Raw genomic sequence first — 57,542 nt, 5'->3', positions numbered from 1 at the left:
CGCCTGGTGTACCGCCGTCCTGGCTACTACCGGCAGCGAAGGTGACGCGCAAGTCGAACATGGGCAGTTCGCGTGCTTCGACGAACAGCACCCGGGCACCTTCGGCGGTGTTCCAGTGCTGGATGTTCAGTTGGCGTCGGCTGGGCGCCTTGCCATCCAGTTCGGCCAGCGATTGCAAGGTATTGGCCGGGCGGGCTGCACTGTTGTCGGCCTTGGCCACGTTATCGGCCATTGCCGGGGCGACCAGCACTGCCGCCAGCGCCAGGGCGCGAATGCCCGTGGCCAACAGGGTTGGGCGTGGTGCGCGGCGATTACTCATGAGCGGACTCCTCAGGCAGTACATGGGCAACGCTCAGGCGTTCGCGGGTGAAGTAGGTGCGCGCGGCGTTCTGGATGTCCTGCGGGGTGACGCGCTTGAGCTCGTCAAGCTCGCTGTCGATCAGTTTCCAGGACAAACCGACGGTTTCCAGCTGGCCAATGGTGGTGGCCTGGCTGCTGATGGAGTCGCGGTCGTAGACCAGGCCGGCGATGACCTGGGCGCGTACGCGCTCCAGTTCTTCGGCGCTGGGTGGTGTGGTCTTGAGTTCATCAAGCAACTGCCAGACGCCCTTTTCCACGTCTGCGAGGGTTTTCTGCTTCTGCACGTTCGGCGTGGCCGAGATCAGGAACAGGCTGTCGCCGCGCGTGAAGGCGTTGTAGCTGGACGACGCACCGGCCACCAGCTCCTGGCCACGCTCCAGGCGGGCCGGCAGGCGGGCGCTGTAGCCGCCGTCGAGCAGTGCCGAGATCAGGCGCAGGGCATGTACGGTGCGTGGGTCCTTGGCGGTGGGCAAACCAGGCACGTTGAAGCCGTAGATCAGGCTCGGCAACTGGGTACGTACGTGCAGGGTGAGCTGACGCTGGCCAGGCTCGGCAAGTTCCAGGGGCAGCTTGGCGGGGGCACGGCGCGCTTGGGAATGCTGCCGAAGTACTTCTGCGCCAGGCCCTTGACCTCGTCGGCGGTGACATCGCCGACCACCACCAGGGTGGCGTTGTTGGGCGCATACCAGGACTCGTACCAGTGGCGCAGTTCTTCGACCTTCATGCGCTCCAGGTCGGCCATCCAGCCGATGGTCGGGGTGTGGTAGCCGCTGGCCGGGAAGGCCATGGCGCGGAACAGCTCGAACGCCTTGGAATTGGGCTGGTCGTCGGTGCGCAGGCGGCGTTCTTCCTTGATGACTTCGATTTCGCGGCTGAACTCGTCGGCTGGCAGGCGCAGGCTGGCCAGGCGATCGGCCTCCAGCTCCAGGGCTACGGGCAGGCGGTCGCGGGCCAGTACCTGGTAATAGGCGGTGTAGTCGTCGCTGGTGAAGGCGTTTTCATCGGCGCCGAGGTCACGCAGAATGCGCGAAGCTTCGCCGGGGCCGACCTTGGCGCTGCCCTTGAACATCATGTGTTCAAGCGCGTGGGACAAGCCGGTCTGGCCCGGGGTTTTCGTAGCTGGAGCCGACCTTGTACCAGATCTGCGAGACCACCACCGGGGCGCGATGGTCTTCACGCACCACGACCTTCAGGCCATTGTCGAGGATGAATTCGTGGGTGGGTTGCACATCGGCGGCGAAGGCCGCGAGCGGCAGGCAGAGCGTGCCGAGCAACAGGCCAGCGGCGCGGCGGGCTAGAGCATTCATAAGGTGTTCAACCTGTTCGGCGGCCCGCAGGGTTTAGCGTCGACGGGCCAGGAGGTGCTAGGATACTGATCCGGTTGCCTGGCGACCATGCCTGTCGCCGTTCTGGCCCACAGGACACTAAGACAAAACGTTGCGCATGAACCAGCCGGCTTCAAGATAGTCTGTTCTGCGTAGAGAGAATTCCCGATGCGCCGTAGCTGGCCCATCGCTACCCTGAGATAGCCGTCCTCCATGTTTGGTTCCAACGACGACAAAAAAGCGCCGGCCGAAGCTGGCGAAAAGAAAGGCCTGTTCAGCTGGTTTCGCAAGAAGCCGCAGCAACCTGTCGCCGAACAGCCACAAGCCCCCGAGCCGCAGGCTGCAGAGCCGGTAGCGCCGCAGCCCGCCGTCGAGCGCCCTGAAGCTGCTCCAATGGAGCCGGTGGCTGCACAGGCCCCAGCGCCTGCAACTGAAGCCCCTCGAGCTGCCGAGCCAGCATTGGCCCCTGAGCCTGCAAATGCCCCAGTGGTAGCCCCGGTCCTTGAGTCTGCACCCGCCCCGGTGGTTGCCTCGGCCCCTGAGCCTGCCCTGTCCCCTGTGGACGCGGGGTTGCCTGCGAGTGCGCAGTCTGCCGCCCCGCAGGTCGAAACCCCTGCGCCCGTAGCTGTTCCTGCCACTCAAATCATCGAACCCCCTGTCAGCAACCTGGTCCTGCCCGTTGCCGAAGAGCCCGTCGCGCTCGTCCCTGACCTGGAGCCAAAGGCCCCGCCTGCGATCCCCGAGCGCCCGGTGGCAGAGCCCGTGCAGCCTGAGCCCGAGCCAGCCCCTGTCGCCGCCGCAACCGTTACCGAGCAAGCCAAGCCCGGCTTCTTCGCCCGGCTCAAACAGGGACTGTCCAAGACCAGCGCCAGTATCGGCGAGGGCATGGCCAGCCTGTTTCTTGGCAAGAAGGTCATCGACGACGACCTGCTCGACGAAATCGAAACGCGCCTGCTGACCGCCGACGTCGGCGTGGAAGCCACCTCGGCCATCGTCCAGAACCTGACCCAGAAGGTCGCGCGCAAGCAGCTGGCCGACGCCGATGCCCTGTACAAATCGTTGCAGGAAGAACTGGCCGCGCTGCTGCGCCCAGTCGAACAGCCGCTGAAAGTGCAGGCACAGAACAAACCCTATGTGATCCTCGTGGTTGGCGTGAACGGTGCCGGCAAGACCACCACCATCGGCAAACTGGCGAAGAAGCTGCAGCTGGAAGGCAAGAAGGTGATGCTGGCTGCCGGTGATACCTTCCGTGCGGCGGCGGTCGAGCAGTTGCAGGTATGGGGCGAGCGTAACCAGATTCCGGTGATCGCTCAGCATACCGGTGCCGACTCCGCTTCGGTGATCTTCGACGCCGTGCAGGCTGCCAAGGCCCGTGGCGTCGACGTACTGATCGCTGATACCGCCGGGCGCCTGCACACAAAGACAACCTGATGGAAGAGCTGAAGAAGGTCCGCCGGGTCATCGGCAAGCTTGATGCCGAGGCGCCGCACGAGGTGTTGCTGGTGCTCGATGCCGGCACCGGCCAGAACGCCATCAGCCAAGCCAAGTACTTCAATCAGAGCGTCGAGCTGACCGGCCTGGCCCTGACCAAGCTGGACGGCACTGCCAAAGGCGGGGTGATCTTCGCCCTGGCCAAGCAGTTCAATATCCCAATCCGCTTCATCGGTGTCGGTGAAGGTATCGACGACCTGCGCACCTTTGAAGCCGAGCCGTTCGTCAAGGCTCTGTTCGCCGAGCGAGACTGACCATGATCCGATTCGAACAGGTTGCCAAGCGCTATCCCAACGGTCATGTGGGTTTGCATGAGCTGAGCTTCCGGGCGCGTCGGGGCGAGTTCCTGTTCGTGACCGGGCACTCGGGTGCTGGCAAGAGCACCTTGCTGCGCCTGTTGCTGGCCATGGAGCGCCCGACCAGCGGCAAGCTGATGCTGGCCGGCCAGGACCTGGGCCAGATCAGCAACGCGCAAATCCCGTTCCTGCGCCGGCAGATCGGCGTGGTGTTCCAGAACCACCAGTTGTTGTTCGACCGCACGGTGTTCAACAACATTGCCCTGCCACTGCAGATTCTTGGCCTGTCCAAGGCCGAGATCGCCAAGCGTGTGGACTCGGCGCTGGAGCGTGTGTCGCTGTCCGACAAGGGCGAGCTGTTCCCGGCCGACCTGTCCACCGGGCAGCAGCAGCGGGTGGGCATCGCCCGTGCCATTGTCCACCAGCCCGCGCTGCTGCTGGCCGACGAACCCACCGGTAACCTCGACCCGCGCCTGGCTGCAGAGATCATGGGTGTATTCGAGGACATCAACCGCCTGGGCACCACGGTATTGATCGCCAGCCACGACCTGGCACTGATTGCGCGCATGCGCCACCGCATGCTCACCTTGCAGCGCGGCCGCTTGATCGGCGATGGGGAGGCCGGGCAATGAGCACTACACGAACGCCGAAAGTTTCCGAGCGGGTTGCGCCAAAGCCGGCCGACCCGCAACCGGCGAAGAAAAAGCGCGGCGAAGACGATGACGGACCGGATTTCCGCACGCTGCTGCATGCCTGGCTGGAAAGCCACCGCGCCAGCATGGCGGACAGCCTGCGTCGCCTGGGCAAGCAGCCGATCGGCAGCTTTTTCACCTGCCTGGTGATGGCTGTGGCGCTGAGCATGCCCATGGGCCTGTCGTTGCTGCTGAAGAACGTCGAGCAGCTTGGCGGCTCGTGGCAACGCGCTGCGCAGATTTCGCTGTACCTCAAGCTTGATGCCGGTAGCCGCGATGGCGAGGCCCTGCGCGACGAAATCAAGGGCATGCCCGGGGTCGCGGACGCGCAGTTTGTCAGCCGCGAGCAGGCGCTGGAGGAGTTCCAGCAGCAGTCTGGCTTGGGTGAAGCCTTGCGCGAGCTGCCCGACAACCCACTGCCTGGCGTGGTTGTGGTGACCCCGACCGAGGTCGACAAGCCGGCCCTGGATGCCTTGCGTCAGCGTTTGTCGGAACTGCCGCGGGTGGAAGTGGCACAACTGGACCTGGTGTGGGTCGAGCGCCTGGCAGCCATCCTCAAATTGGGTGACCGCTTTGTCTTCGGCCTGGCCGTGATGCTGATTTCTGCCCTGCTTTTAGTAATCGGTAACACAATTCGTCTACATATTGAAAACCGCCGTGTCGAGATCGAAGTGATCAAGCTGGTAGGCGGCACTGACGCCTACGTGCGCCGGCCTTTCCTGTACATGGGCGCCTTGTATGGCCTGGGTGCGGGGGTGCTGGCGTGGGGTATCCTGGCGTTCGGCCTGAACTGGCTGAATGACGCGGTTGTGGGGCTTTCCGGGCTGTACGGCAGTGACTTCGCCCTTGGCGGGGTGCCAGCGTCCGATGGTCTGTCGCTCTTGATCGGAGCGGTGCTGTTGGGGTATATCGGTGCATGGATTGCCGTCGCTCGTCACCTGAACGAGCTGGCGCCGCGATAGTTTTTACGTGCCAGCATTGACATTTTCTTCACTACGGAACTTGTACCGTCGTTCCAGGTCAATGTTGGCAGCGCCCACAAGGTGCGAGTTTAGTAAGTCGGAGGTTCTTGAATGACCACATCGTTGCAACCTGCCTATGCCCTGGTGCCCGGTGCAAACCTGGAAGCCTATGTGCACACGGTCAACAGCATCCCGCTGCTGACGGTCGAGCAGGAGCGTGATCTGGGCGAGCGTCTCTATTATGAGCAGGATGTCGAGGCCGCTCGTCAAATGGTGATGGCCCACCTGCGTTTCGTCGTACATATCGCCCGTAGCTATGCCGGCTACGGGTTGGCCCAGGCCGACCTGATCCAGGAAGGCAATGTCGGCCTGATGAAAGCCGTCAAGCGCTTCAACCCGGAAATGGGCGTGCGCCTGGTGTCGTTCGCCGTACACTGGATCAAGGCAGAGATTCACGAGTTCATCCTGCGCAACTGGCGCATCGTCAAGGTGGCGACCACCAAGGCCCAACGCAAGTTGTTCTTCAACCTGCGCAGCCAGAAGAAGCGCCTGGCTTGGCTGAACAACGACGAAGTGCATCGCGTGGCGGAAAGCCTTGGTGTCGAGCCGCGCGAAGTGCGTGAGATGGAAAGCCGCCTCAGCGGCCAGGACATGGCCTTCGACCCAGCAGCGGAAGCTGACGACGACAGCGCCTTCCAGTCGCCAGCGCATTACCTGGAAGACCATCGTTACGATCCTGCGGTGCAGTTGGAGGATGCCGATTGGAGTGATAACTCCACCAGCAACCTGCACGAAGCGCTGCAAGGTTTGGATGAACGTAGCCGCGATATTCTCTACCAGCGCTGGTTGGCGGAAGAGAAAGCCACGTTGCATGAGCTGGCTGACAAGTACAGCGTTTCGGCTGAGCGGATTCGCCAGCTGGAGAAGAATGCGATGAACAAGGTCAAGGCACTGATCGCGGTCTGATCGAGCCTGGCCGTAAACAGAGCCGCTTGCCTGGATAGGGTGAGCGGCTTTTTTTTGCCTGTGAGATTTTGGGGCCGCCTTGCGGCCCATCGCGACGCAAGGCCGCTCCTACAAGGGATCGCGGTCGCCTGTAGGAGCGGCCTTGTGTCGCGATGGGCTGCGCAGCAGCCCCCAAAAGCTCAAAGTTTGCGCGAAGTATCGAGCTGCATCAGGTAGCTGGGCCCGCCCAACTGGCTCATCTGCCGGCGAATCCAACCGGCCCGGCTCGCCACATAGGCACTCGGCCGGCTGGCACTCCACTTGATCGGGCTAGGCAGCACTGCGGCCAACTGCGCCGCCTGCTGGCGGCTGAGCCGGCTGGCATCAACGCCAAAGTGATAACGCGCTGCCGCCTGGGCACCAAACACGCCTTTGCCCCACTCGGCGCTGTTCAGGTAAACCTCGAGAATTCGCTCTTTCGACCAGAACAACTCGATCAGCGCCGTGAACCAGGCTTCCAGCCCTTTGCGGAACCAGCTGCGCCCGGACCATAGGAACAGGTTCTTGGCTACTTGCTGGGTCAGGGTGCTTGCACCGCGGACATTACCGCCGCGCTCGTTGTAGGCCAGCGCTGCCTGAATGGCTGGGATGTCGAAGCCCCAGTGGCTGGCGAACTTCTGGTCCTCGCCCGCGATGACGGCAACCTTCAGTTCATCGGAGATATTCTCCCACGGCTCCCAATCGCGCTGCAGGTCGATCGGCTCGCCATTCACCCATGACTGTACCTTGCGCTCGACCATCAGCGCCGTGCCGGGCGGTGGCACCCAGCGGAACACCAGCACCAGCACGATGCTGCCGGCAGCGAACCAGAGCAGGGCGCGGGAGAGGCGACGGATAAGGGTTGGCAGCATGGCGATGGCTTGGCCGTACGGGTGGAAGGGGCCATTATACAGACCCGATACAAGGAGTCGTCCCATGCTTCGCAGCTTCCTGATGCTTGCCGCCTTTTTCGGCTTTACCGGGGTCGCCCTGGGTGCCTTCGCCGCCCACGGCCTGAAAAACCGCCTGACGGCGGACTACCTGGCCATTTTCCATACCGGCGTGACTTACCAACTGGTGCATGCCTTGGCGATCTTCGGCGTTGCCGTGCTCTCGGTGCACTTGCCCGGGCGCCTGGTGGGCTGGGCTGGCGGCCTGTTTGCGCTGGGGATCGTGCTGTTCTCCGGCAGCCTGTACCTGCTAACCCTCAGCGGTCTGGGCAAGCTGGGCATCATCACCCCGATTGGCGGCCTGTGCTTCTTGGCCGGCTGGCTGTGCCTGGGCCTGGCGGCCTGGCGGCTGGGCTGACCCAGTGGTCCACAATCGCGACTAATGGCGCGCACCGCCCTTGGGTTGCAGGACGGTTCGGCGCTAGAATGCGGGCCCCAAAGAACAATGGTGGCCGTGCGCATGCGCATTCAATTGAACGGTGAGCCTTACGAACTGCCTGCTGGCGAAAGCGTTGCAGCCCTGCTGACCCGCCTTGAGCTGGCCGGGCGCCGTGTCGCAGTGGAACTGAACCTGGATATCGTGCCGCGTAGCCAGCACGACAGCACGCTGCTGAACGACGGCGACCAGGTCGAAGTGGTCCACGCCATCGGTGGCGGCTGACAGCAGCCCGGCGGTTCACAAGCAAGCCCAGCAACCTTTTCCCGAGGAACAACGATGAGCAACGTTCGTAGCGACAAGCCCTTCACCCTGGCCGGGCGTACTTTCCAGTCGCGCCTGCTGGTCGGTACCGGCAAGTACCGTGACATGGAAGAAACCCGCCTGGCCACCGAGGCCTCGGGTGCCGAAATCGTCACCGTCGCCGTGCGCCGTACCAACTTGGGCCAGAATGCGGGCGAGCCGAACCTGCTCGATGTACTGTCGCCTGACAAGTACACCATCCTGCCGAATACTGCAGGCTGCTTTGACGCGGTGGAAGCGGTGCGTACTTGTCGCCTGGCCCGCGAACTGCTGGATGGGCGCAAATCGCATGAATCCCGGACGCTGGTAAAGCTGGAAGTGCTGGCCGACCAGAAAACCCTGTTCCCCAACGTGATCGAAACCCTCAAGGCCGCCGAAGTGTTGGTCAAGGAAGGTTTCGACGTGATGGTGTACACCAGCGACGACCCGATCATCGCCCGTCAATTGGCCGAGGTGGGCTGCATCGCGGTCATGCCGTTGGCTGGCCTGATTGGTACCGGCCTGGGCATCTGCAACCCCTACAACCTGCAGATCATCCTGGAAGAGTCCAAGGTGCCGGTGCTGGTCGACGCCGGTGTGGGTACAGCTTCCGACGCTACCATCGCCATGGAAATGGGCTGCGAGGCGGTGCTGATGAATTCGGCCATTGCCCACGCCCAGCAACCGGTGCTGATGGCCGAAGCCATGAAGCACGCCATCGTCGCCGGTCGCATGGCCTACCTGGCCGGCCGTATGCCGAAGAAACTCTATGCCAGCGCCTCTTCGCCGCTGGATGGTCTGATCAAGTAAGAGCAACTGATGACTGAATCGCACGATACGCCGATCACCCCCGACGGCGAAGCTCGCCCGCACCGCCGCATCAAGAGCTTCGTGATGCGCGCCGGGCGCATGACCGAAGGCCAGCAGCGCGGCCTGGACCAGGGCGGCCCGCTGTACATCCTGCCGCTGGCCGACAGCCCGGTGGACTATGACCAGGTGTTCGGCCGTTCGGCGCCGCGCACCCTGGAGATTGGCTTCGGCATGGGCCATTCCCTGTTGGAAATGGCCGCTGCCGCGCCTGAACAGGACTTCATCGGTGTGGAAGTGCACCGCCCGGGTGTGGGCGCGCTGCTCAACGGCGTGCTGACCCAGGGGCTGAAGAACCTGCGGGTGTATGACTGCGATGCAATCGAAGTGCTGAACCGCTGCGTGGCCGACAACAGCCTCGACCGCTTGATGCTGTTCTTCCCCGACCCATGGCACAAGGCGCGTCACCACAAGCGTCGTATCGTGCAGCTGGAGTTTGCCGAGCTGGTACGTCGCAAGCTCAAGCCCGGTGGCGTGTTCCACATGGCCACGGACTGGGAACCGTATGCCGAGTACATGCTGGAAGTGATGAGTGCCGCCCCCGGCTACCGCAACCGTGCGGCCGACGGTACTTACGTGCCACGCCCGGAAGAGCGCCCGATCACCAAGTTCGAACGCCGCGGCGAGCGGCTGGGGCATGGGGTGTGGGACTTGAAGTTCGAGAAGGTGGATTGAACGGCTGAGTCAGCCTATTGATGTGCTAGTGCTTGCAGAAATGCAGGCGAAAAAAACCGCCTTGAGAAAGGCGTTTTTTTGTGAGCAACAGGACTGAGTATCCTGCGCTCTGGGGTTTCACTGAAAACTTCACACAGTCAGCTGATCATAGGGACCTTCGAAAACTGGGTCAATGTGCGGAAGTATCCGGCATCACGTGTGTCGGCGCGGTTAACAGCCTTGATTGGATGATCCAGGTATTATCGCGTCGCTCCTGTGTGTAGATTCAGTGATGGGCCGGGTAGGAGAAGAATTCTGCTTTCCGGCCCCTTCGACATGGCTTGAGAACCATGCCGGTGACACTCTTCGAAGGGCCATCAACCTGGCCACTTCACTGAAGACTTCACACAGTTTTCGAAGGCATCGAAGCGCCAGTTAGATGCTGGAAGACTGGCCCGCCAACACGGAGGCCAAGGCATATGAAGCGTTTGCTTGATGCGCTGAGCCGCGCCTGGAAGCTTGTCCGGATCTTGATAGTGCTCAAGACCGTTCGGGATTTCTGTGGGAGCGGGTTTACCCGCGAAGAAGGCGACGCGGTGCCTGGCACGGGCTTTGCCCGTGTTCGCGGGTAAACCCGCTCCTACAGGGTAAGGCGTTAGTCCGACGGCGGTTCAACCCCTGCGATCAGCCACCACGCCAATCAACACCAGCACCACCAGCAACACCGGTGCCAGCGCGTAGTTGTTGAACTGGCTCAGCCCCTTCACCACCCACGGTGTGGCATAGATCAGCGCCGCACCGCTGCCGATCATCACCATCAATGCCATGAACGGCACGCGCAGGGCACCCGCCAGGCCACCCAGGCGTTGCTCGGCCCAGGCTTTGACATCGGTGCCGAACAGCACCAGCAGGCAGCCTACCAAGGCCAGTGAAATCTCCGACAGGTTGCTGCGGCTCCAGCGGGAAACCGTCGCGAGCAGATCAAGTACCAGATCCATGGGTCATCCTTAGGTCAAGAAATACTGCAGCAGGTCATTGAGGAACAACTGCCCCTTGGCGTGGCCACCAGTCGATCCGGTTCGACCTGCAAAAGGCCCTTTTGTTCGGCGGCGCGGCGTGCCTCGCGCAGTTGTTCCAATGGCAAGCCCGTGCGTTGGGTAAACAGTTCGGCTTCCACGCCATCGGTAAGCCGCAGGGCGTTCATCAGGAACTCGAACGGCAGCTCGTCCACCGGCAATAGCTTCTCGCCGGCCTTGAACGGCTTGGCCAGGTTCAGGTAGTCCTTGGGCAGGCGGGTCTTCCAGGTGCGCAGGATGCGCCCGTCGGCGAAGGTGAGCTTGCCGTGGGCACCTGCACCGATGCCGATGAAGTCGCCGAAGCGCCAGTAGTTGAGGTTGTGCCGGGCGGCGCGGCCTGCCTGCGCATACGCCGATACCTCGTACTGGCGGTAACCGTGCTCGGTCATCAGCGCCTGGCCGGCTTCCTGGATGTCCCAGAGGATGTCGTCTTCGGGCAGCTCTGGCGGTTGGTTCCAGAATACCGTGTTTGGTTCCACGGTCAGCTGGTACCACGACAGGTGCGTCGGCCCCAGGTCAATGGCCTGGCGCAGGTCGCCCAGCGCATCATCCAGCGACTGGTCGGGCAGGCCGTGCATCAGGTCCATGTTGAAGTTGTCGAAGCCGGCGGCGCGTGCCATGCCGGCGGCACGCACCGCTTCATCACCGTTGTGAATGCGCCCCAGCGCCTCCAGCTTGGCCGGTTGGAAGCTCTGCACACCGATGGACAGGCGGTTGATGCCGGTTTGCCGGTAGGCCTTGAACTTGTCCTGCTCGAAGGTGCCTGGGTTGGCTTCCAGGGTAATTTCGATGTCTGGTGCAAACGGGATGCGCTGTTCCACGCCGCGCAGCAAACGGCCAAGGGCGTTGGCGCTGAACAGGCTGGGCGTACCGCCACCGAAAAAGATCGAGCTGATCGGGCGGCCTTGCACGGCGGCCAGTTCCTGGTCGAGGTCGTCCAGCAGTGCTGTGACGTAGGCGTCTTCCGGCAGTTCAGGCCCGGCAGCGTGGGAGTTGAAGTCGCAGTAAGGGCATTTGCGTACGCACCACGGGATGTGGATGTACAGCGCCAGCGGCGGCAGGCTGGTGAAGCGCACCGCGCCGGGAGTGGACAGCGTTGCGATCATGCCAGGCCCAGACGTTGGCGCAGCAGGGCCATGGCACGGGCGCGGTGGCTGAGCTGGTTCTTGTCTGCCGGAGCCAGGTCGGCGCTGGAGCAGCTTCGCTCCGGTACCCAGAACAATGGGTCGTAGCCAAAGCCGTGCTCGCCGCTGGCTTCAAAAAGGATGCTGCCGTGCCACAGTCCTTCGCAGAGGATTGGCAACGGGTCGTCGGCGTGGCGTACCAACGCCAGTACGCAGACGAACTGCGCGCCGCGCTCGGCTTCAGGCACGTCTTTCAACGCTTCGAGCAGCTTGGCGTTGTTCGCCGCGTCACCCTTGCCATCGGCGTAGCGTGCCGAGTAGATGCCCGGCGCGCCGCCGAGGAAGTCCACTGCCAGGCCAGAGTCGTCGGCCAGGGCTGGCAGGCCGGAAATACGGCGGCATTGCGCGCTTTGAGGATGGCGTTTTCGACGAACGACAGGCCGGTCTCTTCTGGCTCGACCTGGCTGAACTCGCCAATCGAGCGCAGTTGCACGGACTGGCCGAGCATGGCCTGGAGTTCCTTGAGTTTGCCGGCGTTGTGGCTGGCCAATACGAGTTGCTGGAAATTCATCATTCGCCTGGGAACACGTCCTGGTTGAAGCTGAGGGAGTTGCTGATCCCGCCGGTTTCGATGTTCAGGTCGAAGGTGACGGTTTCTGGTTGGTCGATCTTGAATTGGGCGATGTAGTACACCGCGCCTTGTTCGGTAATTTGCTTGAACGACAGCGGGCTGCTGCGCCCCGTCAGGTCTTTGACCGTGCCGCTGACCAACGCCGGGGTGGACTTGTTGGCCTTGAGCACGGCAATGTTGAGCACGCCCTGGTTCTTGCTGCGTACAAGACCAGTCGCTGCGGCCACTTCGGGTGTAAGCATGCTCGACGTGAATGCGCTGTAGTGCACCGTCACGTCGCCAAACACTTCCTTGCGCTCGGGGCGGGCGGCATCGGCAGCCAGTACCGGCAGGGCCAGGCACAGGCTGATCAGGAACAGGGCTAGGCGACGCATGGGGCGATTCCTCCGGTGGGCGTCAGACCGCGAGCTGGTGCTCTTGCAGGCTCGGGCTGCTGACGCGGTAGATGCCGATCTCACCTAGTAGATTAGGCCATAGCCGGCCACCCCACCCGTTGCGGTGCAGGTGGTCGACCGCCAGGCGGTCGAGCACCTTGGCCCGTCGTTCGTGCACCAGTTCTTCGAAGTCGGCGAAGGTGCAGAAGTGGATGTTCGGTGTGTTGTACCAGGTGTACGGCATGAAGTCCGAGACCGGCATGCGGCCTTTGGTCGCCAGGTACCAGCGGCAGCGCCAGTGGCCGAAGTTGGGGAAGGTGATGATGCACTGGCGGCCCACGCGCAGCATCTCGTCGAGGATGCGGTCAGGGTACTCCACGGCCTGCAGGGCCTGGGTCATGATCACCACGTCGAAGCTGTTGCTGGCGAAGTTGCCCAGGCCTTTGTCCAGGTCCTGCTCGATGACGTTGACGCCCTTGGCCACGCAGGCGGCGATGTTGTCGGCGTCGATCTCCAGGCCATAGCCGGTGACCTGCTTGCGGTCACGCAGCGAGGCCAGCAGTTCGCCACTGCCGCAGCCCAGGTCGAGTACCCGGCTGCCGGCGGGGATCCAGTCGTGGATGATTTCCAGATCGGCTCTCATGCTGTCCTCAGATGGCAATGCGGTTCATGTAGTTCGAGAAACCCTGCATGTAGCGAGGTGTGGGGATCAGGAAGGCATCGTGCCCATAAGGCGAGTCGATCTCCAGGTAGCAGACGTTTTTACGCGCGGCCATCAGGGCGTCGACGATCTCGCGTGAACGGGCCGGCGAGAAGCGCCAGTCGGTGGTGAACGACATGATGCAGTAGTCCGCCGTGACATGGGCCAGGGTGGCAGCCAGGTCACCACCCTGGGCGGCGGCTGGGTCGAAATAGTCCAGCGCCTTGGTCATCAGCAGGTAGGTATTGGCGTCGAAACGGCCGGAAAACTCCTCGCCCTGATAGCGCAGGTAGCTTTCGACCTGGAACTCGACGCTGTGGAAGTCGTAGTTGAGCTTGTCGCTTTTCAGCTCACGGCCGAATTTTTCACCCATCGAGTCGTCGGACAGGTAGGTAATGTGGCCGACCATGCGTGCCAGCATCAGGCCGCGCTTGGGGATTACGCCCTGGTCCTGGAACGAACCGCCGTGGAACTCGGGGTCGGTGAGAATGGCCTGACGGGCCACCTCGTTGAAGGCGATGTTCTGTGCCGACAGTTTGGGCGCCGAGGCAATGTCGACGCAATGGCGCACGCGCTCGGGGTAGCTGATGGTCCATTGCAGCGCCTGCATGCCGCCCAGGCTGCCGCCGACCACGGCGGCCCATTGCTGGATGCCCAGACGTTCGCCCAGGCGCACCTGGCTATGCACCCAGTCCTCCACGGTCAGTACCGGGAAATCGGCGCCATAGGGCTTGCCGGTGGCCGGGTTGACACTGCTGGGGCCGGTGCTGCCGTTACAGCCGCCGAGGTTGTTCAGGCTGACCACGAAGAAGCGGTTGGTATCGATTGGCTTGCCGGGGCCGATGCAGCTATCCCACCAGCCCGGCTTGCGGTCGGTGGCGGCATGGTAGCCAGCGGCATGGTGGTGGCCGGAAAGGGCATGGCAGATCAGCACGGCGTTGCTCGCGCTGGCGTTCAGGGTGCCATAGGTCTCGTAGACCAGTTCGTAACTGGCCAGGGAGCGGCCACAGGCCAGGGCCAGCGGTTCATCGAACCGGGCGGTTTGCGGTACTACCAGACCGACGGAATCTACGGGAAAGACAGTGGACATCGACCCTGCTCACGCTTGACGGAGGCGTAAGTCTAAAGAGCGCTACCCCCAGCGGCAAGCAAAGGCTTGCCGCTAGGGGTAAGCAGGGTCAGATCATGCGCCACAGTTCTTGTGGCATGCCAGCGTAGGCGGCCAGCGGGGGCATTACGAACGACTGGATCACCTGGATCGCCAGGAAGGCGAAGATCGGCGAGATGTCCATGCCGCCCAGGTTGGGCACCAGGCGGCGGAACGGTGCCAGTACCGGCTCGCTGATCTGGTAGGCCAACTCGGCCGCCGGATTGTGGCTGTTGGGGGCTACCCAGGACACGATCACCATGACGATCATGGCCACCCAGAAGATCTTCAGGAACAGCGAAGTGATGCCGATGATCGCCCACATCAGCAGGTGCAGGATGTCGCCGAAGGTGCCATAGGTGACCATCAGCACAAAGCCCATCAGCAGCGCCTGGATCACGATTGCCAACAGCAGAGACGAGGTGTCCAGCCCACCGACACTGGGAATGACCCGACGGATCGGCTTGAGCAGCGGCTGGGTGGCACGCACCGCGAACTGGCACAGCGGGTTGTAGAAATTGGCCTTGACCAGTTGCAGCACGAAGCGCAGCAGGACGATCACCAGGTACAGGCTGACCAAGGTTTGCACCACGAAGATCGCGGCGCCGGACAGTGCATTCATCTAAAGCTCCTTATTTGCCCAGTTGTTCGGCCAGTTCGGCGGAGCGCGTGGCTGCAGCTTGCAGCGCCTGCTCGACGATGGCTTCGAAGCCGCTGGCCTGGAACGATTTGATCGCCGCTTCCGTGGTGCCGGCGGGCGAGGTGACGCGGCGGCGCAGTTCGGCGGCATCGACATCGCTGGCAACCGCCATGCGCGCGGCGCCCAGGGCGGTCTGCAAGGTTAGCTGGGAAGCGGTTTCGCGTGGCAGGCCAAGTTTTTCGCCGGCTGCGGTCATGGCCTCGATCAGCAGGAAAAAGTAGGCCGGGCCGCTGCCGGATACGGCGGTAACGGCGTCCAGTTGCTGTTCTTGCTGCAACCACAAGGCGGTGCCCACGGCCGACAGCAGTTGTTCGGCCTGCTGGCGCTGTTCGCCGGACACTTCGGCGGTGGCGTACAGGCCGCTCACGCCCTGGCGCAGCAGTGCGGGGGTATTGGGCATGCAGCGTACCACCGGGCGAGCGCCCACCCAGCTTTGCAGGCTGGCGCAGGTGATGCCGGCAGCGATGGAAACGATCAGTTGGCCATCCCGCAGGTTGGGTTGCAGGGCCTGGCACACGGCCTTCATGACTTGTGGTTTGACCGCCAGCACGATGACGTCGGCGCCCTCGATGGCCTGGGCGTTGTCCTCGAAGGTTTCGATGCCGTGCTCGGCCTGGATACGGCCGCGGGTCTCGGCGCCCGGGTCGCTGGCGCGGATCTGCGAGGCGTCCAGCCCCTGGGCACGCAGACCGCCGATCAGGCTGGCGGCCATGTTGCCGGCGCCGATAAAGGCAATACGTGTCTTGCTCATGTCAGGTCCTTGTGGAAAAGAGTGAGTGAAGCATGGAATCAGGTGTTGCCGTAGTCGCGGGCACCGAACAGGGCGGTGCCGATACGCACCCAGGTCGCACCCTGTGCGATCGCGGCTTCCAGATCGTGGCTCATGCCCATGGACAGGGTGTCCAGATCAAGCCCCAGGTTTTCCTGCAACTGGCGCAAATGGGCGAAGGCAGCCTCCTGGGCGGCGCGGTCGTCGGTGGGCTCGGGGATTGCCATCAGCCCGCGCAAGCGCAGGTTGGGCAGCCCGGCCACGGCCTTGGCCAAGGCCGGCAGGTCTGCGGGGGCGCAGCCAGACTTGCTGTCTTCGCCACTCACGTTCACTTGCAGGCAGAGGTTCAGCGGCGCCAGACCGGCAGGGCGCTGCTCGGACAGGCGTTGGGCAATTTTCAGGCGGTCCACGGAATGTACCCAGTCGAAATGCTCGGCGATGGCCTTGGTCTTGTTCGACTGAATGGGGCCGATGAAGTGCCAGATCAAGGGCAAGTCGCTGAGTTCCTGCTGCTTTGTCAGCGCTTCCTGTAGGTAGTTCTCCCCGAAATCGCGCACGCCTGCGGTGTGGATCTCGCGGATGGCGCTGGCCGGCTTGGTCTTGCTCACGGCCAGCAACTGAACGCTGGCCGGATCGCGCCCGGCTGCCTGGGCGGCGCTGGCGATACGGGCGGAAATCGCGGAAAGGTTGTCTGCTAGGGTGGACATGGACGGATGCCGGCAACTGAAGGGTTTGCGGCATTCTACCTACTTGAAGGCCTTTGGGGAGTCTCATGGACGTGACTGACCTGTTGGCCCGGGCCGTGGATGCGGGGGCTTCGGACCTGCACCTGGCGGCGGGCCAGATACCGATGCTGCGTTTGGATGGCGAGTTGCAGGGGATGGATTTGCCGACCTTGGGGGCGGATGCCTTGATCGATGGCATGGCTGCCGTGCTGGATGACCACCAGCGACGACAGTGGGCCCATGGCGATGAACTGGATCTGGCGCTGGAGTTACCTGCCCTTGGGCGTTTTCGGCTGAACCTGTTTCGCCAATTGAATGGCCCAGCTGTCACTTTTCGGTTGATTCAGGGGCGAATTGCCACGCTGGATGAGCTTGATCTGGCAGATGTGTTTCAAGCTGTTGCCCAATGCCGTGATGGCTTGATCCTGGTGGGCGGGCCGACCGGCAGTGGCAAGTCCAGCACCCTGGCGACGCTGGTTGATCAACTGAATCGCGAGCGGGCGCTGCACATCATTACCCTGGAGGACCCTGTCGAAGTTATCCACGGCAGCCAGCGCAGCCTGGTCAATCAGCGTGAGGTGGGGTGTCATAGCCACAGCTTTGCTCAGGGGCTACGCAGTGCGCTGCGCCAGGACCCGGATGTGATCATGATCGGCGAGTTGCGTGACCTGGAAACCATTCGCCTGGCCCTGCGCGCGGCCGAAACCGGGCATCTGGTGCTGGCAACCGTGCATGCACGTTCGGCGGCCAGCAGTATCGACAGGTTGGTGGAGGTATTCGCTGCCGAGGAAAAGCCGTTGGTGCGGGCGATGTTGGCCGAGTCGCTGCGCCTGGTGGTCGCGCAGGTGCTGGTCAGGCGTGTGGGCGGTGGACGGGTGGCGGCTCGGGAAGTGCTGGTGGCGACGCCGGCGGTGCGCAATCTGGTTCGGGAGGGGCGGATGGCGCAGTTGTGTTCGGTGATGCAGGCGGGAGGGGTGGAGGGGATGCGGACGATGGAGGGGGCGATGCGGGGGTTGAAGGAGAAGGGGCTGATCAACGACCTGTAGTGTTTACACCGGCCCTTTCGCGGGCAAGCCCACTCCCACAGGGTCAGCACAGATTTTGAGGGCTGTGTCATCGCTGTGGGAGCGGGCTGGCCCGCGAAGAGGCTGGCCTGCTTAACGCTTGGCCAGGCTCAGCTGCTGCTGTTCCTTCGGCAGTACTCGCTTGGCCACGACGTAATGCTTCTGCCAGTACGGCTTGCTCAGGGTGTCGATGCTCACCCGCTTGCCGCGCCGTGGGGCGTGGATGAAGCGGTCGTTGCCCAGGTAAATGGCAACATGGTTCACCCGGCGGCTCTTGATGTTGAAGAAAATCAGGTCGCCAGGCTTCAGGTCACCTTTGGCCACCTTCACGCCGTGGCCCTGGGCCATGGCATTGGAGGTGCGCGGCAGGTCGACATCGGCGACGTCATTGAAGGCGTACTTGACCAGCCCGCTGCAGTCGAAGCCTTTTTTCGGGCTGCTGCCGCCCCAAACATAGGGGGCACCGAGCACATTCACCGCACGGCTGAGCACATCGCTGCTTTGCTTCGGCGACATGGCGGCAACCTGCACGCCGCGGCTGCTGGCGGCATTGCTTGGGCGAGCGCGCAGTGTGGTTTGCTTGACCGGTGCGTGTTTCACCGAGGCGTTGGTGGTGTAGCCGGTGAAACCATTGGGAAGACGTTGCTCACGATTGGTGGCGTGGGCGGCCAGGGGCAATAATAGGCAGAGGGTCAGCCATGTCTTGATCAAAGGCGGCATAGATGAAGCTCTTATGAATAGTTATGTGTTGGGCGCGCAACTTTATAACAGCTTTTTGATCAATCTTTGATCCGTTGGTCGATTGCCCAGGTGCCGTACGTCGGCCTGCGACGAGAAAGTCACATTTTTTTTTAGAAAATTTTCGGATAACCCAAAGGGGCTATGAATGAACAGTTATCAACAGGGGGCGCCCTTTCACGACACCCACAGCAAAACCATTGGCTACTTGCTGTGGATTTTCGGCTTCACCGGGTCCCATCGTTTCTACTATGGCAAGCCGATTACGGGGACCCTTTGGTTCTTCACCTTCGGCCTGCTGGGAATCGGTTGGCTGATCGACCTGTTTCTGATCCCGTCCATGGACCGTGAGGCTGACCTGAGGTTCCAGTCGGGGCGTATCGACTACAACATCGCCTGGGTTCTGCTGACCTTCCTGGGGGTGTTCGGCCTGCATCGCCTGTATCAGGGTAAATGGATCACCGCGATCATCTACTTCTTTACCGGCGGGTTGTTCCTGGTGGGGGTGCTGTATGACTTCTGGACGCTGAACAGCCAGGTTTCCGAGCGGAATGCGGGGCGGGGATGAGGTAGGCGGGGGCTGCAACGCAGCCCCCAACCAAGGCTTACTGGCGGGTCTGGCGCTGTTGCAGCAACAGGTTGCTGAACCCAGCCCCGGCCAGCTGCTTCTGTGCGCCGGTCAACTGCTCACGGTTGCTGAACGGCCCGACCAGCACGCGGTACCAGGTTTCGTCCTTGACCGTACCTGACTCCACCTTTACCGCCTGGCCCAGCAGAATGATCTGTGCGCGCACCTTGTCGGCATCGGCCTGCTTGCGGAACGAGCCCGCCTGCAGGAAGTACTGGGTGGTCGCTGCCGGCTTGATCACCGGTGGTGGCGGTGGCGGGGTCTGACCGAGCAAGGCTGCCTGTGCACGAGCGGTGTCTATCTTCGCCGCTTCGGCCGGGGTCACCGGGGTTACCGGCTGTGCCGGGACCGGAGGCGTCTTCTCTGGCACGGCCTCTGGCGGCACGATTACCTCGGACTCCGGCAGCAGGGTGTAGAAGTCATACTTCGGCTTCACCGGCTGCTGCGGGGTGGCCTGCGCGGGCTTGCTGGCCTCGGCCACCTTCTCCGGCTTCTGCTGCTCGGGTTTGGCGCGCTTGATGTCGTCGCCACCGGGTTCGAGCTTCATCAAGAACACGATGAACGCGCCTACGGTCAGGCCGACTGCCAGCCATACCCAGCCGGGGATCGGCTGTTTGGCCGGCGCCGTCTGACGGCTGGCGCCGCGCTTTGGGGCAGGTTTTTTCTTGGCAGCCAACTTACATGCGCTCCAGGGTTTCCAGGCCGAGCAGTTCCAGACCTTGTTTGAGGGTACGGCCGGTCAGGGCGGCCAGGCGCAGGCGGCTCTGCTGCTGTTCCAGGGTTTCGGCGGCGAGGATCGGGCAGTTCTCGTAGAAGCTGGAGAACAAGCCGGCCAAGTCGTACAGGTAGCTGCACAGCACGTGCGGCGTGCCTTTGTCGGCGACGTTGTTGAGGATTTCGCCAAACTGCGCCAAGCGTGCGGCCAGGTCCTGCTCGTGGGCCGCCTGCAATACGATGTTGCCTTCAACTTCGTCAAAGCCCTTGCCCAGCTTGCGGAACACGCCGGCTACGCGGGTGTAGGCATACAGCAGGTAAGGCGCGGTGTTGCCTTCGAAGTTGAGCATCAGCTCGAAGTTGAAGCTGTAGTCGCTGGTGCGGTGCTTGGACAGGTCGGCGTATTTCACCGCGCCAATGCCCACCACTTCGCCGATGTGGCGCAGTTCGGCTTCGGTCAGGCTCGGGTTCTTTTCCTTGACCAGCGCGTAGGCGCGCTCCTTGGCCTCGGTGAGCAAGTCGATCAGCTTTACGGTGCCGCCGTCACGGGTCTTGAACGGGCGGCCGTCAGCGCCGTTCATGGTGCCGAAACCCATGTGCTCCATTTGCATCGGGTGGCCGACAAAGCCTGCGCGGCGTGCCACTTCGAACACCTGGTTGAAGTGCAGGGCCTGGCGCTGGTCGACGAAGTACAGGGCACGGTCAGCGTTGAGTACGTTGCTGCGGTAGCGCACGGCGGCCAGGTCGGTGGTGGCGTACAGGTAGCCGCCGTCGGCTTTTTGCACGATCACCGGCAGTGGCTCGCCTTCGCTGTTCTTGAATTCTTCGAGGAACACGCACTGGGCGCCTTGGCTTTCGACCAGCAGGCCCTTGGCCTTGAGGTCGGCCACCACGTTGGCCAGGTCGTCGTTGTACGCGCTTTCGCCCATCACGTCGGCCATGGTCAGCTTGACGTTGAGCAGCTCGTAGGTCTTCTGGCAGTGCGACAGCGAGATGTCCTTGAAGCGTGTCCACAGGGCCAGGCACTCGGGGTCGCCGGCCTGCAGCTTGACCACCAGGCCACGGGCGCGAGTGGCGAACTCTTCCGATTCGTCGAAGCGTTTCTTCGCCGCCCGGTAGAAGTTTTCCAGGTCTGACAGCTCGTCACTGGTGATCGGGTTTTCCTGCAGGTAGGCCATCAGCATGCCGAACTGGGTGCCCCAGTCGCCGACGTGGTTCTGGCGAATGACGTTGTCACCCAGGAATTCCAGCACGCGCGCGACGCTGTCACCGATGATGGTCGAGCGCAGGTGGCCGACGTGCATTTCTTTGGCCAGGTTCGGCGCCGACATGTCGATGACGACCTTTTCGCTCGGGCCAGCTTTGCGCACGCCCAGGCGGGCGTCGGCCAGGGCGGCATCCAGGCGGTTGGCCAAAGCGTCGGTGTTCTGGAAGAAGTTCAGGAAGCCGGGGCCGGCGATCTCAACCTTGCTGATGTCGGCGCTGGCCGGCAGGGCATTGATCAGTTTCTCGGCCAGGTCGCGCGGCTTCATGCCAGCCGGCTTGGCCAGCATCATGGCGATGTTGCTGGCGAAGTCGCCGTGGGTCTTGTCCCGGGCGTTTTCCACCTGGATCGCCGGCGACAGCCCTTCAGGCAGCACACCGTCGTTGACGAGTTGGGTGAGGGCTTGCTGGATCAGCTGGCGAATGGTGTCTTTCATGGGGATCTCTTTTCGACCGCAAGCGCGGTGAGCGCCTGGATGCGCAGGTGGAAAAACTGGGCATTATCCGTTGCTGGAAGCGGGTTGCCAACCTTTGGGGCTGCAAAGCAGCGCCAGAGGTCAGTACAGGTCGACCGGGTCGACGTCCAGCGACCAACGCACCTGGCGCCCGCTCGGCATTTGCTCCAACACTAGCAACCAGGCGCTGATCAGTCGATGCAAAGGGGCCCGGGTATTGGCCTGTATCAACAGTTGCGCGCGGTAGCGCCCGGCGCGGCGTTCCATGGGCGCCGGCACCGGGCCCAGCAGCTCTATGCCTGGCAGGCGTTGTTCGGCCACCAGGCGCTCGGCGGCGGCGCAGGCTTCGTCGAGGAAACCTTCGGCCTGCCCCGGCTTGTGCGCTTCGGCACGCAGCAGGGCCAGGTGGGAGTAAGGTGGCAGCCCGGCGGCGCGGCGTTCATCCAGGGCCTGTTCGGCAAAGGCAAAGTAGCCCTGCTCGGTCAACTGCACCAGCAGTGGATGGTCGGCCAGGTGGGTCTGGATGATGACCTTGCCGGGCTCTTCGGCCCGCCCGGCCCGTCCGGCTACCTGTACGATCAGCTGCGCCATGCGCTCGCTGGCGCGAAAGTCACCCGAGAACAGCCCGCCATCGGCATCGAGGATGGCCACCAGGGTCACCCGGGGGAAGTGGTGGCCCTTGGCAAGCATCTGCGTACCGACAAGGATGCTCGGCTGGCCGCGCTGAATGGTATTGAACAGGTTGTGCATGGCGTCCTTGCGCGCCGTGCTGTCGCGGTCCACGCGCAGGATCGGGTAGTCCGGGAACAGCACCTTCAGACGTTCTTCGGCACGTTCGGTACCCGCACCGACCGGGCGCAGGTCGACGTGATTGCACTGCGGGCACTGGTGCGGCAGGCGTTCGTCATAGCCGCAGTGGTGGCAGCGCAGCACGCCAGAGCGCTGGTGCACGGTCATGCGCGCATCACAGCGCGGGCACTCGGACAGCCAGCCACAATCGTGGCACAGCAGGGTCGGGGCGAAGCCGCGGCGGTTAAGGAACACCAGCACTTGTTGGCCGGCCTCCAGGGTCTGGCGGATGGCTTGTTGCAACGGGCCGCTGATGCCACTGTCCAGGGGCAAGCTCTTTACATCCAGGCGCAGCATGCGCGGCGGACGGGCTCCGCCAGCGCGCTGGTTCATGCGCAGCAGGTGGTAGCGGCCGGTTAGGGCGTTGTGCAAGGTTTCCAGCGACGGCGTGGCAGAACCGAGCAGGATCGGGATGTTCTCCTGGTGGGCGCGTACCATTGCCAAGTCTCTGGCGTGGTAGCGCAGCCCTTCCTGCTGTTTATAGGAGCCGTCGTGCTCTTCGTCGATGATGATCAGGCCGGGGTTTTTCATCGGCGTGAACAGTGCCGAGCGGGTGCCGATGATGATGTCGGCCTCGCCGTCGCGAGCGGCCAGCCAGGCGTCCAGGCGCTCGCGGTCGTTGACCGCCGAATGCAGCAGGGCGATGCGGGCATTGAAGCGTTGTTCGAAGCGCGCCAGGGTCTGTGGGCCGAGGTTGATCTCCGGGATCAGCACCAGTGCCTGCTTGCCGGCCTCCAGCGTCTCGCGGATCAGTTGCAGGTAGACCTCGGTCTTGCCGCTGCCGGTGACGCCGGCCAGCAGGAACGCGCCGAAGCCGTCAAAGCCTTCTCGCACGGCGTCGAAGGCATTGCGTTGCTCTTCGTTGAGCGGGAGTTCCGGCTGTGCCAGCCAGTGCTCATGGCGTAGCGCCGGCAGGTGCCGGCGCACCTCGATCTGAACCAGCTCCTTGGCCAGCAGCAAGTCGAGGCTGTCCTTGTTCAGGTTGAGCTTGGTCAGCAGGCTGTGGGCCACGCCGTGCGGGTGCTGGGCCAGGGTCTTCAGGGCGTCGCGCTGGCGCGGCGCGCGGGCGATGCGCGGGTCTTCCAGGCGGGCGCCGGGGGCAATGTGCCAGAAGCGTTCCTGGCGCATTTCAGCGGGTTCGCCCTGGCGCAGCAGCGTGGGCAAGGCCCAGCTCAGGGTGTCGCCCAGGCTGTGCTGGTAGTACTGGGCTGTCCACAAGCAGAACTTGAACAGCGACGCCGGGATGGGAGACACCGGGTCGAGCAAGGCGCTGGCCGGCTTGAGTTTGTCGGCGGGCACTTCACTCTGCGTGCACACCTCCACCAACACGCCGATCATTTCGCGGCGACCGAAGGGCACGCGAATGCGCATGCCCGGGGTCAAGGTCTGGCGTGCCATGCTCGCCGGCGCCTTGTAGTCGAACAGGCGACGCAGCGGGGAGGGCAGGGCAAGGCGCAGGATGACGTCGGACACGCAAAAAGTCTCGGAGGGCGTTACAAGAACTGGCGAGCCTAGCAGACGACGGTCGGTGCAAGCGACATCTTGCGCTGACGGTGTGCTCTGGTATTATTCGCCGCCTAATTACGTGCGGTATTCAACAATTGGTGTTGGGTGGCGGCACGCAGCTCGAGGAAGTGACCATGAAAGAAGGTATCCACCCGAACTACGAAGTAGTTGCAGTCACCTGCAGCTGCGGCAACAAGTTCGAAACCCGTTCGACCCTGGGCAATGTCCTGTCGATCGACGTTTGCAACCTGTGCCACCCGTTCTACACCGGTAAGCAGAAAGTCCTGGACACCGGTGGTCGCGTACAGAAGTTCGCCGACCGCTTCGGTATGTTCGGTACCAAGAAGTAATCATGCGCATGGCGAATCCTTCGGGCTTCGCGTTGTTGCTGAAGAAGGCGCCCCTTGTGGGCGCCTTTTTGTGGCCGCTATCTGGCATTCTTCGGCCCATGCGTTCTGCCCGCTGCCAGGCAAGCCCCAGTTGGTAGCGGTGCGACAGGTGGTCGATGGCGATACCTTGCGCCTGGCCGATGGCCGCAGTGTGCGGCTGATCGGTATCAATGCTCCGGAAATCGGCCGCAAAGGGCGCAGCAGCGAGCCCTATGCCGAGGCAGCCAAGCGGCGCCTGCAGGCGTTGGTTCAGGAAAGTGACGGGCGTGTCGGGCTGGTGCCTGGCGTTGAATCCAAGGACAAATACGGCCGCACACTGGCGCACGTCTATGGCCGTAATGGCAACAATCTGGAAGCACAGTTGCTTAGCGAGGGCTTGGGTTATCGCGTGGCGGTTGCCCCCAATGTGCGCCTCAACGGCTGCCAGCAGCTCGCGGAGCAAGCCGCGCGCAAGGCGGGTAGCAACCTGTGGCGCCGTTCGCCCGTGGTGCCCGCAAGCGCTGTCAGGCAGTCGGGTTTTGCTTTGGTCGGTGGCCGCATCAAGGGCATCGAGCGCAACCGCGGCGGGGTCTGGCTGACCCTGGACGATGCTGTGGTGCTACAGGTTCCCGCTCGTCTGCAGCGCAACTTCCCTGCCAGCTTCTTCGATAACCTCAAAGGACGCCAGGTCGAAGCGCGTGGTTGGGTGCTGGATCGTTCCCGCAGGGGCGGCCTCAAGCCTGGGCAGCGACGTTGGGTGTTGCCATTGACCGATCCGAGCATGTTGGAGCGAATTTCAGGCTAAAAGATGTAGACATTTCGCTATTGGATTGTACACACTGTGAGCCGTATGCCCCGTGGGTTATAGCGTAAAGTCGTAGGCTAAAGGCCTTGACACAAGTGACCGACCAGTCTTGTGACTCCCCGGCTCTTTGCGTATCCTCGGCGGTCCGTCAGAACAGTAAATAGCGGAATGCCCACCATGTCAGACCTGAAAACCGCCGCTCTCGAATATCACGCTCAACCTCGTCCGGGGAAACTGAGCGTCGAACTCTCCAAGCCCACTGCCACCGCCCGTGACCTCGCCCTGGCCTACAGCCCAGGTGTTGCAGAGCCGGTACGCGAAATTGGCCGTGATCCAGAGCTGGCTTACAAATACACCGGCAAAGGCAACCTGGTTGCGGTGATTTCCGATGGCACCGCCATCCTCGGTCTGGGTGACCTCGGCCCACTGGCTTCCAAGCCGGTCATGGAAGGCAAGGGTGTTCTGTTCAAGCGTTTCGCTGGTATCGATGTATTCGACATCGAGGTCGAGTCGGAAAGCCCGCAAGCGTTCATCGACACCGTCCGCCGCATTTCGATCACCTTCGGTGGCATCAACCTTGAAGACATCAAGGCCCCTGAGTGCTTCGAAATCGAGCGCACCTTGATCGAGCAGTGCGACATCCCGGTGTTCCACGATGACCAGCACGGTACCGCCATCGTTACCGCCGCCGGCATGATCAACGCCCTGGAAATCGCCGGCAAGAAGCTGGAAGACGCCAAGATCGTCTGCCTCGGCGCCGGCGCTGCCGCCATCTCCTGCATGAAGCTGCTGGTGAGCATGGGTGCCAAGGTCGAGAACATCTACATGATCGACCGTAGCGGCGTGATCCACGCTGGCCGTGACGACCTGAACCAGTACAAGGCGCAGTTCGCCCACGCTACTGACAAGCGCACTCTGGCCGATGCCCTTGACGGTGCCGACGTGTTCGTAGGTCTGTCCGGCCCGAACCTGCTGAGCCCGGAAGGCCTGAAGTCGATGGCTGCCAACCCAATCGTGTTCGCCTGCTCGAACCCGGATCCGGAAATCTCGCCAGAGCTGGCGCACGCCACTCGCAGCGACGTGATCATGGCTACCGGTCGTTCCGACTACCCGAACCAGGTCAACAACGTACTGGGCTTCCCGTTCATCTTCCGTGGTGCCCTGGACGTTCGCGCCAAGCGCATCAACGAAGAAATGAAGATCGCCGCTGCTATCGCCCTGAAAGACCTGGCCAAGCTGCCAGTGCCTAAGGAAGTGTGCGAAGCCTACGGTGTCGAAGGCCTGGAGTTCGGTCGTGAGTACATCATTCCGAAGCCGCTGGACGCACGCCTGATCACCGTCGTTTCCGACGCCGTGGCCAAGGCCGCCATCGAATCCGGTGTGGCTACCCTGCCGTATCCGAAGCACTACCCGCTGACCAGCGTGGATGAAGTGTTCAACGGCTGATTGCCGCTGTAGCAACATAAAAAAGCCCCGGCTCGGATGAGCCGGGGCTTTTTGTTGTGCCGTGGAAATGTTTCAGGGTGGCAAGGTGCTTGTGATGAGACTGTTGGCGCCTATGAGATCGAGCGCCGCGCGGGCGGCGCTCGATTGGCGCGCCCACGCAAATCCTGAGTCAGACACCCTGCTTCAGAACAGATCCATCGGCGCTGCTTCATCGGCTGGCAGCGGGCTGCCCGGTGCCGCGCCATTGCCCAGCTCGTCCACCGATGGCGGCGAGTCTTCGGCCTTGAACAGCTCGAAGTAGGCATTCGGTGTGCTCGGCGAGGCGGCGCGCCCGCTGACCGGGTCCACCCGCAGGCTGAGGATGCCTTCCGGTTCTGCTGGCGCATGCGCCGGTTTGTCCTTGAGCGCCGCGCCCATGAAACTCATCCAGATCGGCAGCGCCGCCGTACCGCCGTACTCGCGGCGACCGAGCGTTTCTGGCTGGTCGAAACCGACCCACACGGTCGTCACGTAGTCGGCGTTGTAGCCCGAGAACCAGGCGTCCTTGGATTCGTTGGTGGTACCGGTCTTGCCCGCCAGGTCGGTACGGCCCAAGGCCAGTGCCCGGCGACCGGTACCGCGCTTGATCACGTCCTGCAGCATGCTGGTGAGGATGTAGGTGGTACGCCCGTCGACGATCTGTTCGGCTATCGCCGGCGCTTGTGGTGCAGTTGCCACCTGACTGAAGGCAGGCGGTGCTTCGCCTGGCATGGCGGCGGTGCTGATTGGCTGCTCGGGTGCGGCCAGGCCAGCCTGGTCCTCGGCACCTTGCGGTACGCGGGCTGGGTTGGAAGTAAACAGCGTCTCGCCGCTGCGGCTTTCGATGCGGTCGATCAGGTAAGGGGTGATCTTGTAGCCACCGTTGGCAAAGGTGCTCCACCCGGTGGCGATTTCCATCGGGGTCAGGGTGGCGGTACCCAGTGCCAGCGACAGGTTGCGCGGCAGGTCCTGCTTGTTGAAGCCGAACTTGGCGATGTAGTCGATGGTGCGGTCCACGCCCATGGCCTGCAGCAGGCGGATCGACACCAGGTTGCGCGATTTGTACAGCGCCTCACGCATGCGGATCGGGCCGAGGAAGGTGTTGGTGTCGTTCTTCGGCCGCCACACTTTATCCACCGACTCGTCAACGAACACGATCGGCGCATCGTTGACCAGGGTGGCGGCGGTGTAACCGCTGTCCAGCGCGGCGCTGTAGATGAATGGCTTGAAACTAGAGCCAGGTTGGCGCTTGGCCTGCATGGCGCGGTTGTAGTTGCTCTGCTCGAACGAGAAGCCGCCGACCAGGGCGCGGATGGCGCCGTTGTAGGGGTCAAGGGTAACCAGTGCACTCTGCGCACCGGGCACCTGGCTGAACTTGAACTTGCCATCTTCCAGACGTTGCAAGCGCACCAGGTCACCGACCTGTGCCACGTCGGAAGGCGACTGCGGTGTGCGCCCCTGGGCGTTGCTGTTGATGAACGGGCGCGCCCATTTCATGGTGTCCCAAGCAACCTGTGCTTCCTGGCCGTCACGGGTCAGCACTTTGAGGCCGGTTTTTTCAACTTGAGTGACAATGGCTGGCTCCAGGCCGCCGAGGGTGCGTTGTTTGCCCAGTTCCTGCAGCCAAGCTGCCTGGGTACGGCCCGGGAAGCGTGCTTCAGGGCCGCGGTAACCGTGGCGTTCGTCGTAATCGGAAAGCCCGTTGAGGACGGCCTTGTTGGCCATTTCCTGCATGTCGCTGGGCACGGTGGTCGTGACGCGGAAGCCCTCGGTATAGGCATCGCTGCCGTAACGGCCGACCATTTCCGCGCGGGCCATTTCAGCGATGTACGGGGCATTCACTTCAGGCGTCGGTACGTGGTAGCTGGCGTTGAGCGGCTCGGCCAAGGCGGCCTGGTAGCTGGCCTCGTCGATCTTGCCCAGCTTGTACATGCGGCCGAGGATCCAGTCGCGGCGTTCCTTGGCACGTGCCGGGTTGGCCAGTGGGTTGAAGCGCGACGGTGCTTTGGGCAGGCCGGCGATCATCGCCATCTGCGCCAGGCTCACGTCACGGATCGACTTGCCGTAGTACACCTGCGCAGCGGCGTCGATACCGTAGGCGCGGTTGCCCAGGTAGATCTTGTTCACGTACAGCTCAAGGATTTCGTCCTTGGTCAGCTCACGCTCGATTTGCAGGGCCAGCAGGATTTCGTTGGTCTTGCGCGAGAAGCTGCGCTCGCTGGTGAGGAAGAAGTTCTTCGCCACCTGCATGGTGATGGTGCTGCCGCCGGTCTGGATGTGCCCGGTTTTCACCAGCTGGGTCGCGGCACGCATCAGGCTGCTGGGGTCTACACCATAGTGGTTGAGGAAGTTGTCGTCCTCAGCTGACAGCAGCGCCTGAATGAATTGTGGGGGAATTTCCGCGAAGCGGATCGGCGAGCGGCGCATTTCGCCGAATTCGGCAATCAGCTTGCCGTCGCTGCTGTACACCCTGAGTGGGATCTGCAACTGGATGCTTCTGAGTGACTCGACCGAGGGCAGGCTGGGGCTAAGATACAGAAACGCACCGCTCACACCGAGTACGAGCGCGCAGATGACTGCGACGGATGACCACCAGAAGAACTTCAGCAGACGTATCAAGGCTTTTCGGTGTCCAGGTTGGGAGTGGATTGCACGCGGGTCCGGCGGACCAAAAAACGCTGGGCATTATAAGCATTTTTTCGCCTCTCCGGGTTACCGGCCAGGCTACCCGTCGCCTCGATGGATAGCCTCGGCCCAGTGTTGCCGCGGGGTTGCCACAGACAGCAGGGAAGTCGCGATGCTTGGACGCTTCGGCAAGGATGCCGGTTCACTCGTGGGGGTGGAAATTGCCCCGGATGCCGTTCGCATGCTGCAACTGCAGCAGCGCAATCGACGCTGGCGGGTGGTGGGGTCGGCACAAGAACCGCTTATGGCACCGCTGGGTGATGATTGGGTGGCGGAGCCTGATGCAGTGGTGGCTGCGTTACAGCGCGCCTACCAGCGTAGCGGGCTCAAGCAGCGCCGGGTGGCGCTGGCATTACCGGCCAGCCAGGTCATCTGCAAACTGTGCCACCTGCCTGCGCAACAGAACGAAGCGCAGTTGGAGGCGCGGTTGCTGGCCGATGCTGAGCGGCTGTTTCCGTTTCCACTGGAAGACCTGGCCCTGGATTTTCAGGTCTTGGGGGCTTCCAGTGTTCAGCCAGGCTGCAGTGAGGTGATGGTTGCTGCCTGTCGGCAGAGCGCGCTGGCGTCACTTGAATCAGTGGTCGAGGCGGCGGGCTTGCAGTTGGAAGCCGTCGAGGTCGACAACATTGCTTTGTGCCGCATGTTGCCACGGGGCGGCTCGGAGGGGGCGGCGTTGTTGCGTGTCGACGCTCGCAGCCTGACCCTCTATGACTGGCTGCCGGGCAGGGTATACCAGCGCCGTGAGCTGCCAGTCTCCGGTTTGGAGACTAGCGGGCTGTTGCCAGAGCATTTGCAGGCGCTGCTGACCGACAAAAACCTGCCTGCGGGCTTGTGGATTAGCAGCAGCTCAGCGATTGACTCAGGCTGGTTGCAAGGGCTTGGCAATCGGCTGAACCTGCCGTGCAGGTGCCTGCCCGGCCTGACGGGGCTTGAGCATGTCGATGGGTCGATGCTCCTGGCCTGTGCCTTGGCCGTGGGAGGGTTGCGCCCATGATGCGGTTAAACCTTCTGCCATGGCGTGAACGGCAGCGTCAGGCTGCGCTGCGGCGTTTTCGCGGCCAGCTGGTTGCTGGCGCTTTACTGGCCTTGTGCGCCGTGATGCTGGTCGATCAATTGGCCCGCCAGCGCGGGCAGCAGCAGGCGCTGGCCAATACCCAGTTCCAGGCTGCCCTTGAGGAGCTGGACGAGCAGTTGCGGCCGCTGGCCGATGTACGCACGCAGCATGCAGCATTGCTCGCCCGGGCCTCGGCGCTGGAAGGCTTGCGTGCCCACCAGGGGATGTTGGCCGGTCTGTTCGCTGACCTTGAGGGGGCTTTGCCTGAAGGTGTGCAACTCCTTGAGCTCAGCCTTGAAAGCGGCCGCCTGCAGATGACCGGCTTGGCTGCATCCGGTGCTGTGGTTGCGCAGTTCATGCGTGACTTGAACCGCTCGAGCGTTTTGCTCGATTTGGAACTCAAGCGCATCAAGAGCCTGCCGGGCGGCGATGAATTCCTGCTGACCGCGCGCGTTTCGGCGTTTTGGTCGTGAGTACTGCACAGCTTCTCGCTTGGTTGGCTGTGGTCGAGCGCTCCGATCGCTGCCGACGACTGGCGCCAGCGCTGGTAGCCGCTGTGTTGTTCAGCCTGGGCTGCGCGATGCGCCTGCCGGCACTGATTCAGCAGCAGTCACGCGAGGATGTCAGGTACGCCGAATTGAATCAGAGGCAGGCAGCCAGTGCATTGCGGTTGGCCGAGCTTGAGCAGTTGCGGGCTGCTGTGGTGGCCGCCGAGCAGCGGTTGCAGGAGGCGCGCTGGCAACTGGCTGGCGGGGAGGGCATGAGTGACCTGCTTGAGCGCCTGGCGGTGACGGGGCATGCGCAGGGTTTGCTGGTCGAGCGCCTCGATGTCGATAAGGGCGAGCAACAGGCTGGTTTGCGCAAAGTGCCGCTGGAGTTGCAAGTGGTGGGGCGTTACTCAGCCTTGCGGTTGTGGTTGGACGACTGGTTGGGGCAGGTGCGAGTGCTGCACAGCGATGACATGAGCCTGGCTGCTGTTGATCGCCAGCCTGGGCTGTTGCGCCTGCGGTTGCGGGTTTATGCCTATGACGCGCCCGCACCCATGAAGGCACCTGCGATGCTGGCGCGGCTACCGGCAAGGGCTGCAATGGCTGCGCCTGCCGTAGACCCGTTTGCCCCGTGGCGGCGCGGTTGACCGCAACGGGGCTGGCCGGTGTGCCGCTGGCGCAGCTGGAGATGGTCGGTAGCCTGGCGCGCGGGGCGGCACGCGAAGCATTGCTGATGGCGGCTGGCAGGCTTTACCGCGTGCGCCCAGGTGACCGGGTAGGGCGTGATCAGGGGGTGGTGGCGTACATCGACCAACGTCAGGTCGAAGTGCGGGAGCGGCTGTTCATGGCGGGGGAGTGGCACGAACGCACGGCGTTCATCACCCTTGCCAAGCGCCTGGGCAAGGAGGCCTCGGACCAGAATGAAAACGTGGATGAAATATCTGCTGGCAACCCTGCTGTCGGTTCCGCTGGCGTCGGCGACGTCTTATGAGGGTGAGCCGCTATCGTTGAACTTTCAGGATGTAGAGGTGCGCGCGGTACTGCAGGTACTGGCGGACTATGCCGGGGTAAACTTGGTAGCCAGCGATGCGGTGCAAGGCAACGTCACGATGCGCTTGCAGGACGTGCCGTGGGATCAGGCACTGGACCTGGTGTTGCGCAGCAAGGGCCTGGCTCGGCGCCAGGAGGGTAATGTGCTGTTGGTGGCGCCTGCCGCCGACTTTGCCGCACAGTCAGCCGAGACCCGTGCGGGGCAAGTGCTGGAAGCGCAGTTGCAACCTTTGCGTCGGGAACTGCTGCCTATTCACCACGCCAAGGCTGCCGATTTGGCGGAGTTGCTACAGGCGAGCCTGGTGGGTGACGGTATTCTCACGGGTAGCCTGAGTGTCGATGAGCGCACCAATACCCTGGTGGTGCACCTGCCTGCCGGCCGCCTGGCCGAATTGCGGCAACTGGTGACGCAGTTGGATGTGCCGGTGCGCCAGGTAGCGATCGAGGCGCGTATCGTCGAGGCCAACGTCGATTACGAAAAGAGCCTGGGGGTGCGCTGGGGCGGGCCGCTATACGGCGCGCAACTGCGGCCAGGCAAAGAATTGTTCGTCGATCTCGGCGTCGAGCGTGCCGGCGGCAGTATCGGCCTTGGGTTATTGCGCGGGGACGTGTTGCTGGACCTTGAGCTCAGCGCCATGGAAAAGAGTGGTAACGGCGAGATCATTTCGCAGCCCAAGGTGGTCACGGCCGACAAGGAAACGGCGAGGATCCTCAAGGGAACCGAGGTGCCTTACCAGGAAACCAGCCAAAGCGGTGCGACCTCGGTATCTTTTCGCGAAGCGTCGCTGTCGTTGGAAGTTACCCCGCAGATCACCCCGGACAATAAGGTGATCATGACCGTCAGGGTGACCAAGGACGAGCCGGATTACGTCAATGCCTTGAACAACGTACCGCCGATCCGCAAGAACGAGGTAAATGCCAAGGTTCGTGTGGCTGATGGCGAAACGATCGTGATTGGTGGCGTTTACTCGACTTCGCAAAACAATGTGGTCGACAAGGTGCCATTTTTCGGCGATCTGCCGTATGTTGGGCGGCTGTTTCGACGCGATGCATTACAAGAGAAAAAATCCGAGCTGCTGGTCTTCCTGACTCCGCGTATCATGAGTGACCAGGCGATTGCTGTGAGTCGTTGATTCTGTGCGAAATTTGATACTTGTGGGGCCCATGGGCGCTGGTAAAAGCACCATCGGACGCCTATTGGCCAAAGAGCTGCGCCTGCTGTTCAAGGATTCCGACAAGGAAATCGAACTGCGATGCGGCGCCAACATCCCGTGGATTTTCGACAAGGAAGGCGAGCCGGGTTTCCGTGATCGCGAGCAAGCGATGATCGCCGAGCTGTGCGCGCTCGACGGCGTGGTCCTGGCCACCGGCGGCGGCGCGGTGATGCGTGAAGCCAACCGTCAGGCGCTTTATCGGGGAGGCCGGGTGATCTACCTGCATGCTTCGGTGGAGCAGCAGGTCGGGCGCACCGCGCGCGACCGCAACCGCCCGCTGCTGCGTACCGCCAATCCCGAGGCAACCTTGCGTACCTTGCTGGAAACCCGCGACCCGCTCTACCGCGAAATCGCCGACCTGGTCGTGGAAACCGATGAGCGGCCGCCACGCATGGTGGTGATCGATATTCTTGAGCGCTTGCAGCAGTTGCCGCCCCGTTAACCCGGGACTATTCTCGGCCACCAGCCGGGGCGAGGTTCAACGTTACCGCGCAGGTTGCCCGAATGGCGCCGCGCCCAAGTACATTGTGGGGATACATGCAGACACTAAAGGTCGACCTGGGCGAGCGTAGCTACCCGATCTACATTGGCGAAGGCCTGCTGGACCAGCCCGAACTGCTGGCGCCGCACATTGCCGGCCGGCAGGTTGCCATCGTTTCCAACGAGACCGTCGCCCCCCTGTATCTCGAACGCCTGAGCAAGACCCTGGGTGCCTACTCGGTACTGCCGGTGGTGTTGCCCGATGGCGAAGCCCACAAGAATTGGGAAACCCTGCAACTGATTTTCGATGGCTTGCTGACAGCCCGCCATGATCGTCGCACCACCGTGGTCGCCCTGGGCGGCGGCGTGATCGGCGACATGGCCGGCTTCGCTGCCGCTTGCTACCAGCGCGGTGTCGACTTCATCCAGGTGCCGACCACCCTGTTGTCCCAGGTCGACTCTTCGGTGGGCGGCAAGACCGGCATCAATCACCCGCTGGGCAAGAACATGGTCGGTGCCTTCTATCAGCCCAATGCGGTACTGATCGATACCACCAGCCTCAAGACCCTGCCCGCGCGCGAACTGTCCGCAGGCCTGGCCGAAGTGATCAAGTACGGCCTGATTTGCGACAAACCGTTCCTCGCCTGGCTCGAAGACAATATGCAGGCCCTGCGCGCCCTCGACTCGGCAGCCCTGACCGAGGCCATCCGCCGCTCCTGCGCGGCCAAGGCCGCAGTAGTGGGGGCTGACGAGCGCGAGTCGGGCGTACGGGCCACGCTGAACCTGGGGCATACCTTCGGGCATGCCATCGAAACCCACATGGGCTATGGCGTGTGGTTGCACGGCGAGGCCGTGGCGGCGGGCACGGTGATGGCCCTGGAAATGTCCATGCGTCTTGGCTGGATCGACCAGGCCGAGCGCGATCGCGGTATCCGCCTGTTGCAGGATGCAGGTTTGCCGGTGGTGCCACCACAGGAAATGACCCCGGCGCATTTCATGGAGCACATGGCGGTCGACAAGAAGGTGCTCGACGGTCGTCTGCGTCTGGTGCTGTTGCGCCAGATGGGCGAGGCCGTGGTGACCGACGACTATTCGAAAGAGATTCTACAGGCCACGCTGTCGGCGGATTACCGCGCGATCGTGGCCCAGCTTTGAGGTTGTGACAGCGCAATGACCAGTTTGCATGCCGATGAGGCCTTTCTCGACCATTACCAGTTGAGCCACGATCCGTTCGCGCCCCGCGTGCCCGGTTTCAAGTTCTTCCCGGCCCAGCGCAAGCCCGTGCTCGGCCAACTGCACCACCTGGCGCGCTACAGCCAGTTGATGCTGGTGGTCAGCGGCCCGCTGGGCAGCGGTAAGTCGCTGCTGCGCCAGGCCTTGGTGGCCAGCACCAACAAACAGGCTGTGCAAAGTGTGGTGGTGTCTGCCCGCAGCGCCAGCGATGCCTCCAGCATGCTCGCCCACGTCGCCCAGGACCTTGGTGTGGCCCAGCCTGAAGTGCAGGCGATCCTGTCCAAAGTGGTGCAGCTGGCACTGACCGGGCAGGAAGTGTATTTGCTGGTGGACGATGCGGAACAACTCGACGAGTCGGCACTCCAAGCGTTGCTGGAATTGGCGGCGGGGGTGCCGGAAGGGCGCCCGCACGTGTTCCTGTTCGGTGAGCCATCGCTGATTGCCGGGCTGGACGAGCTCAATGTCGAGGAAGAACGCTTCCACATCATCGAGCTTGCCCCCTACAGTGAGGAAGAAACCCGCGAATACCTGGAGCAGCGCCTGGAGGGCGCCGGCCGGGGCATCGAGGTGTTCAGCCGTGAACAGATCGCCGATATCCATGAAAACTCCGACGGTTGGCCTGGCAATATCAACCAGGTCGCCCGTGACACTTTGATCGAAGCCATGATCGCCAGCCGCTCGACGGCCAAGCGACCATCCATGGGGTTCAAGATGCCTAAAAAACATGTGCTCGCGCTGTCCGCTGTGGTCGTGGTCGCCGTTGCGGCTGCAGTATTGATGCCCAAGAAAAGCGACAAGGCCCCCGCCGAAGCGCCAGCCGCCCAGGCTCAGTTGCCACTGGGCGACGGCAAGCAGGGTGCTGCCATCGAGTTCTCTGGCTCGTCCCAGCCCATGCCGCTGCCGCTGGTTGGCCAGTCGCAGCCGGTGATGCGCGAGCCGTTGGCCCAGGCCGCAGGCATGGGCGAGGGCGAAGAAGGCAGCCCGGCAGGTGATACCGCCCTGCAGCCTGGCAACCCACCACCTACCGTGACTACCATCGCGCCGCCGCAAGGTGTGCCGGCAGGCCCGGCCCCCGCGCCTGCTCAGCCAGTCGCCAGTGCGCCTGTGCAGCCGGTTGCGCCTGCGCCAAAGCCTGTTGCAACCCAGCCCGTAAAACCGGTTGCGCCTGCCAAGCCTGCTCCCGCGCCGACCCAGGTTGCCGTGGCCAAGCCGGCCGCCAAACCTGCCGAGAAACCAGCGGCCGCTGGCGGTGGCAGCGGTGGTTGGTACGCGGGGCAGAAGCCAGGTAATTATGTGGTGCAGATCCTCGGCACCAGCTCCGAAGCTTCGGCCCAGGCATACGTCAAGGCCCAGGGTAGCGACTATCGCTACTTCAAGAAAAACCTGCAGGGCAAGCCACTGTATGTAGTCACTTACGGCAGCTTCGCCAACCGCGACGCAGCGGTTGCAGCAATCAAGAACTTGCCAGCGAAGGTCCAGGCTGGTAAACCTTGGCCACGTACCGTGGGCAGCGTCCAACAAGAGCTGGCCACGGCCCGCTGATACCTTCCGGGCGGCATCACCCCGCCGCCCTGTAGCTAAGCGAATTCTAGCTTTCGACTAGCCTGCTGCGCCCGAGCGCGGCAGGCTTTTCTGTCCCAGACTGCCGGCCACAAGCCCCTAGTTGCAGTCATGGCTGAAACGCTTCAGACTCAAGCCAAGCCGCTATCACGGCGCATGGCGCAAAAACATTCAAAATTGCGACATAAATTTTCAATGGTGAGACATGAAAATTTGTGGGCATCGCTGTCGCTGTGCAACAATGGTTTTCCATGGCCACCGCAAAAAAGCTGGCGTTTGATCGGCGTGGATGGTAAGTGGTTGTTAAAAAAGAGATTTGCCTCCGTTGAGAGGTGAACCTGGTGAGAATGTGTCTATGAAAACAGGTCTGTACCATCCCGAAGAATTCAAGGACAACTGTGGTTTTGGCCTGATCGCCCATATGACGGGTGAACCGAGCCACCACCTTCTGCAAACCGCCATGCAGGCACTGACTTGCATGACCCACCGCGGCGGCATCAACGCCGACGGCAAGACCGGTGACGGTTGCGGTCTGCTTATGCAGAAGCCCGATCAATTTCTGCGTGCCGTGGCCCAGGAACACTTCGCCGTCGAGCTGCCCAAGCAATACGCCGTCGGCATGGTGTTCTTCAACCAGGACCCGGTCAAAGCCGAAGCGGCTCGCGCTAACATGGACCGCGAAATCCTCGCCGCTGGCCTGAAGCTGGTCGGATGGCGCAAGGTGCCGATCGACACCAGCGTGCTGGGCCGCCTGGCCCTGGAGCGTCTGCCGCAGATCGAGCAGGTGTTCATCGGCGGTGAAGGCCTGAGCGACCAGGAATTCGCCATCAAGCTGTTCAGTGCCCGTCGCCGTTCGTCGGTGGCCAACGCCCACGATAGCGACCACTACATCTGCAGCTTCTCGCACAAGACCATCATCTACAAAGGCCTGATGATGCCGCGCGATCTCGCGGCGTTCTATCCAGACCTGGGTGACGAGCGCCTGCAAACCGCGATCTGCGTGTTTCACCAGCGCTTCTCCACCAACACCCTGCCGAAATGGCCGCTGGCGCAACCGTTCCGCTTCCTCGCCCACAACGGCGAGATCAACACCATCACCGGCAACCGCAACTGGGCAATGGCCCGTCGCACCAAGTTCGCCAACGACCAGATCCCCGACCTCGAAGAGCTTGGCCCGCTGGTCAACCGCGTCGGTTCCGACTCGTCGAGCATGGACAACATGCTGGAGTTGATGGTCACCGGTGGCATCGACCTGTTCCGCGGCGTGCGCATGCTGGTACCGCCAGCCTGGCAGAACGTCGAGACCATGGACGCCGACCTGCGCGCCTTCTACGAATACAACTCCATGCACATGGAGCCGTGGGATGGCCCGGCCGGTATCGTCATGACCGAAGGCCGCCACGCGGTGTGCCTGCTCGACCGCAACGGCCTGCGCCCGGCGCGCTGGGTAACCACCACCAACGGCTACATCACCATCGCCTCGGAAATCGGCGTTTGGGGCTATCAGCCTGAGGAGGTGCTGGCCAAGGGCCGTGTCGGCCCAGGTCAAATCCTTGCCGTGGACACCGAAACCGGCCAGATCCTCGACACCGACGCCATCGACAACCGCCTTAAGTCGCGTCACCCGTACAAGCGCTGGCTGCGTCAGCACGCTACCCGCATTCAGGCGACGCTGACCGACGACCAGGGTGTGGCCAGCTACGACGCTGACCAGCTCAAGCAATACATGAAGATGTTCCAGGTCACCTTCGAAGAGCGTGACCAGGTGCTGCGCCCGCTGGGTGAGCAGGGCCAGGAAGCCGTTGGCTCGATGGGTGACGACACGCCAATGGCCGTGCTGTCGCAGCGTGTGCGGTCGCCGTACGATTTCTTCCGCCAGCAGTTCGCTCAGGTGACCAACCCACCGATCGATCCGCTGCGTGAAGCGATCGTGATGTCGCTGGAAATCTGCCTGGGTGCCGAGCGCAACATCTTCCAGGAGTCCCCGGAGCACGCATCGCGGGTCATCCTCAGCTCGCCGGTCATTTCGCCCGCCAAGTGGCGTTCGCTGATGAACCTGGAGCGCGAAGGCTTCGACCGCCAGCTGATCGACCTCAATTACGAGCAGGGCATCGGCCTGGAAGCGGCCATTCGCAACATCGCCGACCAGGCCGAAGAGGCTGTGCGCGCGGGCAAGACCCAGCTGGTGCTGAGCGACCGTTATATCGCCCCAGGCAAGCTGCCTGTGCATGCGTCGTTGGCCGTTGGTGCGGTGCATCACCGCCTGACCGAGCAAGGCCTGCGTTGCGACAGCAACATCCTGGTGGAAACCGCCACCGCCCGTGACCCGCATCATTTCGCTGTGCTGCTGGGCTTCGGTGCCTCGGCCGTTTACCCGTACCTGGCGTATGAAGTACTGGCCGACCTGATCCGCACCGGCGAAGTGCTGGGCGACCTGGACGAAGTCTTCAAGTACTACCGCAAAGGCATCTCCAAAGGCCTGCTGAAGATCCTGTCGAAGATGGGTATCTCCACCATCGCCTCGTACCGTGGTGCGCAGCTGTTCGAAGCCATCGGTTTGGCCGAAGAAGTGGTCGGTCTGAGCTTCAAGGGTGTGTCCAGCCGCATCAAGGGGGCGCGTTTCGTTGACCTGGAAAGCGACCAGAAGCTGCTGGCGGCCGAAGCCTGGAGCGCGCGCAAGCCGATTCAGCAAGGTGGCCTGCTGAAGTTCGTCCACGGTGGCGAATACCACGCTTACAACCCGGATGTGGTCAACACCCTGCAAGCCGCTGTGCAGCAGGGCGACTACGCCAAGTTCAAGGAATACACCACGCTGGTCGACCAGCGCCCGGTATCGATGATCCGCGACCTGCTGAAAGTGAAAGTGGCCGACCAGCCACTGGCGCTGGAGCAGATCGAACCGCTGGAGGCTATCCTCAAGCGCTTCGATTCCGCCGGTATCTCGCTGGGCGCACTGTCGCCGGAAGCCCACGAAGCGTTGGCCGAAGCCATGAACCGCCTGGGTGCGCGTTCCAACTCCGGTGAGGGCGGTGAAGACCCGTCGCGCTACGGCACCATCAAGAGCTCGAAGATCAAGCAGGTGGCCACCGGCCGCTTTGGTGTGACCCCGGAATACCTGGTCAACGCCGAGGTGCTGCAGATCAAGGTTGCCCAGGGCGCCAAGCCCGGTGAGGGCGGCCAGCTGCCGGGCGGCAAGGTCAACGGCCTGATCGCCAAGCTGCGCTATGCGGTACCTGGCGTGACCCTGATCTCACCGCCGCCGCACCACGATATCTACTCGATCGAAGACCTTGCCCAGCTGATCTACGACCTCAAGCAGGTCAACCCGCAGGCGCTGGTGTCGGTCAAATTGGTGGCCGAGGCTGGCGTCGGTACGATTGCCGCTGGTGTGGCCAAGGCTTATGCAGACCTGATCACCATTTCCGGTTACGACGGTGGCACTGGTGCGTCGCCGCTGACCTCGATCAAGTACGCTGGCGCCCCATGGGAACTGGGCCTGGCTGAAACCCACCAGACCCTGCGCGGCAACGACCTGCGCGGCAAGGTACGGGTACAGACCGACGGTGGCCTGAAAACTGGCCTGGACGTGATCAAGGCAGCCATCCTCGGCGCCGAAAGCTTCGGCTTCGGCACCGCACCAATGATCGCCCTGGGCTGCAAGTACCTGCGTATCTGCCACCTGAACAACTGCGCCACCGGCGTAGCCACCCAGAACGACAAGCTGCGCAAGGACCACTACATCGGCACCGTCGACATGGTGATCAACTTCTTCACCTTCGTTGCCGAAGAAACCCGTGAGTGGCTGGCCAAGCTGGGCGTGCGCAGCCTCGGCGAACTGATCGGCCGTACCGACCTGCTCGACGTACTGCCAGGCGACACCGAGCGCCAGCAGTACCTGGACCTGTCGCCGCTGCTGGGCAGCTCGCACATTCCGGCAGACAAGCCGCAGTTCTGCGAAGTCGACAAGAACCCGCCGTTCGACAAGGGCGAGTTGGCCGAGAAAATGGTGGAAATGGCCCTGCCAGCGATTCGCGACCAGGCCGGTGGCGAGTTCGACCTCGACATCTGCAACTGCGACCGTTCCATCGGTGCCCGTATCTCTGGCGAAATCGCCAAGCTGTACGGCAACCAGGGCATGGCCGCCAACCCGATCACCTTCCGCTTCAAGGGTACTGCGGGCCAGAGCTTCGGCGTATGGAACGCCGGCGGCCTGAACCTGCACCTGCAAGGTGATGCCAACGACTACGTCGGCAAGGGCATGACCGGTGGCAAGGTCACCATCGTGCCGCCAGCCGGCAGCCCGTTCGAAACCCAGCACAGCGCCATCGTCGGCAACACCTGCCTGTACGGTGCCACTGGCGGCAAGCTGTTTGCCGCCGGTACCGCGGGCGAGCGCTTCGCTGTGCGTAACTCCGGCGCCCACGCTGTTGTCGAGGGCACTGGCGATCACTGCTGTGAGTACATGACCGGTGGCTTTGTCTGCGTCTTGGGCAAGACCGGTTACAACTTCGGTTCTGGCATGACTGGCGGCTTCGCCTACGTGCTCGACATGGACAACACCTTCGTCGACAAACTCAACCATGAGCTGGTGGAAATTCAGCGCATCAGTGGTGAAGCGATGGAGGCTTACCGCAGCCACTTGGCGCGCGTCCTTGCCGAGTACGTGGAAGAAACCGGCAGCGAGTGGGGGCGTGAGCTCTCGGAGAACCTGGACGACTACGTGCGGCGCTTCTGGCTGGTGAAGCCGAAGGCAGCCAACCTGAAGCAACTGCTGTCCAGCACCCGTGCCAACCCGCAGTAAGAACAGCTGCAAGTGACGGCCCCGTGCGCGGGGTCCGTCGTGCTCAAGTGATCGTCTTGCAGCTTGCAGCCTAGGGCTGGCAACTGCGGTAAAGAGGTTTTGAAAAATGGCTGAACGTCTGAACAACGACTTCCAGTTCATCGAAGTGGGCCGCAAGGACCCGAAGAAAAAGCTGCTGCGCCAGCGCAAGAAGGAGTTCGTGGAAATCTACGAGCCGTTCAAGCCGCAGCAGTCCGTGGAGCAGGCACACCGCTGCCTGGGCTGCGGTAACCCGTATTGCGAGTGGAAGTGCCCGGTGCACAACTTCATCCCCAACTGGTTGAAGCTGGTTTCCGAAGGCAACATCCTGGCTGCGGCGGAACTGTCGCACCAGACCAACACCCTGCCTGAAGTGTGCGGCCGCGTGTGCCCGCAAGACCGCCTGTGCGAGGGGGCCTGCACCCTGAACGATGGCTTCGGCGCAGTGACCATCGGTTCTGTGGAGAAGTACATCACCGACACCGCTTTCGCCATGGGCTGGCGCCCGGACATGTCCAAGGTCAAGCCAACCGGCAAGCGCGTCGCCATCATCGGCGCCGGCCCGGCCGGCCTGGGTTGTGCTGACGTGCTGGTGCGCGCTGGCGTAACCCCGGTGGTGTTCGACAAGAACCCGGAAATCGGCGGCTTGCTGACCTTTGGCATCCCCGAGTTCAAGCTGGAAAAGACCGTGCTCAGCAACCGCCGCGAAGTGTTCACCGGCATGGGTATCGAGTTCCGCCTGAACACCGAGGTGGGCAAGGACGTGACCATGGAGCAGCTGCTCGCCGAGTACGACGCGGTGTTCATGGGCATGGGTACCTACACCTACATGAAGGGCGGCTTCCCGGGCGAAGACCTGCCGGGCGTGCATGACGCACTGGACTTCCTGATTGCCAACGTCAACCGCAACCTGGGCTTCGAGAAGTCGCCGGAAGACTTCGTCGATATGCAGGGCAAAAAGGTCGTGGTGCTGGGCGGTGGTGACACCGCGATGGACTGCAACCGCACCTCGATCCGCCAGGGTGCCAAGGCAGTGACCTGTGCCTATCGCCGTGACGAAGCCAACATGCCGGGTTCGCGCAAAGAGGTGAAGAACGCCAAGGAAGAGGGCGTGAAGTTCCTCTATAACCGTCAGCCAATCGCCATTGTCGGCGAGGACAAGGTCGAAGGCGTGAAAGTGGTCGAGACCCGCCTGGGTGAGCCGGATGCCCGTGGCCGCCGCAGCCCCGAGCCGATCCCGGGCTCCGAAGAGATCCTGCCGGCCGATGCCGTGGTGATCGCCTTCGGCTTTCGCCCGAGCCCGGCGCCGTGGTTCGAGCAGCATGGCATTCAGCTGGACAGTCAGGGCCGTGTCGTGGCACCGGAGAAAGGCAAGTTCAAGCACCAGACCAGCAACCCGAAAGTGTTTGCCGGTGGCGACATGGTGCGTGGTTCGGACTTGGTAGTGACGGCTATTTTCGAAGGGCGTACAGCTGCCGAAGGCATTCTGGACTACCTCGAGGTCTGACTGTTTTAGATTTTGTATACAAAATCTATTGATCCAGGACATACCCATAGAGAAAAGGCACGGCAAACAGCCGTGCCTTTTCTTTGTGCGTCTGAGAAAATGCCCGCACTATTTTTCCGGATGCCGACATGACTGCCCTGAAGAACGATCGTTTCCTGCGTGCTCTGCTCAAGCAACCCGTAGACGTTACCCCGGTGTGGATGATGCGCCAGGCCGGCCGCTACCTGCCGGAGTACCGCGCCAGCCGCGCCAAGGCCGGTGACTTCATGAGCCTGTGCATGAACCCGCAGTTTGCCTGCGAGGTCACCCTGCAGCCGCTGGACCGCTACCCGCTGGACGCAGCGATCCTGTTCTCGGACATCCTCACCATCCCTGATGCCATGGGCCTGGGCCTGTATTTCGAAACCGGCGAAGGCCCGCGTTTCAAGAAGGTCATCAGCACCCCGGCCGACATCGAAGCACTGCCCATCCCCGACCCGCAAAAAGATCTGGGCTACGTGATGGACGCGGTCAGCACCATCCGTCGCGAGCTTAACGGCCGCGTGCCGTTGATCGGCTTCTCCGGCAGCCCTTGGACCCTGGCCACCTACATGGTTGAAGGCGGCTCGTCGAAGGACTTCCGCAAGACCAAGGCCATGGCCTACGACAACCCGCAAGCCCTGCACCTGCTGCTGGACAAGCTGGCCCAGTCGGTCACCAGCTACCTGAACGGCCAGATTCTGGCCGGTGCTCAGGCTGTGCAAATTTTCGATACCTGGGGCGGCAACCTGTCGGCGGCGGCCTACCAGGAATTCTCCCTGGCCTACATGCGCAAGATCGTCAGCGGCCTGATCCGCGAGCACGAAGGGCGCAAGGTGCCGGTGATCCTGTTCACCAAGAACGGCGGCCTGTGGCTGGAAAGCATCGCCGAAGCCGGTGCCGATGCACTGGGCCTGGACTGGACCTGCGAGATCGGCGACGCCCGCCGCCGCGTAGGTGACAAGGTTGCCCTGCAAGGCAACATGGACCCGACCGTGCTGTACGCCAAGCCCGAGGCCATCCGCCAGGAAGTGGCGCGCATCCTGGCCAGCTATGGCCAAGGCACCGGCCACGTATTCAACCTGGGCCATGGCATTACCCCGGAAGTCGACCCGGAGCATGCTGGCGTGTTCATCAACGCCGTGCATGAACTGTCGGCGCAGTATCACCAGTGAGTTGATTGCTGGAAAGCAAAGCCCGGCCCTGTGCCGGGCTTTTTGTCGCATTAAGTTTTAATTCAGCGAACGTCGTTAATCTGGTCCCATCGAAACCGAAACAGGACCCTATCCTCATGAAAACCCGTTATCTCGCCCTGATCCTCGCCCCGCTGTTCAGCACTGCCGCACTTGCTGCTGGCTATACCGGCCCCGGTGCCCAGTCGGTCACCACCGTCGCCGCTGCCAACGACGCTGCCGATGACACCCCAGTGGTGCTGCAGGGCTTCGTGACCAAGAAGATCAACAACGACGACAAGTACGAGTTCAAGGACAACACCGGCACCATTACCGTCGAGATCGATGACGAAGACCTGCCGCCGACGCCGTTCAACGACAAGACCAAGGTCAAGCTGACCGGTGAGGTGGAGAAGCACCTGATGAGCCGTGAAGTGGATGTGGATATTGTCGAGATCATCAACTGATCTGAGATTTTGGGGCCGCAAAGCGGCCCCCTGGGTCAGCTCGATTTAGGGGGTAACTTGCTCAGGTGCAACGCCACCAGCAACGCCACCGCCAGCAAGCTGCCAATGAACAGCCCAATGCCATTCCAGCCCCACTGGTGCCAGAACACCCCGCCCGCCGTACCGGCCACGCTGGACCCTGCGTAGTAGCTGAACAGGTACAGCGACGACGCCTGTCCCTTGGCCTTCAGCGCTCTGCGTCCGATCCAGCTGCTGGCCACCGAGTGTGCGCCAAAGAAGCCGAAGGTGAACACCAGCATACCCACGATCACCATGGCCAGCGGGCTGGCCAGGGTCATCAGCAAGCCGCCGGCCATCACCACGATACTGGCCCAGAACACCTTGCGCCGGCCCAGCTTGTCAGCCAGGGCACCGACTTGCGCCGAGCTGTAGATGCCCGACAGATAAACCACCGACAGCAAGCCCACCAGCGCCTGGTTCATGTGGTAAGGCTCGGCCAGCAGCCGGTAGCCGATATAGTTGAACAAGGTGACGAACGCACCCATCAGCAGGAAGGCTTCGAGGAACAGCCAGGGCAGGCCGGCATCCTTGAAATGCATGACAAAGCCATCCAGAAGGCTGCGCGGGCTCATCATCTGCGGGCGGAAGTTGCGCGATTCGGGCAGTACCTTCCAGAACACCAGTGCGGCTACCAGGGCCAGGCCACCGATGGTCAGCATCGCCGTGTGCCAGCTGACGAAGTCGATCAGGACGCCAGTGATTAGCCGCCCACTCATGCCGCCAATCGCGTTGCCGCCGATGTACAGACCCATTGCCAGGCCAATGTGTTGCGGGTGGATCTCTTCGCTCAGGTAGGTCATTGCCACCGCAGCCAGGCCGCTCAACGACAGGCCGACCAACGCACGGGTGGCCAGTACCAGCTCCCAGCTCGGCATCACTGCGCTGGCCAGGGTGGACAGGGCGGCGCAGACCAAGGCGAACACCATCACCGGCTTGCGCCCGATGCGGTCAGAAATGGGGCCGGTGATCAGCAGGCCGAACGCCAGCATGGCAGTGGACACCGATAGCACCAAGCTGCTTTGCGCCGCGTTGATGGCAAATTCCTTGGACAGCAGCGGCATCATCGGCTGTACGCAGTACAGCAGGGCGAAGGTGGCGAAGCCGCCGCTGAACAGGGCCAGCACGGTCTTCATGAAGGCGGGGGTGCCTTTCTCGATCCACATGTCGTTCAGGGTGGCAGGTTCGGGCTCGGCAGGAAGGGGGCTACAGCAGTTTTCACGGGCGGGTACCTCTGGCGCAATGAAAAAAGCATATAGCTGGCTAATGATTAGATCCAATATATTGTTCGACCTATTTAAGATGTTTTACGACCTGTTTGGAGCCCATCATGGAACTGCGCCATCTGCGTTACTTCATCGCCGTGGCCGAAGAGCTGCACTTTGGCCGCGCCGCCCAGCAGCTGGGTATTTCACAGCCACCCTTGAGCCAGCAGATCCAGGCGCTGGAACAAGAGCTGGGGGCGCGTCTGTTCGACCGTACCAATCGTCGGGTCGAGCTGAGCGAGGCGGGGCGGCTGTTCCTTGAAGAGGCCAGGCAGGTGCTGGCGCAGGTAGAAAAGGCGGCAGATGTGGCCCGGCGTGCGCAGCTGGGAGAGCTGGGCGAGATGAAAATAGGCTTCACCTCGTCGGCTCCGTTCACCTCGAAAATTCCCAAGGCGATCCATGCCTTCCGTCAGCGCTTCCCGTCGGTGCACCTGAACCTCAAGGAAATGAGCAGCCGTGATGTTGCCGAAGGGGTGTTCGATGAATCGATCGAAGTGGGGTTGATGCGGCCGATGCCGCTACCGGAAGGGCTGGTGGCCACCGAGTTGTTCCGCGAGCCGCTGGTGGCGGTGATCAATGCCTCGCATCCGCTGGCCGAGGGCACTGAGCAGGGTGTTTATATGGCGGCACTGGCCCATGAACCGTTCGTGTTCTTCCCGCGCAGTTATGGCAGCGGCCTGCATGCGCAATTGCTGAGCCTGGCGCGACAGGCGGGCTTCAGCCCGCACTTCGCACAAGAGGCGGGGGAGGCGATGACCATCATTGGCCTGGTGTCGGCGGGGTTGGGCGTGTCGGTGTTGCCGGCGTCGTTCCAGCGCATGCGCATTGAAGGCGTGGTGTACCGCACGCTGCTGGATGAAGGGGCGATGTCGGCGGTGTGGCTGGTGCAACGCGAGCGCGGTAATTCGGTGATGGCCAAAGCGTTTGCCGAGCTGTTGACGGGGCAAGTGGTCGGCCAGGGCTGATGCCGGTCAAATGGCACTGGCCATTGCCGCAGCGTCACCACATACTCGGGCATTCGTTGAAACACGGAGGTCAATCATGCGGCGCGTGGTATTCAATCAGAAAGGTGGCGTGGGCAAGTCGAGCATCGCCTGCAACCTTGCGGCGGTCAGTGCCAATGAAGGCTACCGGACCTTGCTGATCGACCTGGATGCCCAGGCTAACTCGACCCAGTACCTCACTGGCCTGACCGGCGAGGACATCCCCATGGGTATCGCCGACTTTTTCAAGCAAAGCCTGTCCAGCGGGCCGTTCAGCAAGAAGAACAAGGTCGATATCTACGAAACGCCGTTCGACAACCTGCACGTGGTCACCGCCACCGCCGAGCTGGCCGACCTGCAGCCCAAGCTTGAGGCCAAGCACAAGATCAACAAGCTGCGTAAGCTGCTCGACGAGTTGGACGAGGACTACGAGCGTATCTACATCGATACCCCACCGGCGCTGAACTTCTACGCGGTTTCCGCGTTGATTGCCGCTGATCGCGTGCTCATTCCCTTCGACTGCGACAGCTTCTCGCGCCAGGCCCTGTATGGCCTGCTGGCCGAGATCGAAGACCTCAAGGAAGACCACAACGAAGACCTGATGGTCGAAGGCATCGTGGTCAACCAGTTCCAGTCCCGTGCCAGCCTGCCACAGCAGATGCTCGACGAACTGCTGGCCGAAGGGTTACCGGTGCTGCCGGTGTACCTGGGCAGCTCGGTGAAGATGCGTGAATCGCACCACGCCAGCCTGCCGCTGATTCACCTGGAGCCCAAGCACAAGCTGACCCAGCAGTTTGTCGAGTTGCACTCGTTGCTCGAAGAGAACGCTTAAACCCCTTGGCTACGCACCCACTCCAGCAACGTCTGGAGTGGAAACGCCCCGGCCTGGCGGCTGACTTCGCGGCCGTTCTTGAACAGCAGCAGGCTGGGGATCGAACGAATGCCCAGTTGCCCCGCAAGGTTGCGGTTGGCTTCGCTGTCGAGCTTGGCCAGGCGGCAGCGGCCGGTCAGCTGGCGGGCGGCCTGTTCGAAGGTGGGGGCAAAGGACTTGCACGGGCCGCACCAGTCGGCCCAGATGTCGACCAGTAGCGGTAGGTCGCCCTTGATCTGGCTGGCGTAGCTGGCTTCGGTCAGCTCGAAAGGGGTGCTCAGCAGCATGTCCTGTTTGCAGCGGCCGCATTTTGGTGTATCGCCCAGGCGCTCGGCGGGCAGGCGGTTGAGGCCGTTACAGTGGGGGCAGGGGACTACCAGCGGTTCGGACATGTTGTTTCCTTGATATTTTAGGGGCTGCTTTGCAGCCCATCGCGACACAAGGCCGCTCCCACAGGGTTTGGCGTTAATCAGGAGGAGCAGCTGATTTCCAGGTGCTTGCCCCATTCTGGTGGCCGTTCGGCGTAGGCCTGCATACCGGGTTGTTCTTCGAAGGGGTGGCTAAGCACTTGATGCAGCCGACGCACTTCACTGTAATCACCCGCTTCTGCCGCTTCGATGGCTTTCTGCGCCAGGTAGTTGCGCAACACGTACAGCGGGTTCACCGCATGCATCCGCTCGCGGCGGCCTTCGGCATTACCGGGTTCGCGATCACAACGGGCCAGGTAGTCCGCGCCCCAGGCATCGAAAGCGGCCAGGTCGATAAAGTCGTCGCGCACCACCTTGAGTGCGTCTGCCGCCGGCTGTTCGCCCAGCTTGCGGAAGAACAGGCTGTAGTCCACGCCACCACGCTGCATGCATTGCAGCAGTCGCTCGACCAGCGCCATGTCGTCTTCTTCGGCAGTGGTCAGGCCCAAGCGTCGGCGCATCAGGTCCAGGTAATGGGCCTGGTACAGCGGCAGGAACAGCCCCAACGTTTCCTTCAGTGGCTCAACCTCGATCACCGTGGTCAATGCCTGAGCCAGCGCGCTGAGGTTCCAGTGGGCGATGGGCACCTGGTTGGCGTAGCTGTAGCGGCCTCGGTCGTCGGAGTGGTTGCAGATGAAGTTGGCATCGAAGTCGTCGAGGAAGGCATACGGGCCGAAGTCGAAGGTGATGCCCAGGATCGACATGTTGTCGGTGTTCATCACCCCGTGGCAAAAGCCGTAGGCCTGCCAGCGGGCGATCAGTTCGGCGTTGCGCTCGACAATGGTGCGGAACATGGCCAGGTAGGGCTGCTCGGCATCACGGCATTCGGGGTAGTGCTGCTCCAGTACATGGTCGATCAGCACACGCTGCTGCTCGGGTTGCTTGGTGTAGTAGAAGTATTCGAAATGACCGAAGCGCACATGGCTCTGTGCCAGGCGCGTGAGCATGGCGGCGCTTTCGCGGGTTTCGCGCCACACCGGGGTGCTGGAGCCGATCACGCACAGCGCCCGGCTGGTGGGGATACCGAGGGCGTGCAGGGCTTCGGAGGCGAGAAATTCGCGGATCGACGAGCGCAGCACGGCACGGCCGTCACCCATGCGCGAGTACGGCGTTTGGCCGGCGCCTTTGAGGTGCAGGTCCCAGTGTTCACCTGCATCGTTCAGTACTTCGGCCAGCAGCAGGCCACGGCCGTCGCCCAGGCGCGGGTTGTACGAGCCGAACTGGTGGCCGGAATAGACCATCGCCCGAGGGTCGGCCTCTTCCCACAGCTTGTGCCCGCTGAACAACTCGGCGAACACCGGAAGCTCGGCGTGAGCGGGGTCGAGGTCGAGCAGCGCCATGGCCGATTCGCTTGCCACGACCAACCGCGGCTCGGCGATGGGCTCAGGCAGCACCTGGGTGGAAAACGCGTCGCCCAGGCGGGCGAAGCGGTTGTCGAAGCTGAGTTGGTCGAGGGCTTTCACGGGCTGCTCCTGGGGTTCAGCACAGAATAAAGCATTCGAGCCCACTCAGGCCTGTGCAGTGCCATCCGGCTTAGGTTGCTCCAGCGGAATAACCTGCTGTTTGCCGCCCTTCTGGTCCATCAGGAACACCTCGACCTGGCGCACCGAGATCTTGATGTTGTGTGCCTTGAACTCGCGGTTGATGTAACGGTTGATTTCGTCCAGCGTCGGGTTGCGATCGCCCAGGTCACGTACGTGCATGCGCAACTCGTGGTCCAGCGAGCTCTCGCCAAAGTTGAGGAAGTACACGATCGGCTCTGGGTCCTTGAGCACTCGTGGGTTCTCGTGTGCGCCCTTGAGCAGCAGTTCGCGCACCAGGTCGAGGTCGGAGCCGTAGTCGATGCCCAGCTTCAGCGTCACCCGGGTGACCGTGTCGGTCAGCGACCAGTTGATCAGCTGGCCGGTGATGAAGGTCTTGTTGGGGACGATGATGTCCTTGCGGTCGAAGTCGGTGATGGTGGTGGCACGGATGCGGATCTTGCTCACCGTGCCGGACAGGTTGCCGATGGTGATGGTGTCGCCAATTCGCACCGGGCGCTCGAACAGGATCATGATGCCGGAGATGAAGTTGGCGAAAATTTCCTGCATGCCGAAGCCCAGGCCCACCGACAGCGCGGCCACCAGCCACTGCAGCTTGTCCCAGCTCACCCCCAGGGTCGACAGGGTGCTGACGATCCCGACACCGACGATGGTGTACGACAGCAGCGTGGTGGTGGCGTAGGCACTGCCCTGGGCCAGGTTCAGGCGTGACAGCACCAGTACTTCCAGCAGGCCTGGCAAGTTGCCGGCCAGGGCGAAGGTGATGCCGACGATCACCAGCGCGCCCAGCAGGTCGCCGAGGCTGATAGGCACCATGCTGGCGGCCGCGCCGGTGCCGCTGGTGTATTCGTACAGTACGAAGTTGTTGAGGTAGGCGAACACCGAGATCAAGTCTGACCACACCCAGTACAGGCCGGCGATGAAGCCGCCGAGCAGGGCCAGGCGGATCAGGCGCAGTGACTGCTGGTTGACCTGTTCGATGTCCAGCGTTGGCTCTTCGGTGATGACCTCGCCGTCCAGCCCTTCCTTGGCCGCCGCACGCTTGCTCAGCGCACGCTGGTAGGCCAGGCGCCGTGCCGCTACCGACAGGCCACGCACGAACGCGGCCTCGATCACCAGCCAGAACAGCAGCAGGTACAGGGTGTAGATCAACCGGTCGGTGAGCTTCAGCGCGGTGTAGTAGTAGCCGAAGCACACGGCAACGAACAGGGCGATGGGCAGGGCGGTGAACGCTACGCCCACGGCCCTGCGGAACAACGAGGTGTCACGGTGCGCGGGGCTGCTGAGCAGCAGGCGGCTGAGCAGCCAGGCCATCAGCGCATAGCAGGTCAGCACCACGCCGATGCCCAGCACGTCGTCGGCCAGCGCCGACGGCTGGTGCTCGGCCACTGCCACCACGCCAACCAGCGCCAGCACCACGGTGCCCAGGCGGCGTACCCAGCCGCGCAGGAACTCGACCTGTGGCTTGTGCCAGCGGAAGTGAATTTCTGCCACGCCACCGGGGGCGAGAATGCGGTAGGCGGTGTAGAACACCAGCCAGGCCTGGGCCAGTTGCCAGAGCGCGGCGCCCAGGTTGGCATTCTGCCCACGGGCGTCGATCTGCAAAGCGTAGCTGCACAGTGCCAGGCCAAGGCTGACCGGCATCGCCAGCAGGATGTTGATGAGAATCGCCTGGGGCGTGTGCCACTGGCTGTCACGGCGGAAGTGGCCGATGTCCTGGTGCACCTTGCCCAGCCGTTGGTACAGGTACTTGCGCCGCCACAGCAGGGCGCCGATCACCAGCAGCAGTGGCAGGAACAACAGTGGGCGCTGGCTAAGGCCGTCGGCCAGTTCCTTCAGGCCCGAGCCCCACGGCAGGTTGGCAACTTGGTCGGCAAGACGCTCCGGCACATAACGCAGCCAGTCCCAGTCCAGCGGCTTGTTGCTGGGGATCCAGAACATCTGTTCGTCGAGGGTGGTGCGCAGGCTCTGCGCGGTGCCCAGCAACTGCTTCTGGTTGAGCTGCAGGGTGATCGATTCATTGAGCAGCGCCGACAGCTCGCGGTTCAGCCGCTCCAGCAGGTCGCTGCGGGTGATGGCCACTTCCAGCAGGGCCTTGCGCAGCTGCGGAGTCACATCTTCCTGCGGTTGCGCGGCCAGCAGCTTGTCGACGTAGGTGACCGGGCTGCTCATCTGCTCGCGTTGCTGGTTGACCTCGAACTGGTACAAGCGGGTGTCGGCGATCTGGTCGGCCAGGTCGCGGTCTACCTTCAGGTGCGGCAGGGTCTGCTTCTGTTTGTAGAGGATCTTCGACAGCAAAAGGCTGCCCTTGAGCACGTTGATCTGCTCGTCCAGCGCCTGGTCGGCCTGGGTCAGGCTGTCGAGCTGCTGCTTGGTGCGCAGGTTCTGCTGGGTCAACTCGTTGAGGCGGTCGGTGCTCTTGAGCAGGTAGTCGGAGAGCTTGAGGTTGACCGCGCTTTCGGTGGCCAACAGGCTGCTGCCGCCGGCCTTCTGCGCCTCGATCGACTGCTGGGTGACCGCCTCCTGGGACTGAGCCAGGCGCTTGTCGTTGATCAGCGTCTGCAAGTCCTGGATCTCCTGCTCCAGGCGCGCGGCGCGCTCGATCAGCAGGTCGTGACGCGCATTGCCGAGGTCTTGCAGCAGGCTGTTGCCAGCCAGTTCCTGGCGGCGCAGCAGCGTCAGTGCGTTGAGCGAGGCCAGCTCGGCATTGAGTTGGTTGCGCTGGTCGGCATTGATGGACTTGCCTCCGTCCTTGCCGGTTTTGAGGATATTGTTGATTTGCTGAGTGCGGGTCTGGCTGCTGCTGATTTCGGCCTGGGCGCGCTCGGGGCGGGTTTGCGAGTTGATGATCAGGCTGTTGGCTTCGGACAGCGCCTTTTGCAGCTCGCCCTGCTGGGTGTTGCGCTCGCTGAGCATCTGTTCGAGCTGCGGCACGGTCAGCGTTGCGTAACGCTGCGCGACAGGCAGGGCTTTGCTTTCCTTGAGCCTGGCCAGTTCTTTCTGGTTGTCGCTGGTTTCTTTCGGCGCACTGGTCAGTTGCTGCTTGAGCGCGGCAAGCTTCTTTTCGTTGTCTTCCTTGCTGGCGAGCAGGCTCAACGTTTGTTCGAGCACCTGCTGCAGGGCTTTCTGGTCGGCCTCGGGCAGCTTGCGCTCGGCGATCTTGTCGAGGCTGTTCTGAATGCTGGCGGTGGTCGGGGCTTCTGCCGCGTAGGCCGCAAAAGGGAGAGACAGGCACAGCCCGAGCAGGGCTGTGCGAAGGTACGCGCGCAGGGACATAGGCAGACTACTTGTGGATCCGGCAGAAACGAAGTTTAGAGGAACAATCCTGGTCCGGGTCGCGTTCCTTCGGGGAATCTGACGCCTACTTTCTGGATCTTGTTCCCGTCCATGGTCGCCACGGTCCAGATCGTGCCATGCCATTCGACCTGGTCACCTACTACTGGAGCGCCTCCGACCTTTTGTCGGATGAACTGTGCCAGCGGCATTTTCGCGTCCAGGCCATCGAGTTTCAGGCCGTACAACGCTGCCACCGCACCCAGTTCGGCATCGCCTTCGAGCACGAAGTCGCCGAAGAAACGCAGGTCCAGGCCACGCTGTGGCGCCTGGCTGAACAGTTTGCCCAGGGCTGGCAGGTTGTGCTCGTGGCCGATCACGCAGAGCATGTCGCCAACTTCCAGCACGGTACTGCCCGACGGGTGCAGCAATTGCTCGTTGCGGAACAGGGCGGCAATACGTGTGCCCTCGGGCATTTTCAGCTCGCGCAGGGCGGCCCCGATACACCATTTTTCGGCGCCCAGACGGTACACGAACAGCTCCCATTCGCTGGTGACGTGCACTTCCAGGGCGGAGCGGGAGATCGGTGCCGGGTCTGGTGGTACGGTCACTTTCAGCAGCTTGGCCATCCACGGCAGGCTGGTGCCTTGTACCAGCAGTGACACCAGCACGATGAAGAATGCCAGGTTGAAGAACAGCTGGGCGTCCGGCAGGCCGGCCATCAGCGGGAACACCGCCAGAATGATCGGCACCGCGCCGCGCAGGCCAACCCAGGAAATAAAGCCCTTTTCGCGGCCATGGAAGGCCTTGAACGGCAGCAGTGCAGCGACCACCGACAGTGGCCGCGCCACCAGGATCATCCACAGCGCCAGGCCCAATGCCGGCAGGGCAATGGGCAGCAGGTCGTGCGGGGTGACCAGCAGCCCCAGCACCAGGAACATGCCGATCTGGGCCAGCCAGGCCATGCCGTCGAGCATGTGCAGAATGCCGTGGCGGCTGCGAATTGGCTTGTTGCCCAGCACCAGGCCGCACAGGTACACGGCGAGGAAGCCGCTGCCGTGCAAGGCGTTGGTCAGCGAGAACACCACCAGGCCGCCGGCCACGACCAGAATCGGGTACAGGCCGCCGGCCAGGTTGATGCGGTTGACCAGTTGCAGCATCAGCCAGCCGCCGCCCAGGCCCAACAGCCCGCCGATGCCGAACTCGCGCAGCAAGTGGCCCAGCAGGCTCCAGTGCAGGCCGGTCTGGCCGCTGGCGATCATGTCGATCAGGGTAACGGTGAGGAACACCGCCATCGGGTCGTTGCTGCCCGACTCGATCTCCAGGGTGGCGGTAACCCGCTCATTCAGGCCTTTGCCGCCCAGCAGCGAGAACACCGCAGCGGCGTCGGTGGAGCCAACGATGGCGCCGATCAGCAGGCCTTGGATCAAGCTCAGGTTGAACAGCCAGGCGGCAACCAGGCCGGTGAGGGCGGTGGTGATCATCACCCCGACCGTGGCCAGCGACAGCGCCGGCCACAGTGCCACGCGGAAGCTTGCCACCCGCGTGCGCAGGCCGCCGTCAAGCAGGATCACGGCCAGTGCCAGGTTGCCCACCAGGTAGGCGGTTGGGTAGTTGTTGAAGATGATGCCGCCACCATCGACACCGGCGACCATGCCGACCGCGAGGATGATGACCAGAATAGGGATACCCAGGCGCGACGACAGCGAACTGACCAGGATACTTGCGCCCACCAGCAATGCGCCGATCAGGAACAGGCTGTTGATGGTGCTTGCATCCAAAGGCAGGTACTCCGGGACAACGGGCGGGAGGAGGCTTGATAGCGTGTCGCTAGCAGGTCGCGTGCCAATCGATTCTAACCTGATGAATTGGCAGCATGTAAAGCGTTTCTGCAGATGTGCAAAAGGCACCGCAGTGGGTGCCTTTCCGTGTGTTGCCTGGGCGGGCCTCTTCGCGGGCACGCCCGCTCCCACAGGATTTTCACAATACTTGAGATTTGTGATGTCCGTGTGGGAGCGGGTTTACCCGCGAAAAGGCCGGTGCAGGTTTACGCCTGCTTCACTTCACGCATCGGCTTGCCTTTCACCGGTGCATCACCCGCCACATAGTACTTGGCGGTGCTGCGCGGCAACGGCTTGCGGCCGCGGATCTTGTCCGAAATTTTCTCGGCGATCATGATCGTGGTGGCGTTGAGGTTGCCGGTGATGATCAGCGGCATGATCGACGCATCGACCACACGCAGGCCCTTCATGCCATGCACGCGGCCTTCGCCATCGACCACTGCCATGTCGTCGGTGCCCATCTTGCACGAGCAGGACGGGTGGAAGGCGGTTTCGGCGTGCTCGCGGATGAACTTGTCCAGCTGCTCGTCGGTTTGCACGTCGGCGCCTGGGCTGATTTCGCGGCCACGGTACGGGTCCAGCGCCGGCTGGGCCATGATTTCGCGGGTCAGGCGGATACCGTCGCGGAACTCCTGCCAGTCCTGCTCGGTGGACATGTAGTTGAACAGGATGCTTGGGTGCTGGCGCGGGTCTTTCGACTTGGCCTGGATGCGGCCGCGGGCAGGCGAGCGCATGGAGCCCATGTGCGCCTGGAAGCCGTGTTCCTTCACGCCATTGGAGCCGTTGTAGTTAATGGCGACTGGCAGGAAGTGGTACTGAATGTTCGGCCACTTGAACTCAGGGCGGGTACGGATGAAACCACCGGCCTCGAACTGGTTGCTGGCGCCGATACCGGTGCCTTTGAACATCCACTCTGCACCGATGGCTGGCTGGTTCCACCAAAGCAGCGATGGGTACAGCGATACCGGTTGGGTGCAGGCGTACTGCAGGTACAGCTCAAGGTGGTCCTGCAGGTTTTCGCCAACGCCCGGCAGATCGTGCACAACCGGGATGTCGAGGCTTTCCAGCAGGGCGCGCGGGCCAACGCCGGAGCGCTGCAGCAGCTGCGGCGAGGCGATGGCGCCGGAGCTGACGATCACTTCCTTGCGGGCGCGGGCTTCAACGCGCTCTTCACTGTCGCCGACCAGGTAGGTCACGCCTACGGCGCGCTTGCCGTCGAACAGCACGCGGTCGCTCAGAGCGTGGGTGACGATGGTCAGGTTCGGGCGCTTCTTGGCCTGGTCCAGGTAGCCACGGGCGGTGCTGGAACGGCGGCCGTTCTTGGTGACCGAACGGTCCATCGGGCCGAAGCCTTCCTGCTGGTAGCCGTTGAGGTCTTCGGTGCGTGGGTAACCGGCTTGTACGCCGGCTTCAACCATGGCGTGGAACAACGGGTTGTTGCCAGCCTTCGGCGTGGCGACGCTGACCGGGCCTTCGCCACCGTGGTAGTCGTTCGGGCCGATGTCGCGGGTTTCGGCTTTGCGGAAGTAGGGCAGGCAGTCCAGGTAGGTCCAGTCTTGCAGGCCTGGCAGTTCTGCCCAGCCGTCGAAGTCCATGGCGTTGCCACGGATGTAGCACATGCCGTTGATCAGCGACGAGCCACCCAGGCCTTTGCCACGGCCACATTCCATGCGGCGGCCGTCCATGTGCGGCTCGGGATCGGTCTCGTAGGCCCAGTTGTAGCGGCGGCCCTGCAGCGGGAAGGCCAGGGCAGCTGGCATCTGGGTGCGGAAGTCGAAGCGGTAATCAGGGCCACCGGCTTCAAGCAGCAGGACGGTGACGCCGGCGTCTTCGGTCAGGCGGGTAGCCAGGGTGTTACCGGCCGAGCCGGCACCGACGATGATGTAATCGAATTCTTGGGACATGAAAGTACCCTCGTGTTGGCGGTGATCAGGGAGCGGGAACGCCCGTGCACAGAGGCACGGGCGTGGCTAGACAGGGTTTAGAAAACCGAGTTGTAGCCGCCCAGCTCAACCTGGACCGACTTGATGCGAGTGTATTGAGCCAGCGAGCTGACGCCGTTCTCACGGCCAACGCCCGACTGCTTGTAGCCACCGACCGGCATTTCGGCCGGCGATTCACCCCAGGCGTTGATCCAGCAGATACCGGCTTCGAGCTTGTGGATGATGCGGTGGGCGCGGGTGATGTCGTTGGTGCACACACCGGCAGCCAGGCCGTACTCGGTGTCGTTGGCGCGACGGATCACTTCTTCTTCGGTCTCGTAGGACAGAATGCTCATGACCGGGCCGAAGATCTCTTCCTTGACGATGGTCATGTCGTCGCTGCAATCGGTGAACACGGTCGGGGCCACGAAGGCGCCCTTGGCGAATTCGCCTTCGGTCAGACGCTCGCCGCCGCACAGGACGCGGGCACCTTCTTCTTTGCCCTTGGCGATGTAGCTCAGCACGTTTTCCATGTGCGCGAAGCTGACCAGCGGGCCGAAGTTGGTGTTTTCGTCTTCCGGGTTGCCAACGCGAATGCGGGCAACGCGCTCGGCGATCTTGGCTTCGAAGGCAGCCTTCATTTCAGCTGGGATGAACACGCGGGTGCCGTTGGTGCACACCTGGCCCGAGCTGTAGAAGTTGGCCATCATGGCGATGTCGGCGGCCTTGTCCAGGTCGGCGTCGGCGCAGATGATCAGTGGCGATTTGCCGCCCAGTTCCATGGTGACTTCCTTCAGCGAGGAGCTGGAGGCGCTGGCCATGACTTTCTTGCCGGTGGTGGTGCCGCCGGTGAAGGACACTTTTTCGATGCGTGGGTGCTCGGTCAGCCAGGTACCGACTTCGCGGCCACTGCCGGTCAGCACGTTGAACACGCCATTCGGCAGGCCGGCTTCGGTGTAGATCTCGGCCAGTTTCAGGGTGGTCAGCGAGGTGACTTCCGACGGCTTGAAGATCATCGCGTTGCCAGCGGCCAGGGCCGGGGCGGATTTCCACAGGGCGATCTGGATCGGGTAGTTCCAGGCGCCGATACCCACGGTCACGCCCAGCGGCTCGCGGCGGGTGTAGACAAAGGACGATTCGCGCAGCGGGATCTGCTCGCCTTCGATGGCCGGTACC

Annotated in this window: 46 protein-coding genes and 6 pseudogenes (2 of these 52 cut by a window edge); 28 read left to right on the top strand and 24 right to left on the bottom strand. The window is 62.8% G+C overall.

Annotated features, from left to right (window positions below):
- Both AB5975_08515 and AB5975_08510 read right to left on the bottom strand, forming a co-directional pair.
- A protein-coding gene (locus AB5975_08515; protein ID XDR21855.1) for a M16 family metallopeptidase crosses the window boundary here: on the bottom strand, positions 1–319 show its 5' end (the start). 1,172 nt of this gene lie to the left of the window's left edge; only the first 319 of its 1,491 coding nucleotides appear in the window; its start codon is at positions 317–319; the stop codon falls past the left edge of the window.
- Positions 312–1,667, bottom strand: a pseudogene (locus tag AB5975_08510) (M16 family metallopeptidase). Before AB5975_08510 ends, AB5975_08515 begins: the two are co-directional and overlap by 8 nt.
- Positions 1,668–1,898: 231 nt before the next feature.
- Between AB5975_08510 and ftsY the strand changes: the two are divergent.
- The 4 genes and pseudogenes from ftsY (at position 1,899) to rpoH (ending at position 6,092) form a co-directional block, all read left to right on the top strand.
- Positions 1,899–3,430: pseudogene (ftsY, locus tag AB5975_08505) on the top strand (signal recognition particle-docking protein FtsY).
- 2 nt (positions 3,431–3,432) lie between these two features.
- Positions 3,433–4,104: a cell division ATP-binding protein FtsE gene (ftsE, locus tag AB5975_08500; protein ID XDR21854.1), complete on the top strand. Its 672-nt coding sequence runs from the start codon at positions 3,433–3,435 to the stop codon at positions 4,102–4,104.
- Positions 4,101–5,126 (top strand): permease-like cell division protein FtsX, encoded by a 1,026-nt coding sequence (gene ftsX / locus AB5975_08495; GenBank protein XDR21853.1) that lies wholly within the window; start codon positions 4,101–4,103, stop codon positions 5,124–5,126. The genes ftsE and ftsX overlap by 4 nt, the downstream gene beginning before the upstream one ends.
- 111 nt (positions 5,127–5,237) lie before the next feature.
- The gene (gene rpoH / locus AB5975_08490) at positions 5,238–6,092 is read left to right on the top strand and encodes an RNA polymerase sigma factor RpoH (protein XDR21852.1); all 855 of its coding nucleotides are present in this window, start codon (positions 5,238–5,240) and stop codon (positions 6,090–6,092) included.
- Between the two features lie 179 nt (positions 6,093–6,271).
- On the opposite strand, the gene mtgA is transcribed toward rpoH, so the two are convergent.
- Positions 6,272–6,982: a monofunctional biosynthetic peptidoglycan transglycosylase gene (gene mtgA / locus AB5975_08485; protein XDR22943.1), complete on the bottom strand. Its 711-nt coding sequence runs from the start codon at positions 6,980–6,982 to the stop codon at positions 6,272–6,274.
- A 64-nt stretch (positions 6,983–7,046) separates the two neighbouring features.
- Between mtgA and AB5975_08480 the strand changes: the two genes are divergently transcribed.
- The 5 genes from AB5975_08480 to AB5975_08460 all read left to right on the top strand — a co-directional run bounded on the left by AB5975_08480 (position 7,047) and on the right by AB5975_08460 (position 9,931).
- On the top strand, positions 7,047–7,418 hold the full coding sequence (locus AB5975_08480) for a DUF423 domain-containing protein (GenBank protein ID XDR21851.1): 372 nt from the start codon (positions 7,047–7,049) through the stop codon (positions 7,416–7,418).
- Between the two features lie 102 nt (positions 7,419–7,520).
- A complete protein-coding gene (gene thiS / locus AB5975_08475) occupies positions 7,521–7,721 on the top strand; it encodes a sulfur carrier protein ThiS (GenBank protein XDR21850.1) in 201 nt (66 codons plus the stop codon).
- A gap of 54 nt (positions 7,722–7,775) precedes the next feature.
- A complete protein-coding gene (locus AB5975_08470; GenBank protein XDR21849.1) occupies positions 7,776–8,588 on the top strand; it encodes a thiazole synthase in 813 nt (270 codons plus the stop codon).
- A 9-nt stretch (positions 8,589–8,597) separates the two neighbouring features.
- Complete coding sequence (gene trmB / locus AB5975_08465; GenBank protein ID XDR21848.1) at positions 8,598–9,320, top strand: tRNA (guanosine(46)-N7)-methyltransferase TrmB; 723 nt, start codon at positions 8,598–8,600, stop codon at positions 9,318–9,320.
- A gap of 458 nt (positions 9,321–9,778) precedes the next feature.
- Positions 9,779–9,931, top strand: coding sequence for a hypothetical protein (locus AB5975_08460; GenBank protein ID XDR21847.1), 153 nt, complete (start codon positions 9,779–9,781; stop codon positions 9,929–9,931).
- A gap of 39 nt (positions 9,932–9,970) precedes the next feature.
- Here AB5975_08460 and AB5975_08455 read toward each other — a convergent pair whose 3' ends face one another.
- From AB5975_08455 to AB5975_08415, 9 genes and pseudogenes are all read right to left on the bottom strand, one after another.
- Entirely contained in the window at positions 9,971–10,297 is a 327-nt protein-coding gene (locus AB5975_08455) for a DUF3392 domain-containing protein (protein XDR21846.1), read from the bottom strand.
- Positions 10,298–10,306: 9 nt separating this feature from the next.
- Positions 10,307–11,481: pseudogene (gene hemW / locus AB5975_08450) on the bottom strand (radical SAM family heme chaperone HemW).
- Positions 11,478–12,073: pseudogene (gene rdgB, locus AB5975_08445) on the bottom strand (RdgB/HAM1 family non-canonical purine NTP pyrophosphatase). The pseudogenes hemW and rdgB overlap by 4 nt, the downstream one beginning before the upstream one ends.
- Positions 12,070–12,504, bottom strand: coding sequence for a DUF4426 domain-containing protein (locus tag AB5975_08440; GenBank protein ID XDR21845.1), 435 nt, complete (start codon positions 12,502–12,504; stop codon positions 12,070–12,072). The pseudogene rdgB and the gene AB5975_08440 overlap by 4 nt, the downstream one beginning before the upstream one ends.
- A 22-nt stretch (positions 12,505–12,526) precedes the next feature.
- Positions 12,527–13,147 (bottom strand): methionine biosynthesis protein MetW, encoded by a 621-nt coding sequence (gene metW / locus AB5975_08435; GenBank protein ID XDR21844.1) that lies wholly within the window; start codon positions 13,145–13,147, stop codon positions 12,527–12,529.
- A 7-nt stretch (positions 13,148–13,154) separates the two neighbouring features.
- Positions 13,155–14,294 carry a homoserine O-acetyltransferase gene (locus AB5975_08430; protein XDR21843.1) on the bottom strand — a complete coding sequence of 380 codons (1,140 nt, stop codon included), beginning with the start codon at positions 14,292–14,294 and terminating at the stop codon, positions 13,155–13,157.
- Between the two features lie 88 nt (positions 14,295–14,382).
- The gene (locus AB5975_08425) at positions 14,383–14,973 is read right to left on the bottom strand and encodes a YggT family protein (GenBank protein XDR21842.1); all 591 of its coding nucleotides are present in this window, start codon (positions 14,971–14,973) and stop codon (positions 14,383–14,385) included.
- 10 nt (positions 14,974–14,983) lie between these two features.
- Positions 14,984–15,802 (bottom strand): pyrroline-5-carboxylate reductase, encoded by an 819-nt coding sequence (proC, locus tag AB5975_08420; GenBank protein ID XDR21841.1) that lies wholly within the window; start codon positions 15,800–15,802, stop codon positions 14,984–14,986.
- Between the two features lie 38 nt (positions 15,803–15,840).
- The gene (locus AB5975_08415; protein XDR21840.1) at positions 15,841–16,527 is read right to left on the bottom strand and encodes a YggS family pyridoxal phosphate-dependent enzyme; all 687 of its coding nucleotides are present in this window, start codon (positions 16,525–16,527) and stop codon (positions 15,841–15,843) included.
- 65 nt (positions 16,528–16,592) lie between these two features.
- Between AB5975_08415 and AB5975_08410 the strand changes: the two genes are divergently transcribed.
- Positions 16,593–17,591, top strand: coding sequence for a type IV pilus twitching motility protein PilT (locus AB5975_08410; protein XDR21839.1), 999 nt, complete (start codon positions 16,593–16,595; stop codon positions 17,589–17,591).
- Positions 17,592–17,702: 111 nt separating this feature from the next.
- Here the strand turns inward: AB5975_08410 and AB5975_08405 are convergent, their stop codons facing one another.
- On the bottom strand, positions 17,703–18,329 hold the full coding sequence (locus AB5975_08405; protein ID XDR21838.1) for a C40 family peptidase: 627 nt from the start codon (positions 18,327–18,329) through the stop codon (positions 17,703–17,705).
- Between the two features lie 166 nt (positions 18,330–18,495).
- Between AB5975_08405 and AB5975_08400 the strand changes: the two genes are divergently transcribed.
- On the top strand, positions 18,496–18,915 hold the full coding sequence (locus tag AB5975_08400; protein ID XDR21837.1) for an NINE protein: 420 nt from the start codon (positions 18,496–18,498) through the stop codon (positions 18,913–18,915).
- Between the two features lie 37 nt (positions 18,916–18,952).
- Here AB5975_08400 and AB5975_08395 read toward each other — a convergent pair whose 3' ends face one another.
- The 3 genes from AB5975_08395 to AB5975_08385 form a co-directional block, all read right to left on the bottom strand.
- Positions 18,953–19,651 (bottom strand): SPOR domain-containing protein, encoded by a 699-nt coding sequence (locus AB5975_08395; protein XDR21836.1) that lies wholly within the window; start codon positions 19,649–19,651, stop codon positions 18,953–18,955.
- Position 19,652: 1 nt separating this feature from the next.
- Positions 19,653–21,389 (bottom strand): arginine--tRNA ligase, encoded by a 1,737-nt coding sequence (argS, locus tag AB5975_08390; GenBank protein ID XDR21835.1) that lies wholly within the window; start codon positions 21,387–21,389, stop codon positions 19,653–19,655.
- 120 nt (positions 21,390–21,509) lie between these two features.
- Positions 21,510–23,729, bottom strand: a complete 2,220-nt coding sequence (locus AB5975_08385; protein ID XDR21834.1) for a primosomal protein N' — start codon at positions 23,727–23,729, stop codon at positions 21,510–21,512.
- Between the two features lie 167 nt (positions 23,730–23,896).
- On the opposite strand from AB5975_08385, the gene rpmE reads away from it, so the two are divergent.
- The 3 genes and pseudogenes from rpmE (at position 23,897) to AB5975_08370 (ending at position 26,381) form a co-directional block, all read left to right on the top strand.
- Positions 23,897–24,112 (top strand): 50S ribosomal protein L31, encoded by a 216-nt coding sequence (gene rpmE, locus AB5975_08380; GenBank protein ID XDR21833.1) that lies wholly within the window; start codon positions 23,897–23,899, stop codon positions 24,110–24,112.
- Between the two features lie 2 nt (positions 24,113–24,114).
- Positions 24,115–24,935 (top strand): annotated as a pseudogene (locus AB5975_08375) (thermonuclease family protein).
- Positions 24,936–25,112: 177 nt separating this feature from the next.
- Positions 25,113–26,381, top strand: a complete 1,269-nt coding sequence (locus AB5975_08370; protein ID XDR21832.1) for a malic enzyme-like NAD(P)-binding protein — start codon at positions 25,113–25,115, stop codon at positions 26,379–26,381.
- Positions 26,382–26,564: 183 nt separating this feature from the next.
- Here AB5975_08370 and AB5975_08365 read toward each other — a convergent pair whose 3' ends face one another.
- The gene (locus AB5975_08365) at positions 26,565–29,018 is read right to left on the bottom strand and encodes a penicillin-binding protein 1A (GenBank protein ID XDR21831.1); all 2,454 of its coding nucleotides are present in this window, start codon (positions 29,016–29,018) and stop codon (positions 26,565–26,567) included.
- Positions 29,019–29,196: 178 nt separating this feature from the next.
- Between AB5975_08365 and pilM the strand changes: the two genes are divergently transcribed.
- The 12 genes and pseudogenes from pilM (at position 29,197) to AB5975_08305 (ending at position 44,146) form a co-directional block, all read left to right on the top strand.
- Positions 29,197–30,078: a type IV pilus biogenesis protein PilM gene (pilM, locus tag AB5975_08360; protein XDR21830.1), complete on the top strand. Its 882-nt coding sequence runs from the start codon at positions 29,197–29,199 to the stop codon at positions 30,076–30,078.
- A complete protein-coding gene (locus AB5975_08355; protein ID XDR21829.1) occupies positions 30,075–30,611 on the top strand; it encodes a PilN domain-containing protein in 537 nt (178 codons plus the stop codon). Before pilM ends, AB5975_08355 begins: the two co-directional genes overlap by 4 nt.
- Positions 30,608–31,617, top strand: a pseudogene (locus AB5975_08350) (pilus assembly protein PilP). Before AB5975_08355 ends, AB5975_08350 begins: the two are co-directional and overlap by 4 nt.
- Positions 31,547–32,809 (top strand): type IV pilus secretin PilQ, encoded by a 1,263-nt coding sequence (locus tag AB5975_08345; protein ID XDR21828.1) that lies wholly within the window; start codon positions 31,547–31,549, stop codon positions 32,807–32,809. Before AB5975_08350 ends, AB5975_08345 begins: the two are co-directional and overlap by 71 nt.
- Before the next feature lie 4 nt (positions 32,810–32,813).
- Positions 32,814–33,332 (top strand): shikimate kinase AroK, encoded by a 519-nt coding sequence (gene aroK, locus AB5975_08340; protein ID XDR21827.1) that lies wholly within the window; start codon positions 32,814–32,816, stop codon positions 33,330–33,332.
- Positions 33,333–33,427: 95 nt separating this feature from the next.
- Positions 33,428–34,525 carry a 3-dehydroquinate synthase gene (aroB, locus tag AB5975_08335; protein XDR21826.1) on the top strand — a complete coding sequence of 366 codons (1,098 nt, stop codon included), beginning with the start codon at positions 33,428–33,430 and terminating at the stop codon, positions 34,523–34,525.
- A 15-nt stretch (positions 34,526–34,540) separates the two neighbouring features.
- The gene (locus AB5975_08330; GenBank protein XDR21825.1) at positions 34,541–36,145 is read left to right on the top strand and encodes an AAA family ATPase; all 1,605 of its coding nucleotides are present in this window, start codon (positions 34,541–34,543) and stop codon (positions 36,143–36,145) included.
- Positions 36,146–36,274: 129 nt separating this feature from the next.
- A complete protein-coding gene (locus AB5975_08325) occupies positions 36,275–36,499 on the top strand; it encodes a hypothetical protein (GenBank protein XDR21824.1) in 225 nt (74 codons plus the stop codon).
- Between the two features lie 19 nt (positions 36,500–36,518).
- Positions 36,519–40,964: a glutamate synthase large subunit gene (gene gltB / locus AB5975_08320; protein ID XDR21823.1), complete on the top strand. Its 4,446-nt coding sequence runs from the start codon at positions 36,519–36,521 to the stop codon at positions 40,962–40,964.
- A gap of 106 nt (positions 40,965–41,070) precedes the next feature.
- The gene (locus tag AB5975_08315) at positions 41,071–42,489 is read left to right on the top strand and encodes an FAD-dependent oxidoreductase (protein XDR21822.1); all 1,419 of its coding nucleotides are present in this window, start codon (positions 41,071–41,073) and stop codon (positions 42,487–42,489) included.
- A 128-nt stretch (positions 42,490–42,617) separates the two neighbouring features.
- Entirely contained in the window at positions 42,618–43,682 is a 1,065-nt protein-coding gene (gene hemE, locus AB5975_08310; GenBank protein ID XDR21821.1) for a uroporphyrinogen decarboxylase, read from the top strand.
- Positions 43,683–43,798: 116 nt separating this feature from the next.
- Positions 43,799–44,146 (top strand): YgiW/YdeI family stress tolerance OB fold protein, encoded by a 348-nt coding sequence (locus AB5975_08305; protein XDR21820.1) that lies wholly within the window; start codon positions 43,799–43,801, stop codon positions 44,144–44,146.
- Between the two features lie 35 nt (positions 44,147–44,181).
- Here the strand turns inward: AB5975_08305 and AB5975_08300 are convergent, their stop codons facing one another.
- Complete coding sequence (locus tag AB5975_08300) at positions 44,182–45,369, bottom strand: MFS transporter (protein ID XDR21819.1); 1,188 nt, start codon at positions 45,367–45,369, stop codon at positions 44,182–44,184.
- Positions 45,370–45,533: 164 nt separating this feature from the next.
- On the opposite strand from AB5975_08300, the gene AB5975_08295 reads away from it, so the two are divergent.
- Both AB5975_08295 and AB5975_08290 read left to right on the top strand, forming a co-directional pair.
- The gene (locus AB5975_08295; GenBank protein ID XDR21818.1) at positions 45,534–46,433 is read left to right on the top strand and encodes a LysR substrate-binding domain-containing protein; all 900 of its coding nucleotides are present in this window, start codon (positions 45,534–45,536) and stop codon (positions 46,431–46,433) included.
- Positions 46,434–46,509: 76 nt separating this feature from the next.
- On the top strand, positions 46,510–47,283 hold the full coding sequence (locus tag AB5975_08290) for a ParA family protein (GenBank protein ID XDR21817.1): 774 nt from the start codon (positions 46,510–46,512) through the stop codon (positions 47,281–47,283).
- Here the strand turns inward: AB5975_08290 and trxC are convergent.
- The 6 genes from trxC to betB form a co-directional block, all read right to left on the bottom strand.
- Complete coding sequence (trxC, locus tag AB5975_08285; protein XDR21816.1) at positions 47,280–47,714, bottom strand: thioredoxin TrxC; 435 nt, start codon at positions 47,712–47,714, stop codon at positions 47,280–47,282. The two genes, AB5975_08290 and trxC, sit on opposite strands and share 4 nt — an antisense overlap.
- A gap of 77 nt (positions 47,715–47,791) precedes the next feature.
- Entirely contained in the window at positions 47,792–49,252 is a 1,461-nt protein-coding gene (selO, locus tag AB5975_08280) for a protein adenylyltransferase SelO (protein ID XDR21815.1), read from the bottom strand.
- A gap of 45 nt (positions 49,253–49,297) precedes the next feature.
- Complete coding sequence (gene mscK / locus AB5975_08275; GenBank protein XDR21814.1) at positions 49,298–52,606, bottom strand: mechanosensitive channel MscK; 3,309 nt, start codon at positions 52,604–52,606, stop codon at positions 49,298–49,300.
- Between the two features lie 35 nt (positions 52,607–52,641).
- Entirely contained in the window at positions 52,642–54,384 is a 1,743-nt protein-coding gene (locus AB5975_08270; GenBank protein ID XDR21813.1) for a potassium/proton antiporter, read from the bottom strand.
- A 266-nt stretch (positions 54,385–54,650) separates the two neighbouring features.
- Positions 54,651–56,348, bottom strand: coding sequence for a choline dehydrogenase (betA, locus tag AB5975_08265; GenBank protein ID XDR21812.1), 1,698 nt, complete (start codon positions 56,346–56,348; stop codon positions 54,651–54,653).
- A gap of 77 nt (positions 56,349–56,425) precedes the next feature.
- On the bottom strand, positions 56,426–57,542 hold the 3' portion of the coding sequence (gene betB, locus AB5975_08260; protein ID XDR21811.1) for a betaine-aldehyde dehydrogenase. The gene runs 356 nt beyond the window's last position; the window shows 1,117 of its 1,473 coding nt (coding positions 357–1,473); its start codon lies off the right edge, out of view — the gene reads right to left on this strand; it ends in the stop codon at positions 56,426–56,428.

The sequence above is a fragment of the Pseudomonas putida genome (assembly GCA_041071465.1).
GTDB lineage: Bacteria > Pseudomonadota > Gammaproteobacteria > Pseudomonadales > Pseudomonadaceae > Aquipseudomonas > Aquipseudomonas putida_P.
This window is presented reverse-complemented; position numbering and strand designations above follow the sequence as displayed.

What these genes read in the sequence shown, in the direction of transcription:
- AB5975_08455 (XDR21846.1), bottom strand. Translation starts at nt 10,297, where the DNA reads ATGGATCTGGTACTTGATCTGCTCGCGACGGTTTCCCGCTGGAGCCGC.
- AB5975_08405 (XDR21838.1), bottom strand. Translation starts at nt 18,329, where the DNA reads ATGCCGCCTTTGATCAAGACATGGCTGACCCTCTGCCTATTATTGCCC.
- AB5975_08400 (XDR21837.1), top strand. Translation starts at nt 18,496, where the DNA reads ATGAACAGTTATCAACAGGGGGCGCCCTTTCACGACACCCACAGCAAA.
- pilM (XDR21830.1), top strand. Translation starts at nt 29,197, where the DNA reads ATGCTTGGACGCTTCGGCAAGGATGCCGGTTCACTCGTGGGGGTGGAA.
- AB5975_08440 (XDR21845.1), bottom strand. Translation starts at nt 12,504, where the DNA reads ATGCGTCGCCTAGCCCTGTTCCTGATCAGCCTGTGCCTGGCCCTGCCG.
- AB5975_08315 (XDR21822.1), top strand. Translation starts at nt 41,071, where the DNA reads ATGGCTGAACGTCTGAACAACGACTTCCAGTTCATCGAAGTGGGCCGC.
- argS (XDR21835.1), bottom strand. Translation starts at nt 21,389, where the DNA reads ATGAAAGACACCATTCGCCAGCTGATCCAGCAAGCCCTCACCCAACTC.
- AB5975_08460 (XDR21847.1), top strand. Translation starts at nt 9,779, where the DNA reads ATGAAGCGTTTGCTTGATGCGCTGAGCCGCGCCTGGAAGCTTGTCCGG.
- AB5975_08415 (XDR21840.1), bottom strand. Translation starts at nt 16,527, where the DNA reads ATGTCCACCCTAGCAGACAACCTTTCCGCGATTTCCGCCCGTATCGCC.
- proC (XDR21841.1), bottom strand. Translation starts at nt 15,802, where the DNA reads ATGAGCAAGACACGTATTGCCTTTATCGGCGCCGGCAACATGGCCGCC.
- betA (XDR21812.1), bottom strand. Translation starts at nt 56,348, where the DNA reads ATGTCCCAAGAATTCGATTACATCATCGTCGGTGCCGGCTCGGCCGGT.
- AB5975_08345 (XDR21828.1), top strand. Translation starts at nt 31,547, where the DNA reads ATGAAAACGTGGATGAAATATCTGCTGGCAACCCTGCTGTCGGTTCCG.
- mscK (XDR21814.1), bottom strand. Translation starts at nt 52,606, where the DNA reads ATGTCCCTGCGCGCGTACCTTCGCACAGCCCTGCTCGGGCTGTGCCTG.
- AB5975_08355 (XDR21829.1), top strand. Translation starts at nt 30,075, where the DNA reads ATGATGCGGTTAAACCTTCTGCCATGGCGTGAACGGCAGCGTCAGGCT.
- rpoH (XDR21852.1), top strand. Translation starts at nt 5,238, where the DNA reads ATGACCACATCGTTGCAACCTGCCTATGCCCTGGTGCCCGGTGCAAAC.
- AB5975_08370 (XDR21832.1), top strand. Translation starts at nt 25,113, where the DNA reads ATGTCAGACCTGAAAACCGCCGCTCTCGAATATCACGCTCAACCTCGT.
- ftsX (XDR21853.1), top strand. Translation starts at nt 4,101, where the DNA reads ATGAGCACTACACGAACGCCGAAAGTTTCCGAGCGGGTTGCGCCAAAG.
- thiS (XDR21850.1), top strand. Translation starts at nt 7,521, where the DNA reads ATGCGCATTCAATTGAACGGTGAGCCTTACGAACTGCCTGCTGGCGAA.
- ftsE (XDR21854.1), top strand. Translation starts at nt 3,433, where the DNA reads ATGATCCGATTCGAACAGGTTGCCAAGCGCTATCCCAACGGTCATGTG.
- AB5975_08425 (XDR21842.1), bottom strand. Translation starts at nt 14,973, where the DNA reads ATGAATGCACTGTCCGGCGCCGCGATCTTCGTGGTGCAAACCTTGGTC.
- mtgA (XDR22943.1), bottom strand. Translation starts at nt 6,982, where the DNA reads ATGCTGCCAACCCTTATCCGTCGCCTCTCCCGCGCCCTGCTCTGGTTC.
- trxC (XDR21816.1), bottom strand. Translation starts at nt 47,714, where the DNA reads ATGTCCGAACCGCTGGTAGTCCCCTGCCCCCACTGTAACGGCCTCAAC.
- AB5975_08330 (XDR21825.1), top strand. Translation starts at nt 34,541, where the DNA reads ATGACCAGTTTGCATGCCGATGAGGCCTTTCTCGACCATTACCAGTTG.
- AB5975_08325 (XDR21824.1), top strand. Translation starts at nt 36,275, where the DNA reads ATGGCTGAAACGCTTCAGACTCAAGCCAAGCCGCTATCACGGCGCATG.
- AB5975_08300 (XDR21819.1), bottom strand. Translation starts at nt 45,369, where the DNA reads ATGTGGATCGAGAAAGGCACCCCCGCCTTCATGAAGACCGTGCTGGCC.
- gltB (XDR21823.1), top strand. Translation starts at nt 36,519, where the DNA reads ATGAAAACAGGTCTGTACCATCCCGAAGAATTCAAGGACAACTGTGGT.
- AB5975_08480 (XDR21851.1), top strand. Translation starts at nt 7,047, where the DNA reads ATGCTTCGCAGCTTCCTGATGCTTGCCGCCTTTTTCGGCTTTACCGGG.
- AB5975_08290 (XDR21817.1), top strand. Translation starts at nt 46,510, where the DNA reads ATGCGGCGCGTGGTATTCAATCAGAAAGGTGGCGTGGGCAAGTCGAGC.
- trmB (XDR21848.1), top strand. Translation starts at nt 8,598, where the DNA reads ATGACTGAATCGCACGATACGCCGATCACCCCCGACGGCGAAGCTCGC.
- hemE (XDR21821.1), top strand. Translation starts at nt 42,618, where the DNA reads ATGACTGCCCTGAAGAACGATCGTTTCCTGCGTGCTCTGCTCAAGCAA.
- aroB (XDR21826.1), top strand. Translation starts at nt 33,428, where the DNA reads ATGCAGACACTAAAGGTCGACCTGGGCGAGCGTAGCTACCCGATCTAC.
- rpmE (XDR21833.1), top strand. Translation starts at nt 23,897, where the DNA reads ATGAAAGAAGGTATCCACCCGAACTACGAAGTAGTTGCAGTCACCTGC.
- metW (XDR21844.1), bottom strand. Translation starts at nt 13,147, where the DNA reads ATGAGAGCCGATCTGGAAATCATCCACGACTGGATCCCCGCCGGCAGC.
- AB5975_08410 (XDR21839.1), top strand. Translation starts at nt 16,593, where the DNA reads ATGGACGTGACTGACCTGTTGGCCCGGGCCGTGGATGCGGGGGCTTCG.
- AB5975_08430 (XDR21843.1), bottom strand. Translation starts at nt 14,294, where the DNA reads ATGTCCACTGTCTTTCCCGTAGATTCCGTCGGTCTGGTAGTACCGCAA.
- AB5975_08305 (XDR21820.1), top strand. Translation starts at nt 43,799, where the DNA reads ATGAAAACCCGTTATCTCGCCCTGATCCTCGCCCCGCTGTTCAGCACT.
- AB5975_08470 (XDR21849.1), top strand. Translation starts at nt 7,776, where the DNA reads ATGAGCAACGTTCGTAGCGACAAGCCCTTCACCCTGGCCGGGCGTACT.
- AB5975_08295 (XDR21818.1), top strand. Translation starts at nt 45,534, where the DNA reads ATGGAACTGCGCCATCTGCGTTACTTCATCGCCGTGGCCGAAGAGCTG.